Here is a 54,830-nt window from a genome sequence, read left to right on the forward strand (position 1 = left end):
CGCGGGCCGAGCGTGGGTGGCAGTGGGGCGATTATCTGATCGACCGGGTCGCGCGGTTGGGCATCGTGCTGGTGCCGGCGCTGGTGCTGGGCGGTGCGCTCGACTGGCTGGGCTTTCGCGTGCTGCAGTTGCCGACCTATGACGGGTCGACCGGGGCGTGGGTGTTCACCCAGGACCTGACCCAGTCGCTGACGCTGCGCGCGCTGATCGGCAATCTGCTGTTTCTGCAGCATCTGATCGTGCCGCCGTTCGGCAGCAACGGCCCGCTGTGGAGCCTGGCGTTCGAATTCTGGTATTATCTGTGGTTTCCCGCGATCTATCTGGCGTGGCGCCGTCGGCGGCCCGGCATCGCGCTGGCGACGCTGGGTATCGCTTTGGCCAATCCGGAGATCGCTTTCGGCTTTTTAAGCTGGCTGTGTGGTGCGGCGTTGCACGGGGCGGAGCGGCGCTGGCCGGAATTGCAGCTGCCGCACTGGACGCCGGTCGCGGCGGGGTTGCTGTGCCTTGCCGCCCTGCTGTGGGGGCGGACGGGCGAGTTCGGGATCGAAGATCCGCTGGAGGCCGCGAGTTTCGCGCTGTTCCTGTTCACCCTGTTCCGCAGCGATCCGCCCCGCCTGGCCGCATTGCGACCCCTGGCCGTCTATGGAGCGCGGGCCAGCTTCTCGCTCTACGCGATCCATTTCCCGCTGATCGCGCTGGCGGCGGGGTGGCTGGTCGGGGGCACGCGCCTGGTACCCGGGGGTGAAGCGGCGCTCGCGGTGGGCGCAATCCTGCTGCTCGCGCTCGCCGCGGCGTGGCTGTTTGCAGCGCAGACCGAGGCCCGTACCGGGGCGTTGCGCCACTGGCTCAGGCGTCAGACCCCAGGCCGAGCCGGGCGAGCGGGTGACCCACCATCCCGCTGACCAACGCCGCCTGCGCCGCGGTAAACGGCCATCGTTTCGACACCGGGCCCATCACCCGGTCGCGCAGCCAGGGGATCGCCGCGCCATCGGACTGATAGACCGGGGTCAGCAGCCGGCTGAGCAGCTGATACAGCTGAATCTGGTCGCGCCGCAGCCGGATGGTTTCGGCGAGCGCATCGGGCAGGGTGCGTGCGCGGCGCAGGCCCAGTGCCAGCGCATAGGCATCGAGCAAGGCCATGTTCGCCCCCTGCCCCAATTGCGGGCTGGTCGAATGCCACGCGTCGCCGATATGGATCAGGCCCGGCTCGACCGGTTGGCGCAGGGTGCGATGCGTGTAGCTGGCGAAGGTCAGCTGGTCAGGGTCGGCGATCTGGTCGAGCAACGGGGCGGTTGCGGGCCATAGCGTCGACAGCTCCTGCTTCCACGCCGCGAGGCCCGCCGCGCGCCAGTCGGCGAGGCGATCGCCCCGGAGCGACCAGAACAAGGCTGCGCGCGGACCTGTTGCGTGGCGCGGCGTTCCGATCGGGAGCACGCCGGCCATGACGCTGGCGCGGCGATAGCGTTGCTGAAGCGCATCGGGGATGAAGTCGCCCGCCCAGTCGAGATCGGCCCAGAGCGCGCCGAACGTCAGCGGGCGCGTCGCGGGGACCAGCGGCGAGCGACTGCCCATCGCATCGACGATCAGGTCGAAGCGGCCCGTCTGCGTGCTGTCCGTAAAGTGCAGCCGCCCGCCGGTGCATGACGCGATCGCCCGGCCCGTTTCGATCCCGATCCCCTCATCCAGCACGGCATCGTGGAGGACGGAGAAGAGCGTGGCGCGGTGGACGCCGATGCCGACGCCGCCCCGTTTCAGCGCGGCGTAGCGTACGTCGAGCACGCAGCGTTTCGCCGCATCGCCGATCAGCCGCGTGACCGGCGCGCCGCGCGCTAGCAGTTCGGCCTCTAGCCCCAATGCGCGCAATACTGCCTGGCCGGTCGGCTGGATCAGCAGGCCCGAGCCGAGCGGGCGGGGGGTGTCGAAGCGCTCGAACAAGGTGACGCGATGGCCGTCGCGGTGGAGCAGCAAGGCCGCGGCAAGCCCGGCGGTGCCGCATCCCGCCACCGCGATGGCGCGCGGGGGCAGCTCAGTCCTCCACGGGACGAGGAGGGCTGGCGCGGTCGGAGACCATGCGCTGGCCGTCGATCACGATCGGGCTGGCGACGCCAGGCAGTCCTTCCGCTGCGATCTGCATGCCGCGCGCGATCACCTGCGGATCGGCGAACACCTCGTCCACGGTGTTGATCGGACCGGCGGGGACACCTTGTGCCTCCAGCGCATCCGAAAGCGCCTGTTTGGTCCAGTCCGCCACGGCCGCCTGAATCGGCGCGATCAGTCGGGCGCGGTTGCGGACGCGCGCCGGGTTGGTCGCGAAATCGGGATCGTCGGCGAGGGTGAGGCCGAGCACGCCGCATAGCTTGCGGAACTGCGAATCATTGCCGACCGCGATGATCAGGTCGCCGTCGCTGGCGGTGAACGCCTGATAGGGGGCGAGGTTGGCATGGCCATTGCCCATGCGGTGCGGGACCTTGGCCGGGTTGGCCATCCAGTTCATCGCCTGATTGGCGAGCACCGCGACCTGGGTGTCGAGCAGCGCCATGTCGATGTGCGCGCCGGTGCCGGTTGCGTCGCGCTGGCGCAAAGCGGCGAGGATCGCGACGGCGGAATAGACCCCGGTGAAGATGTCGGCATAGGCGATCCCCGCCTTTTGCGGCGCGCCGTCGGGCTCACCGGTCAGCGACATGATCCCGCCCATCCCCTGGATGATGAAATCATAGCCGGCGCGGTGCGCATAGGGACCGGTCTGGCCGAAACCGGTGATCGAACAGGTGATCAGGCGCGGGTTGATCGCGCTGAGGCTGGCATGATCGAGGCCGTATTTGACGAGGCCGCCGACCTTGTAATTTTCGATTACGACATCGGCGTCGGCGACCAGCGCGCGGACTTCAGCCTGACCCTCGGGCGTTGCGATGTCGATGAAGCGGGCGGTCTTCCCACGGTTCGCCGAATGGTAATAGGCGGCGTCGCGGCTCACCCCATCGGCGTCATGCAGGAAGGGCGGCCCCCAGTGGCGCGTGTCGTCGCCCGCGCCGGGGCGCTCGACCTTGATCACCTCCGCGCCCAGATCGGCGAGCAACTGCCCGCACCATGGCCCGGCGAGGATGCGGGCAAGTTCGACCACCTTGACCCCGGCGAGCGGCTTCATGCGCGGCAAATCTCGTACACGACATGGTCGGGGAAGGATTTGCCGCCGCCGCGATGGGTGCGACCCGGGATCAGGCGCCCGCCGATCTTCTCCATCGCGCCGCGCGAGCGGAGATTGTCCCGTCCGACGATGAACACCACGCGGTGGACGAAGCGGTGGATATGGTCGAGCATCAGCCGCTTGATCTCACGGTTGTAGCGTCCGCCCCAATAAGCGCGGGCGATGAAGGTCCAGCCGATCTCGATCTCGTCTTCGTCGGGCACCCAGCAGTCATAGCGGCTCGAGCCGATGATCGCGCCGGTCGCCTTGTCGAGGATCGCCAGCCCACCGCCGCACGCCAACGCGTCGTCGAAGAATTTGCGGAACACCGATTCCTGCCAGCGGTCGTTGGCCGGGTGGAGTTCCCAGATCAGCGGGTCCGATGCGACGGCGAAAAGGGCGTCCCAGTCATCCTCTCGGAGAGGGCGAATTGTGACCAACGCGCCCTCGAGAATCGGTTGTCGATCCGGCGTCATGGATTGGTTGTCCGGCTACGCCGGACCGGCACCAGCCCGCTCCCCCACCCGGCCACCCAGTCAGGATACGCTGTGGGTGGCCGGGTGGGGGAGCGGGCTGGTGCCGCCCGGTTCAGCTTTGCTGAACCGCAGATCAAAACGCGGCAATCCCGGTGATCGCACGGCCCAGGATCAGGCCGTGGACGTCGTGCGTGCCCTCATAGGTGTTGACCGTTTCGAGGTTGATCGCGTGACGCATCACATGGAATTCGGCCGAAATGCCGTTGCCGCCATGCATGTCGCGCGCGACGCGGGCGATATCGAGCGCCTTGCCGCAATTGTTGCGCTTGATGATGCTGATCGCCTCGGGCGAGAGCGTGCCCTCGTCGAACATGCGGCCTGCGCGCAGAGCGGCCTGCAGGCCCAGTGCGATCTCGGTCTCCATGTTGGCGAGCTTGAGCTGCACCAGCTGGGTCGCCGCGAGCGGGCGGCCGAACTGATGGCGGTCGAGCGTGTACTGGCGCGCGGCCTGCATGCACGCTTCGGCCGCGCCCATCGTGCCCCAGGCGATGCCATAGCGCGCGCGGTTGAGGCAGCCGAACGGACCCTTGAGCCCCTGCACCTCGGGCAGCAGGGCGTCTTCGCCGACTTCCACGCCGTCCATCACGATTTCGCCGGTGATCGATGCGCGCAGGGAAAGCTTGCCCTCGATCTTGGGCGCGGACAGCCCCTTCATCCCCTTTTCGAGGACGAAGCCCTTGATCCCGCCGCCATGTTCGTCGCTCTTGGCCCAGACGACGAAGACATCGGCGATCGGCGAATTGGTGATCCACATCTTCGCGCCGGTCAGCTTGTACCCGCCGTCGATCTTGACCGCGCGGGTGCGCATGCCCGCCGGATCGCTGCCGGCATCGGGCTCGGTCAGGCCGAAACAGCCGACCCATTCGCCGCTGGCGAGCTTGGGGAGGTATTTGCGCTTCTGTTCCTCGGTGCCGTAGGCATGAATCGGGTGCATCACGAGGCTCGACTGCACGCTCATCGCGCTGCGGTAGCCCGAATCGACTGCTTCGACCTCGCGCGCGACCAGGCCATAGGCGACATAGCCGAGGCCCGCGCCGCCATAGGTTTCGGGGATGGTCGGGCCGAGCAGGCCGAGCTGGCCCATCTCCGACATGATCTCACGGTCGAACGATTCGTCCAGGAACGCGCGGGTGACGCGCGGGAGCAGCTGTTCCTGCGCATAGGCGCGCGCGGCATCGCGGACCATCCGCTCTTCATCGGTCAACTGCGCGTCGAGCGCGAACGGGTCCTGCCAGTCGAACCGGCCCATCTCGGCCATCTTACTCTCCCTGAACGGTTTTTTGCACGGGCGAGGCCGCAGCGGTCGCGCCTGCCACGGGCTGTGCCTTGCCCTCGATCGCCGCATTCTCGAGCGTGTCGAGCGCGCGGCGCGTCGTGATATAGCGGCCTGCCGCCGCCATCCAGCTTTCGGCGCCCTGCGCGCCGGGCAGGCGCGAAACTTCGGCCAGGGCGGCCTCGACATGGCCCTGCCCCAACAGGCGGCGGGCACGGGCCAGCCGTTCGCGCGGGTGCGGGCTGGGTGCATCCTGCTTGCGGATGATGACGAGCGTCGACAGCTCGCGCTGGATCGCGCTCAGCCAGCCATCGTCGGGCTGCGACGTCGAGAGGCGCGGAGCGATCTGGTCGAACGCGACACGCAGATCTTCCAGCGTGATCGGCTCGCCCGAGGCGGACAGAACGGCGGCGACGGCATCGGGCTCTGCCCCGCCGAGCCGGCGGCGCAGCTCGCCTGCGATGATTCCGAGCTCCTGCCCGCGTTCCAGCGCGCGGCGGGCGCCGAATACCAGCATCATCGCCTCGGCCCGCCCGGCATAGCTTGCCGCCACCCGCGCATCGGTGTCGGTCGCCTTGAGCCGCGCGTCGAGCGACTCAAGCCGGGCAGCGAGGATCTGTTCGCGCGCGGCGAGCGTGGCGATGTCCATGCCCGGCGCGGTGACCGGGGCAGCGGTGAGCGTCGGCTGGGCGGGCGACGCGGGGGCGGGCGCGGGACCGCCCCACACATCGCCGGCGCGGAACACCACCGCCATCACGGCCAGGCCGGCGACAAAGGCGATCAGTGCCGCGCCGAGCAGCATCATCAGCGGGCTGCCGCGCGCGGGGGCGGGGGGAACCGGAGCGTCGGGGGTCATGACCTGCTTATTCTCCCGATGCGCTCAGGGGTCAATCGCCAGTGGCTGCGCCGCAGCGATCAATGCCGCATCGCTCGGCTGGGCAGCGACGGCGACGCGGTCCCAGCCATGTGCATCGGCATCGGCAGCGCGCGCGCTGATCGCGGCGATGCGGACGGACGCGCGGGGAATCCGGTGCGTGTCGAGCTGTGCGGCCAGTTGGTGCGTCGCGCGCGCGGAATGGACCATCGCGACGGTGCCCGGCAGCTGCGCTGCCTGCTCCGGCGTCCAGCCGATGGCCGCGTTGGCATAGACGGCGATGGTCATGCGCACCGCCGGGTGGTTCACGGCGATCCGGTCACGCCCCGCCAGCCACAGCAGTCGCAGGCTCCACGGCTGGCGTGACAGCAACGCGGTGACGCCGTGGCTGCCGTGTTCGATGACGCGCAAGCCCGCCTGTGTCGCGGCGTCGGCGGTTTCCGGCCCGACCGCGAGCACGGGGAGCCGGGCGAGCCGCTCCAGCCCCGCCCCGCCGTGACGTGCGGCATTCGCACTGGTCAGCAGCAATGCGTCGAACGCGCCGGGATCGGGTGGCGTCCAGTCGAGCGGGGCAACGGCGAACAGCGGCAGCAGCACCGGATCGAGGCCAGCCGCACGGACGCGGTCCGCGGTCGTTGCGCCACCCGGTGGCGGGCGCAGGATGACGACCGGGCGGGTCAATGCCCGAACAGGCGGCGCAGCTGGGGCGAGGCACCCGACAACAGGTCGCGCGCCTGCTCCGCCGCCTCCTCCGCATCCCCGCTCAGGCCCGTGCGCTCGATCCGGACATGTTCCGACCCGTCCGCGCGCAGGATTTCGGCGCGCAGGCGCATACCTGCGGGCTCGATCGTCGCGAGTGCCGCAATCGGGGAGTGGCAATCGCCGCTGATCGCCGCGAGCAGGGCACGCTCGGCCCAGACGCAGCGTTCGGTCGGGGCGTCGCCGATGGCCGCGACATGGATGCGGGTCGCGGCATCGCCGGCGCGCACCTCGATCCCGACCGCGCCCTGCGATGGGGCGGGAAGCAGGTGATCGGTGTCGATCGCCCTGCCGATATCGCCATAGCCCAGCCGGTCGAGCCCGGCGGCAGCGAGCAGGGTGGCATCGGCTTCACCCGCCGCCACTTTCGCCCGGCGCGTATCGACATTGCCGCGCAGGGGCACGATGGCGAGGTCCGGGCGCAGGCGGCGCAACTGCGCGGCGCGGCGCGGCGAGCTGGTGCCGATCCGCGCATCTTGCGGCAGGGCGTCGAGCGACTCGGCGCCGATCAGCCGGTCGCGCACATCGGCGCGCGGCAGCATCGCGGCGACCGCGATCGTGTCCGGGCGGATCGTCTCGACATCCTTCATCGAGTGCACGGCAAGGTCGATCGTGCCGTCGAGCAGCGCGCGGTCGAGTTCCTTGGTCCACAGCGCCTTGCCGCCGATTTCGGCGAGCGGACGGTCCTGCACCCGGTCGCCGGTGGTTCGGATCGGCACGATCTCGACCGTCTCCGGACTCCAGCCATGCGCGGCGAGCAGCGCATCGCGCACCATATTGGCCTGAACAAGCGCGAGCGGCGAACCGCGGGTACCGAGACGAAGCAGCATGATGGCCGTCTAGCGAAGCGTTTCCGCGATGTCGAAGGGGTCAGGGAATCTCGAACAATCCCGCCGCGCCCATGCCGCCGGCGGTGCACATCGACACGACCACCCAGCGCACGCCGCGCTTGCGCCCCTCGATCAGCGCATGGCCGACCAGCCGCGCGCCGGTCATGCCGAACGGATGGCCGATCGCGATCGCGCCGCCATTGACGTTGTAGCGCTCCGGATCGATGCCGAGATGATCGCGGCAATAAAGGCACTGGCTGGCGAACGCTTCGTTGAGTTCCCACAGGCCGATATCGGCGACCGACAGCCCGGCGCGGTCGAGCAATTTGGGGATCGCGAAGATCGGACCGATGCCCATCTCGTCGGGGCCGCAGCCCGCCGCCTGGAACCCGCGATAAATGCCGAGGATGTCCTTGCCCTCGGCCTGCGCGGTGGCGCGGTCCATGACGATCTGGGCAGCGGCGCCGTCGGACAGCTGGCTGGCGTTGCCGGCGGTGATGTGATTGCCTTCCGCGATCACCTGCCCGCCCTTCCACACCGTCTTGAGGCCCGCAAGCGCTTCGGCGGTGGTACCGGGGCGGATGCCTTCGTCCTGCGTGACCGTCACCGTCTCGGTCCCGGTGCGGTTGCCTTCCTTGTCGAACAGCGCCTTTTCCACCGTGATCGGCACGATCTCCTCGGCGAACGCGCCCGTTGCCAGCCCGGCCTCGGCGCGCTGCTGGCTCTGCGCGGCATAGGCGTCCTGCGCCGCGCGGCTGATGCCATAGCGTTCGGCGACGATCTCCGCCGTCTCGATCATCGCCATATAGGCGTGCGGTTCGTTGGCGAGCACCGACCGGTTGGCGAAGCGCGGCGCGTCCTTGTTCACCGTCAGGCTGATCGATTCCATGCCGCCCGACAGCGCGACATCGATGTCGCCCGCGATGATCGAGCGCGCCGCCAGCGCCAGCGCGGTGAGGCCGGAGCCGCATTTGCGGTCGAGCGTGAAGGCAGGGACGCTTTGCGGCAGCCCGGCGGCGAACACCGCCATGCGCCCGGCATTGCCGCCCTGCGTCCCCCACTGGTTGCCGATGCCCCAGAAGATATCGTCGATCCGCGCCGGGTCGATTCCCGCGCGCTCGACCGCGGCGTTCATCACATGGCCCGCGAGCACCGGCGCCTCGGTCGCGTTGAACGCGCCGCGATAGGCCTTGCCGATACCCGTCCGGGCGGTGGAAACGATCGCGGCTTCGCGCATGGTGATCCTCTCTTTCGTATATCGGGTATGGCCACCCTTTATCGCGAGAGAGAGTCCGTTGGAAGAGTCAGTCGGCAAAACTCGGCGCGCGCTTCTGCATGTTCGCCATCACTGCCTCCATCTGGTTGGGGGAGCGCAGCAGCTTGGCCTGCTCGGCGCTTTCTGCAATCAGGATCGGCGCGGCACTGGCGTCCGCGGCGAGATTTGCGAGCCGCTTGGCAGCGCGGATCGCGTCCGGGTTACGTCCGGCAATCGCGCGAGCAAGCGCCATCGCCTCGGCATGGGGATCGGCGGCAAGGCGGGTGACGAAGCCGAGCGCCATCGCCTCGTCCGCGTCGAATTCGCGCGCGGTATAGGTCAGCTCACGCAGCACATCGTCGCGCACCGTCGTCCGCCAGAGCGCGAACCCGGCCATGTCGGGGACGATGCCCCACTTCATCTCCATGATCGAACAGCGCGTGCCCGGCGCCATGACACGGATGTCCGCGCCCGACATGATCTGGAACCCGCCGCCGAACGCGATGCCATGGACAGCGGCGATCACGGGCACGGGCAGGGTGCGCCAGCCCCAGGCGACCTGCTGGAACAGGTTCGCCTCGCCATGGCTGCGCGCATGGATGTCGAGCCCGGTGCCGCCGCCCGCCATGCTCGCCATGTCGAGCCCGGCGCAGAATGCCCGCCCCTCGCCCGACAACACAACTGCGCGCAGGCCGGGCGTCGCGGCGAGCCGGTCGATCGCGTCGGCGATCCCCGCGAACATCGCAGGGTCGAGCGCGTTCATCTTGTCGGGGCGGCTCAGGCGGACATCGGCGATGCCCCCGGCCATGTCGATTGCCACGCGCTGCTCGGTCATCGGTCCTCTCCATGGTCTGGTTGACGCGGACGTTAACCCGCAATGAGGCGATAGCCCAGCCCCTTGCGGCTCTCGATCATCGGTGTGGCGAAGGGGCGGTCGAGCTTGGCGCGCAGGGTTGAAACATGGACCGCCACGACATTGGTGCCGGGGTCGAAACGCAGCTTCCACACCTGTTCCAGCAATTCGGTGCGCGACACGAACTGTCCCGGTCGCTCGGCGAGGTAGCGCAGCAGCGCAAATTCGCGCGGCACCAGTGCGATCGTTGCGCCCGACCGGATCGCGATGCGCGCAACCGGATCGAGCGTCAGCGCACCGAGGGTGATCGCGCCGGCGGCGTGACGGCGCACCCGGGCGTCGACGCGCGCGGCCAGCTCATAGGGATCGACCGGCACCGCAACCGCGTCGCACGCCCCGGCGTCGAGCGCGGCGATCAGTGTTGTGCTGTTGAGGGTAAGCGCAATGCGCGGCACCGATCCGGTGCCGAGGGTCTGCCCGGCGCGCCATTGGCAGAGGATCGCCGCAAGATGCGGTGCGGGATCGCACCCGGCGTCACCGATTTTCAGCACATACCCGCGCGCGCGAATGGCGGCGTCAAGCTGCGGTATATCGACTTCGGACAGAATCACCGGGCCCACCCGGCGGACTTGCGCAGTTTTGGCGGGGCCTGTCTGCCGAAGATGGGTCCAAAGCGGCGTGATCCGGCGCGGCGCGGGCGATCAGCGCCAGCGCCTCGGGACAATCGGGACGCGCCGCTGCCAGCGCGTCCAGCGCGGTCGTCCGCATACGCGGATGCGGATGGTGGCGGGCAAGGTGATCGATCAGGTCGAGGCCGTTGCCGCCGCCAAGATGCGCGGCGATCGTGGCCAGCCCCTCCGACGGTGCCGTGGTGAGCACCTCTGCAACGTTACAGGTCGCCGGGTCGAAGCGGTGCTGGTCGATCCAGCGCTGCGACGGATGGCTGCCAAGGATGTTGAGCGTGACCGAAAAGGCGTCGGGCGGCAGCTGGGCATGCACGTCGCGGCACATGCGGTAGAGCATGAGCTGGCCCGGTTCGATCCGGCGGCGGCCGGTGAAGCGCATCGGCTGCTGCGGCCGCGCTGGATCGCGCTCCCAATAATCGCTCCAATAACCCGGGCCGAGGTAGCCATAAGTGAGGAACGGGAAATTATGGTCGTGTGCCATGCCATAGACGAACGGCGCGGTACCGCTGGCCTGGACGATGCCGTCGCCGGCGGACGGCCAGAAATTGGCGCGCAGGACGAAGCGGCCATTGGGCGGTCGCAGCAGGAACACCTGCGCGCCGTAGCTGTTGACGGCGCCCTGTCCGGCGCAGCGTGTCTTGAGCTCGGCAATGGCCAAGTCAGCCAGGAAGGTCCGGTTGCGCCCCAGCCGGGCAAGCAACGGGCCGAGCGCGGCGAAGCTGTCTTCGTCATGCGGGTCGAACGATGCCGTTTCGAGCGCTTCGACCAGCGCGTCGAGCGTCATGGCATCACCGGTGCCGGGATCGATCAGCCGGGTCATGCAGCGGCGAGGCGGGCGTCGAGCCGGGCGAGCGTTTGCGCGGCGGCGGTCTGCACGCCGGGGTCGGGGTCTGCCGCCGCCATTTCCGCCAGCCGCGGTCGGGCGGCGCGCGCATCGAGCATCAGCCATTCGCGCATTGCGGCCCAGCGCAGGTGAAAGGCGGGGTCGCGCGTCATCGCGTCAAAGCTGTCGCCGGCGTCGCTTCGTCCGCTGGCGCGCAGCAGAGCGAGGAGCAGTTCCGCGCGCGAGGCGCGGTCGTCGGCGGTGGCACTGCGCAGCGGACGGCCATCGGTAATGGCAAATTCGTGCATCAGCGGATCGGCACCGGGCTTGGCGGTCGCGGTGACGGCGACGGCGACGACGTCGCTTCGCGCCGCGACGATCAGCCGCCCTTCGCGCCGTCCGTCGAGCTCGATCAGGTCGCCATCGTGCAACCAGCGGCGCTCGATCTCGACGCAGCGGCGTGGTCCCGCTTCGGCCAGACGCCATCGTCGCACCTCCGCCGCTCCGCCGCGGAGATACAGGGTCAGCGCGCGTCGGCCCGACAGCACGATGGTCGCAGTCGGATCGAGCCGGGCGAGTGCTGCTGCGGACGTGACGCTGACGGTCAGCGTCACGCAGGGCAGGTCGGCGAGCACTACGGCGGTGCGCAGCGGATCGCGGGTGATGCGCAGGGCGGGATCGAACCAGGGATCGGCCCGCAGCGCGTCGGTCAGCGGGGCGATCAGGCCGGCCATCCAGGCGGTGTCGGCGAGCAATGCGCGGGCCTGTCCCAACACGGCGTCGGCATCGACAAGGCCGTCGAACCGCGCCGAGATGCAATTGCGGACGGCCGCGGAATAGGCGGCGTTGGCGGATGTGCAATCGGTGGACGCATCCGCCAATGCCGGGTCGAACGGACCCATGGTCAGCCGCTGTAGACGATGACGACGATCGCCACCATCATCTCGAAAATCTCGTCCCCCGCAATTTCGGAGGCGCGAATCGCGCCGTGCATCGCAACCTGGGTGCCCAACGTCGCGATGTCGGACAGTTGAAGTGTCAGCATGGTAGGTTCCCCCATTGGTGTCGCGCCAAGGCTAGGCGGATGCGGCGCAAGGGCTGAGTTAATTCGACTTTATGATGCGGCCATGCCCGGCTTGCCGTGCGCCGCCGCGCCCGCTAGCGCGACGGGCATGACTGCGGCGCCGATCCCGTTCGACCCCCAACGTTTCTTCACTGCCCGTGTCGGGGGTCATGGCGATGCGCTGGGCATCCGCTATCGCGCGCATGGTCCCGACTGGTGCGAGCTGGCCTTGCCGTTCGATCCGAAGCTGATCGGCGATGTCGAGCGCGGGGTGCTGGCGTCGGGGCCGATCATCACCTTGCTCGACATGGCGACCAGCGTGGCGGTGTGGATGAAGCGCGGCGGGTTCCTGCCGCACGCGACGCTCGACCTGCGCGTCGATTATCTGCGGCCGGCGGTGGCGGGGCGCGAGGTGATCGGGCGCGGCGAATGCTATCGCGTGACCCGTTCGGTCGGGTTCGTGCGCGGGGTGGCGCATGACGGCGATCCCGACGATCCGGTCGCGCATGTTGCCGGCACCTTCATGTTCATGGAGGGCGCGGCATGAGCTTTGCGCTGCCACCCTATGCCGAATTGGTCGGCATCACGATCGAGCGCGGGGAGGGGCCGCCGATCCTCGACATGCCGTTCGGCAGCGGTGTGCTGGGGCGCCCGGGGTTCGTGCATGGCGGTGCGCTGTCCGGGCTGCTCGAAATGGCGGCGGTCGCGGCGCTGCGCCACGCGCTGGCGGCGGAGGAGTGTGCGGGTGCGCGGATCAAGCCGGTCAATGTCACGGTCGATTTCATGCGCGGCGGGCGCGAAAAGGTGACCCGCGCGCAGGGCAAGGTCAGCCGTCTCGGCAACCGCGTCGCGAATGTCGAGGCGTTTGCGTGGCAGGACGATCCCGAGCGGCCGGTCGCGGCGGCGCGGATGAACTTTCTGATCGGTTAGTTCGGGACGAGCCGTAGCAACCGGCCGCTGCTCGAGTCTTCCAGCACCCAGATCGCGCCGTCAGGCCCCTGTTCGACCTCACGGATGCGCGCGCCGAGCGCGATGCGCTGCTGCTCGACCGCGCTGGTCGTGGTGAAGCGGACGCGGACCAGGCCCTGGCTGACCAGGCCGGCAATGATCGCATCGCCACGCCACGCTGCGAACAGATTGCCCGAATAGAGAATCATTCCGCCCGGCGCGATCACCGGGGTCCAGGACAGGAGCGGCGCGACATAGCCGTCGCCGGGGGCATGATCGGGGATATTGCCGCCGCCATAGTCCTGGCCGTTGGAGACGTTGGGCCAGCCATAATTGCCGCCGCGCGTGACCAGGTTGAACTCGTCGCCGCCCTCCGGCCCCATCTCATGCTCCCACAAGCGCCCGGCGGAATCGAAGGCGAGGCCATAGGGGTTGCGGTGGCCGAGCGACCAGATCTCGGTGCGTGCCCCGGCTGTGCTGACAAAGGGGTTGTCGGCCGGGATGCTGCCATCGGCGTTGATGCGGACGATCTTGCCCAGCGTCTGGGTCATGTCCTGCGCGGGGCTGCCGCGCTGACGCTCGCCCGCGGTGACATAGAGCGTGCCGTCGGGGGCAAAGGCCATGCGCCCGCCGAAATGGCCGCTGCCCGCCACTTTGGGAGCCTGCCGCCAGATCGTGCTGACGCCGGTCAGGCGCGGTCCGCCCGCATCGTCGACCAGCGTACCGCGCGCGACCGCCAGCCCGGATCCGCCAGTGCCCGACTCGGAGAAGCTCAGATAAACAAGCGCGTTGCTCGCGAAGTTCGGATGCAGGGTAACGTCGAGGAGGCCGCCCTGCCCGCCCGCTGCAACGGTGGGGACGCCGCCAAGCGGCGCGGATTTGACCCCGGCCTGCGTCACGATGCGCAGCGTGCCGCCCTTTTCGGTCACCAGCGCCCGGCCATCGGGAAGGAACACCATCGCCCAGGGCGAGGCGAAGGTGGCGACCGCAGTCGTCTGCACCCCGGTGATCGGGGACGGGCTCGGGCCGGGTGAGGGCGAAGGGGAGGAGGAGGGGGAGCCGGTTGGCGTGGGCGAGGGTGTCGACACGCCCCCGCCGCTATTGTTGCCGCTCGTCCCGCATGCGGCAAGCGCAAGCAGCGCAGCGCCAAACGCGAACCGGCTCCCCTTCATCATGTCGCCTTTCTCATTTGGCCGGCGTCAGCTTGAGCAGCCGCCCTTCGGAGCCGCGCCCGCCATCCTCAAGCAGCCAGATCGCGCCGTCGGGACCCTCCTCCACCTCCCGGATGCGCGCTCCCATGGGCCACTGGTCGCCCTTGGCCGCGTTGGTGCCGGTGACATCGACGCGCACCAGCGCCTGGCTCGACAAGCCGCCGATGAACAGGTCGCCCTTCCACTGCGGGAACATCTTCCCCGAATAGACAATCAGGCCGCCGGGCGAGATTGCCGGGTTCCACGACACCTTGGGCGCTTCGAATTCGGGGCGGGTCTTGTGGTCGGGGATGTCGCGCCCGTCATAATGATCGCCGTCCGACACGATCGGATAGCCATAATTGCGTCCGGGCAGGACTAGATTGACCTCGTCACCGCCCTTCGGTCCCATTTCCTGCTCCCACAGATTGCCCGCCTTGTCGAAGGCGATGCCGAGCAGGTTGCGATGGCCATAGGACCAGACGGCGGGATGGAACCCCTTGGCGGTCAGGCCGGGATCGCCGGCGGGTTTGCCGTCGAGGGTAAGGCGCAGCATCTTGCCCAGCGTGGACTTGGGATCCTGTGCCGGGTCGAATTTCTGGCGCTCCCCATTGGCGAAGAACAAATGCTTGCCATCGGGGGCGAAGGCGATGCGACCCGAATAATGGCCGTTGCCCTCGACATAGGGGCTGGCCTGAAACAACCGCTCGACGTTGGTGAGCGTGGGGCTGGTGCCATCGGTCAGCACCGCGCGCGCCAGAACGACGCCCTTGCCGCCCTGTCCTGCTTCGGAGAAGCTGAAATAGACGCGTTTGCTTTTGGCATAATCCGGGGCGAGCACGATCTCCTTGAGCGCGCCCTGTCCGGCGCTGTCGACCGCGGGCACGCCCGCCACTTCGGTCTTGCTCTTGCCGTCCGCGCTGACCAGGATCAGCTTGCCGGCCTTTTCGGTCACCAGCATCCGTCCGTCGGGCAGGAAGGTCATCGACCAGGGGGCGTCGAAATCGGCCACCGGCGTGACCGTGAAGGGCAGTGCACCGGATGCGGCGGCGCTTTCCTGACTGTTGCCGGGTTGCGCGGTGGTGCAGGCGATCAGGACGAACGGCACGGCGGCGATCGGTAACAGGCGCATCAAATCCTCCCAGAAGCAATGTGCGCAACGCGCAACGTCCGTGGATGTTGCACGTGAAACAGCGTGCGAAAAGGGGGCCCAAGGGGGCTGATTCGACAGCTTGCTGTTTGCGCGCCATGCGGCTATAGCGAAACCGTTCTCGACATTGGAAACCTTGGCGAGGTCGGACCCACCGGGTCCGGCGGCGACGGGGCGTATTCGGTGCATTTGGAGTGATTGGCTTGGCCGACCTGGCAGTTCTGACCGCAATTATCGAGCCCGAGGCACGTGCGCTCGGCTTCGATCTGGTGCGCGTCAAGCTGTTCGGCGGCGAGGGCGACCGCACGCTGCAGGTGATGGCCGAGCGGCCCGACACGCGCCAGCTCAACATCGACGATTGCGCCGATCTCTCGCGCCGAATCTCCGACCGGCTGGATGAGCTGGAAGAGGCCGGCCGCGACCCGATCCCCGAAGCCTATCGGTTGGAAGTCAGCTCGCCCGGGATCGACCGGCCGCTGACCCGGCTGAAGGATTTTGCCGACTGGCAGGGGCATGAGGCCCGCATCACGCTCGCCGAAAAGATCGACGGGCGCAAACAGTTCAAGGGTGACCTTGCCGGGGTTGAGGGCGATACGATCGCCATCACCGACGGCCATGGACTGACTCACAAGATCGCCTTCGCGACCATCGAGGATGCGAAACTCGTGATTACCGACCGGCTGATTGCCGCAACCAAACCGCTCTCGGTCGAGGGCGCGGATGAATTCGAAGCAGAGGAACAGGACTGATGGCCACCGCCATTTCCGCCAACAAGGCCGAGCTGATCGCAATCGCCAATTCGGTGGCGAGCGAGAAGATGATCGACAAGGCGATCGTCATCGAGGCGATGGAAGACGCGATCGAGCGCGCCGCCAAGAACCGCTATGGCGTCGAGAACGACATTCGCGCGAAGCTTGACCCGATGACTGGCGATCTGCGTCTGTGGCGCGTGGTCGAGGTGGTTGAGGCAGTCGATGACTATTTCAAGCAGGTCGACCTCAAGGGCGCGCAGAAGATCCAGAAGGATGCCAAGGTCGGCGACTTCATCGTCGATCCGCTGCCCCCGATCGAATTCGGCCGCATTCAGGCGCAGGCATCCAAGCAGATCATCTTCCAGAAGGTCCGCGATGCCGAGCGTGAGCGCCAGTATGAAGAATTCAAGGACCGCCAGGGTGAGATCATCACCGGCGTCGTCAAGCGCGTCGAGTTCGGCCATGTCGTCGTCGATCTGGGTCGCGCCGAGGGCGTGATCCGCCGCGACGCGCAGATCCCGCGCGAAGTGGTCCGCGTCGGCGACCGCGTCCGCAGCCTGATCCTGAAGGTCGTGCGCGAAACGCGCGGGCCGCAGATCTTCCTCTCCCGCGCGCATCCTGACTTCATGAAGAAGCTGTTCGCGCAGGAGGTCCCCGAAATCTATGACGGGATCATCGAGATCAAGGCCGCCGCCCGCGACCCGGGTTCGCGCGCCAAGATCGGCGTCATCAGCCACGACAGCAGCATCGACCCGGTCGGCGCGTGCGTCGGCATGAAGGGCAGCCGCGTGCAGGCCGTCGTGCAGGAAATGCAGGGCGAAAAGATCGACATCATCCCCTGGTCGCCCGACACCGCGACGTTCGTCGTCAACGCGCTGCAGCCGGCCAATGTCGCGCGCGTCGTGATCGACGAAGAGGATGATCGCATTGAAGTGGTCGTCCCCGACGATCAGCTGAGCCTCGCCATCGGCCGTCGCGGCCAGAATGTCCGCCTCGCCAGCCAGCTGACCGGCAAGGCGATCGACATCCTGACCGAGACCGATTCGAGCGAGAAGCGCCAGCAGGAATTCGTCGCCAATAGCGAGATGTTCCAGAACGAGCTCGACGTCGACGAAACGCTTGCGCAGTTGCTGGTGGCCGAAGGCTTCAGCCAGCTCGAGGAAGTCGCCTATGTCGAGATCGACGAGCTGGCGAGCATCGAAGGGTTCGACGACGATCTGGCGAGCGAGCTGCAGAGCCGCGCCGCCGAGGCGCTGGAGCGGCGCGAAGAGGCAAACCGCGAAGCTCGCCGTGCGCTGGGCGTCGAGGACGATCTGGCGACCATGCCGTATCTGACCGAAGCGATGCTGGTCACGCTGGGCAAGGCCGGTATCAAGACGCTCGACGATCTCGCCGATCTTGCCACCGACGAGCTGGTCGCCAAGAAGCGCGCCGAACCGCGTCGTCGCGGCGACGGTCCGGCAGCGCCGGTGCGCGAGCAGGACAAGGGCGGCGTGCTCGGCGAGTACGGCCTGACCGACGAGCAGGGTAACGAGATCATCATGGCCGCCCGCGCGCATTGGTTCGAAGACGAGCCGGTTGCGGCGGACGCAGAAGAGGCGGCTTCGGCCGGTGGGGAGGACGCTGTTGCGGACTCCGAACAATGAGCGCCCGGTTGAACTGACGGACGGTCAGCGTGCGGATGGGGGTCCCATCCGCACCTGTATCCTCTCGCGCGAGGGTCAGCCTCGCGACGGGCTGATCCGGCTTGCCGTGTCGCCCGATGGCGATGTGCTGCCCGACGTCCGTGCCAAGGCGCCGGGGCGCGGAGCGTGGATCGGCGTCGATCGCGCGACGCTGGACGCAAGCGGCAAACAGCTGCGCGGCGCGCTGTCGCGGGCGTTCAAGACGAGCGACCTCAATATTCCCGACGACCTGGGCGCGCGCATCGTGGCACAACTCGAGCGCGCGTTCCTTGACCGGCTCGGGCTGGAAGCCAAGGCCGGTTACGTGGTGATCGGTGGCGAGCGGATCGAAAAGGCCGGCCGGATGGGCAAGCTGCACCTGTTGCTGCATGCCGCCGATGCCGGGACGGACGGCTCGCGCAAACTCGATCAGGCGCTGCGTGTCGGCACCGATCGTGAGGGGTCCGGGGATACGGGGTTCACATTGCCGTTCCCACGCACCATATTGTCCTTGGCGCTTGGCCGCGAAAATGTGGTACATGCAGGCCTGACCGACCCGCGAGCGGCGGGGCGGGTGCGCGAAGCACTCGACCGACTGCTCCATTTTATCGGACCCGACACGGCTCCCTAGCCTTGCGAAACCCGCTCGCAAGGCGCATCGGGCCTTGCGGCGATCCGACGAACGACGAAGAACGACAGGATTAGAGACTTGAGCGATACCGAAAACGAAAAGCCGAAGCTCGGAATGCGCCAGCCGCTGGGGCTGAAGCGCACGGTCGAGACCGGCAAGGTGAAGCAAAGCTTCAGCCACGGACGCTCGAACACCGTCGTGGTCGAAGTGAAGCGCCGCCGCATGCTCGGCCCGCAGAGCGGGACCGCGACCGAAGAGGCTGCACCGCCGCCCGCACCCGTCGCCGCGCCGCCTCCGCCGCCGGCCCCTGCGCCGCGCCCCGCCGCCCCGGCAGGCGAAACCGCGCAGGAGCGCCAGGCCCGCCTGCTGCGCGAAGCCGACGAACAGCGCATGCAGGCGCTCGAGGAGGCGCGTCGTCGCGAGGAGCGTGAGCGCGCCGAGGCTGCGGAAGCGGAGCAGCGCCGCATAGAGGAAAAGGCGCGCGCCGAGGCCGAAGCCGCCGCCGCGCCGAAGGTCGAGGCAAAGCCGGAACCGGTCGTCGAGGCCAAGCCGGAGCCTGCTGCGCCCGCACCTGCGCCGGCTCCCGCGCCTGCCGCCCCCGAGCCGATCGCACTTCAGCTCGACCCGACCCGTCCGGCCCCGCGTCGCTTCACCCCGGTGCAGCGTCCCGAAATCCCGCGGCCCGCGCCGGCCAAGCCCGAACCGGCTGCACCCGCGGCCGCCGCTGCCGCTCCGGCGAACACCGGCGGTGGTGCTGCAGCACCGCGCTCGGCCAATCTCGGCCCGAACCGCGCCCCGGCGCGCGCCCCCGAGCCGCAGCGTCCGCAGCAGCGCGATCGCAAGGGCGACGAGCGTCGCGGCGGCAAGCTGACCGTCAACCGTGCACTGGGTGGCGACGATGGTGCGCGTGCGCGCAGCCTCGCCGCGCTGAAGCGTGCGCGCGACAAGGAACGCCGCCACACCGGTCCGCGCGAGCCGCAGGCCAAGCAGATCCGCGACGTTAAGGTCCCGGAGACGATCACCGTTGCCGAACTCGCCAACCGCATGGCGGAAAAGGGCGCGGATCTGGTGAAGGCGTTGTTCAAGATGGGCATGCCCGTCACGCTGACCCAGACCATCGACCAGGATACGGCCGAATTGCTGGTGACCGAATTCGGCCACAACATCGTCCGTGTCAGCGACAGCGATATCGATCTGGTGCTCGACACCGACGCCGATGCCGAGGATGCGCTCAAGCCGCGTCCGCCGGTGGTGACGATCATGGGCCATGTCGATCACGGCAAGACCAGCCTGCTCGACGCGCTGCGCGGCACCGATGTGGTGCGCGGCGAAGCGGGCGGCATCACCCAGCATATCGGCGCCTATCAGGTGACGCTCAAGGACAAGTCCAAGGTCACCTTCCTCGACACGCCGGGCCACGAGGCATTTTCGGAGATGCGCGCGCGTGGTGCGAACGTCACCGACATCGTCGTGCTGGTGGTCGCCGCCGATGACGGGCTGATGCCGCAGACGATCGAGGCGATCAATCACACCAAGGCGGCGGGCGTCCCTATGATCGTCGCGATCAACAAGATCGACAAGCCGGAAGCCAATGCCCAGCGCGTGCGCGAGCGCCTGCTGGAGCATGACATCCAGGTCGAGGCGATGGGCGGCGACACGCAGGACGTCGAAGTATCGGCCAAGGAGAAGACCGGACTCGATGAGCTGATCGAGAAGATCCAGCTTCAGGCCGAACTGATGGAGCTGCGCGCCAATCCCGACCGCGCGGCCGAGGGCAATGTGGTCGAGGCGAAGCTCGACAAGGGTCGTGGCCCGGTGGCGACGATCCTGGTGACGCGCGGCACGCTCAAGGTCGGCGACGTGTTCGTCGTCGGTGCGGAGAGCGGCAAGGTCCGTGCGCTGATCGACGACAAGGGGCGCCAGATGAAGGAAGCCGGTCCGTCGATGCCGGTCGAGATTCTCGGCCTGTCGGGCGTTCCGATGGCCGGCGACCTGCTGCAGGTCGTCGAGAATGAAGCGCGCGCCCGTGAGGTCGCGGCCTATCGCGCCAGCGTGATCCAGCAGAAGCGCACCACCAACACCCCGGCCAGCCTCGAGAGCATGTTCAGCGCGCTCAAGGAAAAGCAGGCGATGGAATATCCGCTGGTCGTCAAGGCGGATACCCAGGGCACGGTCGAGGCGATCGTTGCGGCGATCAACAAGATCAGCACCGACGACATCAAGGCGCGCGTGCTGCATGCCGGCGTCGGCGGCATTACCGAGAGCGACGTGAACGCGGCTGCGGCCTCGGGCGCGCCGATCATCGGCTTCAACGTCCGCCCCAACGCCAAGGCGCGCGAGATCGCCGATCGCCATAAGGTCGCGTTCAAATATTACGACGTGATCTACGAACTCACCGACGAGATCCGCGCCGGCATGGCGGGGCAGCTTGGTCCGGAAGCGTTCGAAACCGTGGTTGGCCGCGCCGAAATCCGCGAAGTCTTCTCCGCGGGCAAGCATGGCAAGGCAGCGGGTCTGCTGGTCACCGACGGCGCGATCCGCAAGGCGCTCAAGGCCCGCATCACGCGCGACGATGTCATCATCTACCAGGGCGAGATCGCATCGCTGCGCCGTTTCAAGGACGATGTCGCCGAAGTGCGCGCGGGTCTGGAATGCGGTGTGACGTTCAGCCAGAACTTCACCGACATCAAGCCGGGCGACTATCTCGAAACCTTCGAGGTCGAACTGCGTGAGCGCACGCTCTAACTCATGTCTCCGCCCCGGCTTCGGTCGGGGCGGCGGATGCCGATCATGAAGCATAACGACACGCCCGAAACCCGTTCCGTCCGCCTGCTGCGCGTGGGGGAGCAGGTGCGCCATATCCTGTCCGACATCCTTGCGCGCGGGGAGGTGCATGACGATGTGCTCGCCAGCCATGTGGTGAGCGTGACCGAAGTGCGCATGTCCCCCGACCTGCGCCACGCCACCGTCTTCGTGAAACCGCTGCTCGGCAAGGACGAGGAGGCGGTCATCAAGGCGCTGCGCACCAACACTGCCTATCTCCAGCGCGAAGTCGCCGGGCGGATGAAGATGAAATATGCCGCGAAGCTAAAATTCCTCGCGGACGAGAGCTTCGACGAGGGCAGCCATATCGACCAGTTGCTGCGCGATCCCAAGGTGGCGCGGGATCTGGGTGACGAGGATTGATCTGACGGAGCAGCGGCCTTGCCTGCTGCCATGATCCATCCGGGTCGCGTGTCCACCCGCGGTCGCGTTACGCTTTCCAAGGCGTTGCGCGACAGGCTGGGCTTGCGGCCCGGCATGAAGTTAGTGTGGGACGGCTCTGACGGCCAAGACGTGGCCGGCATCGTCGTCAGGTGCGACGAGCCTGATCAGGCGCGTTGAACATCGCCAGGGGCGCTGGCTTCTGGTCGCCAAGACGGCTAGCTGGATCGCCTGATGGCCAAGCTCTATTTCTACTATGCCAGCATGAACGCGGGGAAATCGACCACGCTGCTGCAGGCCGATTTCAACTATCGCGAGCGCGGCATGCGCACCTTGCTGTTCACCGCCGCGATCGACGACCGCTCGGGCGCGGGGCGGATCGCGTCGCGGATCGGGCTGGACATGCCGGCGACGGGCTTTGCCGCCGACACCGATCTGCGCCTGCACGTCGAGCGCGAGATGGATCATGGTCCGGTACATTGCGTGCTGGTCGACGAGGCGCAGTTTCTGAGCGCGGCGCAGGTCGATCAGCTTGCCGCCGTCGCCGACGTGCTGGGGATCCCGGTGCTTGCCTACGGCCTGCGCACCGATTTTCGGGGGAATCTGTTCCCCGGGTCGGCGCGGCTGCTGGCACTGTCCGATGCGCTCATCGAGATCAAGTCGGTGTGCCGCTGCGGGCGCAAGGCGACGATGAACCTGCGCGTCGATGGCGAGGGCCGCGCGGTCGCCGATGGCGCGCAGACCGAGATTGGCGGGAACGACCGGTATGTCGCCCTGTGCCGCCGCCATTTTACCGAAGCGCTTGCGGCCGCCGATTGACCGTCCCGGTCCGTAACGGCAGCGCCGCACGAATCGGTAGAGTCCGCAACGGCCTTCCGCCACGGTGCGTGCCGGGGGGGAAGGATGGAGCCGATTGTCGAATCGCTGGCGGTGTGGGCGATCCCCGCGATTGCAGCGGTGCTGCTGCATGACGCCGCACAGCGGATTGTGGCGAGCTGGCTGCCGGCAGAGCCTGATGCGCCAGGGCCGGCAACGGTCCGCCTGCCGCGCTTCCTGCGCGCGGTCGATCCGGTCGGCACGATCATCGTTCCGATCGCGCTCGCGCTCTCCGGCGCCCCGGTTTTCGGCTGGCCGCGCTATCGCCCCTTCGCGGTGGGCGAGGACGCGCTGGCGCGGCGGCGGCGACTGGTCAGCGCGCTGGCCGGGCCGGTGGCAAGCTTTGCCGCGGCGTTGATCGGTGCGGTGGCGCTGGGTGCCATCGTTACCGCCGCCGGCGGTGCGATGCCCTCCAGGGGCATTGCCTGGCTGGTCACGTCTAACCTGTTCAACTTCATCCTCGCCAATGCCTGCATGACGAGCTTTCACCTGTTGCCGGTGCCGCCATTCGACATGGGGCGGGGGTTGAGCGCGCTGCTCCCGATCCCGCTGCGTCGGAAGTTGCGCCGGGCCGGGCGGCTGGTGGTGCTGGCGGTGATTGCAATGGTGGTAGCGGTCCCGCTGCTCGACCCGCATGCGCGCATCGGCGAATGGATCGCCGCGCCGATGATCAACGCGATCACACGTTTCGTGCTCGGCCTGGTGAATCTCACGGTCTAGCGCGCGATTGCCGAACCGCGTCGGTACGGAAATCGATTCAGTACAAGTTCAGCCTTCCGTTACGATCCTGGGCAAATCATCCGGTTTGAGGGGGCGTCGATGCGAAATCTGTCAGTCGTGATCGGGCTGTTGTCCATGACCGCGGTTGCCGCGCATGCAGCGTCGGATGGGGATGTGGCGCCGCGGGGCGCGGTGCACGTTCCATCGGTTCTGGAGGTCAGGGCCGAGCGCGGCGATGCCCAGACGCTGTTGGTCCGCGACTCGAGCGGCAGCTGGTATCGCGCGAGTTTCGAGCAAGGCTGTCGAGGCATCGGGTCAGCGCGGGTCGTGGACTTCGATCGCGTGGAGCGGCGCGGCTTTGGCGTCGGAAGCGACATTCGCGTGCACGGCGCGCGTCTCTCCAGTGCGTGCAGGGTCGACGGGCTCGCCGCAATTCCCGCACTCCCGCGCGATACTCGTCGGGTTTCGCTGGTGAGTGCCGATCGCGCGCCGTGGGGCTCGCAGGCGCTCGGAACGCTCAACCGCCCCGCAACGAACGGGCATATGACGAGCCCGGCCATGTCCCAACGGCCCCGAAATCGATAGCATCGCTTTCCCTGCGCGCTGCAGGCGGCTAGGCGCTGCCGCGTGCATGGCTGGATCATTCTCGACAAGCCGCTGGGGCTCGGCTCGACCCAGGGGGTGAGCGCGGTCAAGCGCGCGCTGCGCGACTGTGGCTATGGGCCCAAGCTGCGCGATCTGCCCAAGGTCGGGCATGGCGGCACGCTCGATCCGCTGGCGACCGGTGTGCTGCCGATCGCGGTGGGGGAGGCGACCAAGCTTGCCGGGCGGATGCTCGACAGCGACAAGATCTATGACTTCACGATCCGCTTCGGGGTCGAAACCGACACACTCGACCTTGAAGGGAAGGCGATCGCGGAATCGCAGGTGCGTCCGACGCGTGCGCAGATCGCTGCGATCCTGCCGCGCTTTACCGGGCCGATCGATCAGGTGCCGCCCGCCTATTCGGCGCTCAAGATCGATGGCGAACGCGCCTATCATCTGGCGCGCAAGGGCGAGGCGGTGGCGTTGGCCACCCGCGCGGTGACGATCCACGCGCTGACGCTGGGCGAAACCGATGGCGAATCGGCGACGCTGACGGCGCATGTGTCGAAGGGCACCTATATCCGCAGCCTGGCGCGCGACATCGCATCTGCGCTCGGCAGCGTCGGGCATGTCACCATGTTGCGGCGGATCAAGGCGGGGCCGTTCACCCTCGATTCGGCGATATCGCTGGACAAACTGGCGCAATCCGCTAAGGGCCGCACCCTTGAACACTGCCTCCTGCCATTGAGGGCGGGGCTGGACGACATCCCGGCTCTATTCCTCGAACCCGGTCAGGCAGGGGCGCTCCGTCAGGGGAAGGTGCTGACCGGAATTGCCGTGAATGATGGCCAACACTTTGCGCTGGACGGCGAAACGCCGGTCGCGCTGGTCGAGGTTTCGGACGGAAACGTCCGCGTCGTGCGCGGCTTCAACCTGTAGAATGATGTCGAAGGAAGACGAAATTCATGACGATCACGACCGAGCGCAAGGCTGAACTGACCAAGGAACATGGCCGCAACGAAGGCGACACGGGTAGCCCCGAAGTCCAGATTGCGATCCTGACCGAGCGCATCGTCAACCTGACCGAGCATTTCAAGGGCCATGCGAAGGACAACCATTCGCGTCGCGGCCTGCTGATGATGGTCAACAAGCGCCGCAGCCTCCTCGACTACCTTCGCAAGACGGACGGGGATCGCTACACCGCCCTCATCGCGAAGCTCGGGCTTCGCAAGTAACCGGAAAGGCGGCCTTCGGGTCGCCTTTTTCCATTTCGGGCAAGTGCCCGAATCCTGGGTCGCAGGCAATTCGGCCGATGACCCGTAGCCAGGGGTGACGTCACCCCGCACCGCGCAAGCCGGACAGCTTGCACATAGGCCCCGGGCGCATTGGGCGTCCGGTCCAAAGGAAAACACATGTTCGACAAGAAGACCGTATCGATCGAGTGGGGCGGACAAACCCTGACACTCGAAACGGGCAAGGTTGCCCGTCAGGCCGATGGCGCCATCATGGCCAGCCTCGGCGAAACCGTCGTGCTCTGCGCCGTCACGGCCGCAAAGAGCGTCAAGGACGGGCAGGATTTCTTCCCGCTCACCGTCCATTATCAGGAAAAATATTCGGCCGCGGGCCGCATCCCCGGCGGCTTCTTCAAGCGTGAGCGTGGCGCGACCGAAAAGGAAACTCTGGTCAGCCGTCTGATCGACCGTCCGATCCGCCCGCTGTTCCCCGAAGGTTTCTACAACGAGATCAACGCCATCGCTCAGGTGCTGAGCTATGACGGCGAGAACGAGCCGGACATTCTGGCGATGGTCGCCGCCTCGGCCGCGCTCACCATTTCGGGCGTTCCGTTCATGGGTCCGATCGGCGCCGCGCGCGTCGGTTACCTGAACGGCGAGTATATCCTGAACCCGACCGACGAGCAGGTTGCCGAAGGCGATCTGGACCTGGTCGTCGCGGCGACGCGCGACGCGGTGATGATGGTCGAATCCGAAGCCAACGAGCTGTCGGAAGAGGTCATGCTGGGCGCCGTGCTGTTCGCGCACGACGCGTGCCGCGAAGTGATCGACGCGATCATCAAGCTGGCCGAGCAGGCCGCCAAGGAGCCGTGGGAAATGGCATCGTCGGATGACAATGCCAAGCTCAAGGACAAGCTCAAGAAGCTGATCGGCAAGGACATCGCCGCCGCCTACAAGCTGACCGACAAGTCGGCCCGTTCGAACGCGCTCAACGAGGCGCGCGCGAAGGCGAAGGCACAGTTCACCGAGGACGGCCTGTCGCCGCAGGACGTGATGGCCGGCATCAAGCTGACCAAGAAGCTGGAAGCCGAGATCGTCCGTGGCGACATCCTGAAGACCGGCAAGCGCATCGACGGTCGCACGACCACGCAGATCCGCCCGATCCTCGCGGAAACGCACTTCCTGCCGCGTGCGCACGGCTCGGCGCTGTTCACGCGCGGCGAGACCCAGACCATCGCCACCTGCACCCTCGGCACCAAGGATGCCGAGCAGATGATCGATGGCCTGAACGGCCTCAGCTACCAGCATTTCATGCTGCACTATAATTTCCCGCCCTATTCGGTCGGTGAAGTCGGCCGCTTCGGCGCGCCGGGCCGTCGCGAAGTCGGCCATGGCAAGCTGGCATGGCGCGCGCTGCACCCGGTGCTGCCGACCAAGGACGAGTTCCCCTACACGATCCGCCTGACCAGCGACATCACCGAGTCGAACGGCTCGTCGTCGATGGCGTCGGTGTGCGGCGGGTCGCTGGCGATGATGGACGCGGGCGTGCCGATCAAGCGCCCGGTTTCGGGCATCGCCATGGGCCTGATCCTCGAGGGCAAGGATTACGCGATCCTGTCCGACATCCTGGGCGACGAGGATCACCTCGGCGACATGGACTTCAAGGTGGCGGGCACGTCCGAAGGCATCACCACGATGCAGATGGACATCAAGATCGCCGGCATCACGCGCGAGATCTTCGAAGCCGCGCTGGCGCAGGCCAAGGAAGGCCGCGCGCACATCCTGGGTGAGATGAACAAGGCGCTGGGCGAGACCCGCACCGAGCTTTCGGCGCACGCCCCGCGGATCGAGACGATGCAGATCGACAAGTCGAAGATCCGCGACGTCATCGGCACCGGCGGCAAGGTGATCCGCGAGATCGTCGCGACCACCGGCGCCAAGGTCGACATCGACGACGAGGGGATCATCAAGATCAGCTCGTCCGACGTCAGCCAGATCGAAGCCGCGATGAACTGGATCAAGGGCATCGTCGAAGAGGCCGAGGTCGGAAAGGTCTACACCGGCAAGGTCGTCAACCTGGTCGATTTCGGCGCGTTCGTGAACTTCATGGGCGGCAAGGACGGCCTCGTCCACGTCTCCGAAATCCGCAACGAGCGCGTCGAAAAGGTCAGCGACGTCCTGAGCGAAGGCCAGGAGGTCAAGGTCAAGGTCCTCGAGATCGACCAGCGCGGCAAGGTGCGCCTGTCGATGCGCGTCGTCGACCAGGAAACCGGCGCCGAGCTGGAAGACACCCGTCCCGCCCGCGAACCGCGTGAACGCGGCGAGCGTGGTGACCGCGAAGGCGGCCGTGGCGGCGACCGCCGTCGTGAAGGTGGCCGTGGTGGCGACCGCGATCGTGGCCCGCGCCGCGACCGTGGCGACCGCAACGATCGTCCGCGCGGCGAGCGTTCGGAGTCGAAGGACGAGGGTGGCGAGAATATCGGCCTCCCCGCCTTCCTGACCGGCGGCAGCGACGACTGATCGCTTCCCGATCGCAAACCAGAAGAGGGCTCCGGGAAACCGGGGCCCTTTTTCGTAGCGGGGGGCGTTTGCCCGATTCGGCAACAGGCGGTAGCGTGGCGCCATTGCCCTCCGACACAGGATATGCCCGTGACGCTTCGCCTTGCTCTTTCCGTTCTTCTTGCAGGCGTTGCCGCCCCTGCGCTCGTCGCCAACACTGCGCCGCAGGCTGAAGCCGGAGCCGCCGACACCCGCGCCGAAGATGCGCGGCTCAATGCATTTCTGGACGCCACGTTCGATGCCAGTGTCGCGCTGAGCCCCGAGAGCCAGACCGCGCTCGGCTTCAAGACCAATTACGACAAGCTCGACGATTACAGCGGCGGTGACGATGACAAGCGGATGGCGATGGCCGAAGCCACGCTGAAGCAGATGCGCGCGCAGTTCGATCCCGCAAAGCTCGGGGCGCAGGCGCGGTTGAGCTATCGCCTGTTCGAAACCCAGGTCGAGCGGTCGCGCGCGGCGTACAAGTATCGCGATTACGGCTTTCCGGTATCGACCAATGGCAGCCCGGCCGGACAAATCCCGGTGTTCCTGATCAACAACCATCGCATCGACAGCGTCGCCGATGCGCGCGCCTATATCGCCCGCATTACCGAGGTCGAGCGGGTGATGCGCGAAGTCGCTGCGACGATGCGCGATCAGGCCGACAAGGACATCGTGCCGCCGAAGATGGTGTTCAAGCCGGCGCGCGAGGATGCACGCGCGGTGATCGCCGGCGCGCCGTTCGGCCCGGGTGCGGACAGCACGTTGCTCGCCGATTTCCGCAAGAAGGTCGGTGCGCTCAAGATCGCCGATGCCGAAAAGGCGGCGCTGGTCGGCGATGCGGAGAAAGCGCTGAACGGCCCTTTCAAGCGCGGCTTCGACACGCTGTTCGCGGTGCTCGATGACATCGAACCCAAGGCGAAGGGCAATGACGGCGCGTGGAGCCTGCCCAATGGCGCGGCTTTCTATGCCAACCGGCTGGCGCAGAACACGACGACGAACCTGACCGCCGACCAGATCCATCAGATCGGCCTCGATCAGGTCGCCGCGATCCGCACGGAGATGGAGGCGGTCAAGACGCGGGTCGGCTATACCGGCACGCTCGAGAGCTTCTTCGATGCGATCCGCACCGACCCCAAGTTCAAATATCCCAATACCGATGCCGGTCGCGAAACCTATCTGACCGAAGCGCGCGCGGTGATCGCGAAGATGATGGATGCCGCCCCGCGCTGGTTCCACCGCCTGCCCAAGGCGAAGCTGGAGGTCCGCGCGGTCGAGAAATGGCGCGAGGGGACCGCATCGGTCGCCTTCTACAACCGCCCCGCGCCCGACGGGTCGCGGCCGGGCATCTATTACGTCAACCTTGCCAATATGGATCAGGTGCAGAAGATCCAGCTTGAGGGAATCGCGGTGCACGAAGGCGCGCCCGGCCATCATTTCCAGATCGCGCGCGCGATGGAGCTGGAAGGGTTGCCCAGGTTCCGGCGGTTCGGCGGGTACAGCGTCTATAGCGAGGGCTGGGGCCTTTATACCGAGCGGCTGGCGAAGGAGATGGGCGCGTACAGCGATCCCTATTCGGAATTCGGCATGCTTTCGCTCCAGATGTGGCGCGCGATCCGGCTGGTGACCGATACCGGGCTCCATGCGAAGAAGTGGAGCCGCGAGCAGGCGATCGACTATTTCAAGGCAAATTCGTCGATCTCGGCGGCGGATATCGAGCGTGAGGTCAATCGCTACATCAACAATCCGGGGCAGGCGACGAGCTACATGATCGGCCAGCTCAAGATCGCGGAGCTGCGCAAGAAGGCGGAGACGTCACTGGGTGCGCGGTTCGACATTCGCGATTTCCATGAGGTCGTGCTGGCCAATGGCGCGGTGCCGCTGAACGTGCTGGAGGAAGAGGTCGACCGCTATATCGCGAGCAAACGGGGATGAGGCGCGCGGCGGCGCTGCTTGGTTCCGTGCTGCTTGCCGGATGCGCAACCACCGGTCCGGCCGAGGTGCGGGTCGCGTTCGATGCCAAGGGGGTGACGGCGGCGCGTGCCAGCGGGCTGGCGGATCGCGGCACCGGGCGGCGCGTCACTGCGGACGACCCGGTCCGGATCGCGAGCATCTCCAAGCTGGTGGTCGCGCTGGGCGTCATGCGGATGGTCGAGGCGGGGCAACTCGACCTCGACCGTGACGTGTCGGAGATATTGGGCTGGCAGGTGCGCAACCCGGCCTTTCCCGATGCGCCCGTGACGCTGCGCCAGCTGTTGTCGCACCAGTCGGGATTGATCGATCCCGATGAATATCGCGTGCCGCTCGGCGAACGGCTCGCCGATGTGATCGCGCGGCCCGAGCTATGGGACGCGCAGAACCGGCCGGGCAGCCATTTCCGCTACGCCAATGTCGCCTTTCCGGTGATCGCGAGCGTGATGGAAAAGGCCGGCGGCGAGCGGTTCGACCGGCTGATTCGGCGCCATGTGCTCGCACCATTGAAGCTCGACGCCTGCTTTAACTGGTCGACCTGTTCGGACATCAAGGTCGCGCGGCATGTCGTGCTGTATCGCGCGAGCGGGGAGGTGGCGCTGGACGACCTCAACGGCAAGCGGCCCGATTGCCCGGTGATTGCTAAGGATGGCTGTGACCTTGCCGGCTATCGGCTGGGAGAAAATGGCGCGCTGTTTTCGCCGCAGGGCGGGCTGCGCGCATCGATGCGCGATCTGGCGGTGATCGGCGCGATGCTGATCCGCAATGACGGGAGCTTCCTGAAGCAACAGTCAATCGCAGAGCTGGAGCGTGTAGCGTGGCGCTTCGATGGCGCAAACGGCGACACGAGCGGCGGCTTCTACTGCCAATATGGGCTGGCGGTGACGACGCTGCCGACGCGGCGGGACGGGTGCGACGACGATCTGTTCGGTGATGACCGCACGCGCATCGGCCATGCGGGCGAGGCTTATGGCCTGCGCTCGGGCCTGTGGATCGACCGTGCGGCGGGGAAGGGAGTCGCCTTCTTCGCCACCGCCACCCCGCCGGCGAGCAAGGGGCGATCGGCGTTCAGCGTCGAGGAAGAAAGGCTGGCAAAGGGCAGGTAAGTGGGGAGCTTCTGTTGCCCGGTGCTCCCCGTACCGCTGGAATCCGCTTCTGTTGCCCGGTGCGGTCCAACCGCGCATTTTAGTCTAACCTTAGTCCGTTAGGACTTGGGGTTAGGCCGCAATAGCGAGTGCTTCGTTATCGTTGGCACTTGTGAGTATGGGCCGTCGCGGTGGTCCCATTCCGAACGAAAACAGCGCTTTTCAACACACGTCGATCCTGGTTCGGCCCCGTCAGAAACGGTGTCCAGAAACACCACCTTATGGTGGAGCCGCCGGGTACTGCCCCCGGGTCCGCTGCGTCTATTGCACGCTACAATTTATCGTCATAGCCGGGCGAACCCGGCCTGACCGATATAGGAAGCCGCAATCCGATTGAAAAGAGCGGGTTTCGGTGCCGAAATCTAACAAGAACGATGGGATTTGGCCTTCCCATCGCCATAAACCGCGCGCAAAGAACGTGCCATGCTTACTCAGCGCTCTCGTTATGCCCTGCGCGCCATGTTGTTTCTGGCCAAGCAGCCCCGGGACGGGGCGCCGACGCCGATGACGCGGATCGCCGCCGAGGCCAATGTGCCGCGCAAGTTCCTCGAACTGATCCTCGCCGATCTGCGCGAGGCGGGGTTCATCCTGTCGACGCGCGGCAAGATGGGCGGATATCGCCTGGCGCGCGCGAATCACCTGATCTCGCTGGGTGAGATCATCCGCGTGATCGAAGGGCCGCTGGCGCTGGTACCGTGCGTCAGCCGCACCGCGTACCGCCCCTGCCTCGACTGCAAGGACGAGGCGAGCTGCGCGATTCGCCACGCCATGGCACGCGTGCGCGACGAGACGGCGCGGATCCTCGACGGCACCAGCCTGGCGGACGCCACCGCCGAGGATCTCGCGGCGGCTTAGCCGGATGCGCCTGACGGCGCGCGGGCCGGTGCCGTCTCCACTCAGGCGGCTTCGTTGCGTTTTTTCAGCTCGTCGCGGATTTCGCGCAGCAGCACAACGTCCGCCGGATCCGCGGCTGGCTCTGCCGTGCCCTCGGCTTTTTCGCGCTCGGCGGCGGCAAGCACCTTGTTCACCGTCCGCACCAGCAGGAACACGATGAAGGCAAGGATCAGGAAGTTGATCACCACGGTGATGAACTGGCCAAAGCCGAACAACGGCACGCCCGCCGCCTTCAGCGCGGCATAGTTGGAGGGCGACCCGGTATAGGTCGCCGGAATCGGGCCGAGCCGGACGAAATAGCTCGAGAAATCGAACCCGCCAAAGACCCAGCCCACCACCGGCATGATGATGTCGTCGGTCAGCGATTTGGTGATCGTCCCGAACGCCGCGCCAATGATGACCCCGACGGCAAGGTCAAGGACGTTGCCGCGCGCGATGAAGGTCCGGAATTCCTTGAGCATAAGCTCCCCCATATGATTGCCGGTTGACGCTACCGAACGCCCGGCGGCTTCGCAAATGTCCGGTTGCCATTGCGCGGGGGCCGGACGGTCCCTAGATTTGCGGTGTCGTATGGATGCGACACACTATGAGGGACTCATCGCGATGAAGCTTCGTCTGGTTGCCGCGCTGGTTGCAGCGGCCATGCTGTCCGCCTGCGGGCTCAACAGCGTTCCGACCGCCGAGGAAAATGCGAAGGCGAAATGGGCTGAGGTGCAGAATCAGTATCAGCGCCGCGCCGACCTGATCCCCAACCTTGTTTCCACCGTCCGCGCGGCGGGCGCGCAGGAAAAGGCGATCCTGACAGAGGTGACGCAGGCGCGCGCCGCCGCGACGCAGGTGCGCGTCAGCGACGCCGACCTGACCGATCCGGCCAAGCTCGCCGCCTACGACCGCGTTCAGGCGGGCGTGACCCTGTCGCTGCAGCGGCTGCAGGAGGCGTATCCCGAGCTCAAGAGCCAGGGCAATTACGCGACGCTGATGACCCAGCTGGAGGGGACGGAGAACCGCATCGGCATTGCCCGGCGCGACTATAACGAGGCGGTGCAGAGCTATAACACCACCATCCGCACCTTCCCCGACGCGATCGGCGCCAAGATCTTCTACGGCGCCAAGCCGATGGCTCCGTTCCAGGCCACCACCCCGGGCGCCGACACCGCGCCGAAGGTCGACTTCGGGAACGGCAACTGATCGCATATCGTTTCCTGCCGCTCCTGCTTCTGGCCGGTTGCGGGACGGCAGGAAGCGGGCCGACGGCGGATGCATCGCCGGCCCTGCCCCAGCTGACCGGTCGGGTAGTCGATACCGCCGATCTGTTGCCGCCGGACAAGGAGGCACTGCTGGACCGGGCGCTGGTACAAACCGAGCAGGCGACGCGCAGCCAGTTTGTCGTGGTCACCTTGCCCACGCTGGGCGGCCGCAGGATCGAGGACGTTGGGCTGGACCTGGGCCGTACGTGGAAGCTCGGCCGGTTGAACGTTGACGACGGTGTCCTGCTGATCGTCGCACCGACCGAACGTCAGGTGCGGATCGAGGTCGGTTACGGGCTGGAAGGCGTTTTGCGCGACGAGGAGGCGAAGGCGATTATCACCGACACCATCATTCCGCGCATCCGTTCGGGGGACATGCCTGGAGCGATCCTGGCCGGAAGTGCCGCGATCATCCGTGAAATCAATGTACCGGGAGCAACGCCATGAGGTTCGTGCATCTGGTTCTCGCGCTGCTGCTCGCCGCATTCGCCGGGCAGGCGGTGTCGGCGCAGAGCTTTCCCAAGCTGACGGGGCGGGTCGTCGATGCAGCCGATCTGCTCAGCCCGGCACAGGAAGCTGAACTGACCGCTATGTCCGCGGCGACCGAAAAGGCCACCGGGCGTCAGCTGGTGGTCGCGACCGTCCCGGACCTTCAAGGCTATCCGATCGAGGATTTCGGCTATCGGCTCGGTCGCGACTGGGGGATCGGGCAGAAGGACGCCGATAACGGCATCATCCTGCTGGTCGCGCCGAAGGAGCGCAAGGTGCGGATCGAGGTCGGCTATGGCCTTGAGCCGATCATGACCGATGCGCTGTCGGGCATGATCATCCGTGACACGATCATCCCGCAGTTCAAGGATGGCGACATGCCCGGCGGCATCATGGCGGGCGCAGCCGCGATCAACGAACAGCTGAAACTCCCGCTCGAAGCCGCGGAGGCGCGGGCCAAGCAGCTGATCGACAGCGGCCAGTCGCGCAAGAAGGGCGGCGCCGGGGTATTCGTGCTGATCTTCTGGGTGGTCATCCTGTTGATGGTCGTGCTGCCGATCGTGATCGGCGCGGCGCGCGGCAAGAAATATCGCCGTGGGCGTGCGCCGGTGGTGATCTGGGGCCCCGGCTGGGGCGGCGGCGGCGGATCGTCCTGGGGCGGCGGCGGCGGCTCCTGGGGTGGAGGCGGTGGCGGCTTTGGCGGCGGCGGGGGCTTCTCCGGCGGCGGCGGGTCGTTCGGCGGCGGCGGCGCATCGGGGGGATGGTGATGGCACGGCGTTTTACGACGGAGGAGCATGCTCGCGTCACCGCTGCGGTGGCAGCGGCAGAGCGCGGGACAGATGGCGAGATCGTGACGATCGTCACCGACTGGTCCGATCATTATCACGACGTCTCGCTCTATTATGCCGGGGCGGCGATGCTTGCGGCACTGGGGTTGTTCGCCTTCTTCCCCGATCTGCTCGATGCCAAGCTCGCGCTGTTCACCGGCGGCTGGGGCGAGGCGGAGCGGCATCTCCAGCTCGCGTTGCTGGTGGTGATCCAGGCGGTGGTCTTTCTGGCGGTCCGCTTCGGGTTCGAGGCACTGCCGGGGCGCGGGGTGCTGATCCCCGGCGCAGTGCGCGGACGGCGGGTGCGGCGGCGCGCGGTGCAGTTCTTCAAGGCGAGCGCCGAGAAACGCACCGCCGAGCGCGTCGGCGTCCTGCTCTATGTCAGCCTGGCCGAACACCGTGCCGAGATCATCGCCGATGAAGCGATTCTGGCCAAGGTCGAAGAGGGCGTGTGGGGCGAGGCGATGGTCGCGCTGGTCGACAAGGTGCGCGCAGGCGATCCGGCGGGCGGCATGGCCGACGCGGTGACGCGGATCGGCGCGGTTCTTACGACGCATTTCCCGAAGACCGCGGGCGACGCGAACGAACTGCCCGATCGGCTGATTGAACTATGAGCTTTCCCGACGCCGACGCGCCGGTCGAGACGGTCTGGCAGGGCAAGTTCATCACCGCCAAGCGCCAGGGCCGCTGGGAATATGTCGCGCGCGCGCGGGGCATCCGCGCGGCGGTGATCGTCGCGGTCGATGACGACGGGAATCTGCTGCTGGTCGAGCAATATCGTGTGCCGCTTGGCCGCCGCTGCCTCGAGCTGCCTGCCGGCCTGATCGGCGATGGGGGCGATGACGAGGCGGACGAGACCGCAGCCGCACGCGAGCTGGAGGAAGAAACCGGCTATCGCGCCGAGCGGATCGAGTCGCTCGGCGAGTTCTTCTCCTCGCCCGGCATGGTCAGCGAGAGCTTCACCCTGGTCCGCGCGCATGGCCTGACGCGTGTGGGCGACGGCGGCGGCGTGGAGGGGGAGGACATCATCGTCCATCGCGTCAAGCTGGCGGACGTCCCCGCCTATGTCGAGGAGTGTCGCGCGCGCGGGATGGCGATCGACGTCAAATTGCTGGTGGCATTGGGAAGCAGCCTGCTCGGCTAGCGCTCACCGAAAATTGTCGGCGTAGGCCTGCAGCTTGAGTGTCTTCACCGGGGCCGGGACGACATGCGCCTCAATCCCTTCGCGCGCGGCATAGTCCTTGGCTGCTTCCAGCGTCGGGAAGTTCAGCCGCAGCTGCGCGCGCGTGTCGCCCGATCCGGCCCAACCGGTCAGCGGGTCGGGGCGCTGCTTCTCATGCGATTCGAATTCGAGCACCCAGCGATCGGTCCGGGCGCGGCCCGACTGCATGGCGTTTTTCGGGCGCTGATAGATGCGTGCGGTTGACATGCTCGCCCCTTTATCCCGATCCGCGCCGCCTTGCATCTGCATTTTTCGTGCGCAGCGTGGCGCTGGCCGCTGCAGGATCGTCGGGCCAGGGATGGCGGGGGTAGCGGCCGCGCATTTCCTTGGCGACATCGGCCCAGCTGCCTTTCCAGAAACTGGGCAGGTCGCGCGTTGTCTGGATCGGCCGGCCGGCGGGGGAGGTGAGCGAGAGGACGAGCGGCGTGCCATCGCCCAGCATCGGGTGGGTCGCGAGGCCGAACAGCGCCTGCACCCGCACCTCGACCGTCGGTCCACCCTCTGCGGCATAGTCGATCGCGTGGCTCGACCCCGCGGGAGTCTCCAGTCGCGCCGGGGCGAGGCGGTCGAGCGTCTTCTGCCCGTCCCACCCGATCCGATTCTGCAGCGTCTGAGTCAGCCCCTCACCGGACACGGCGTCGAGGCGGCGCTTGCCCGCCAGCAGCGGGGGCAGCCAGTCGTCGAGATCGGCGAGCAGCGCGGCGTCCGACAGCGCGTCGAGTCCGGCATAGGCCGCGCGCGTCCGCAGCGCCTGTGCGGTGTCGGACCAGGGCAGCAGCGCGAGGCCGTGCGCGCGCACCCCTTCAAGCAGGGCGGCGGCGATCTCGTCCGGGTCGGCGGCGCTGTCGGGACCGGCGGACAGGCGGATCGCGCCGAGACGCCGTTCGCGCATTGTCTCGACCCGGCCGGTCGCGGGGTCGAAGCGGACATGGCGGCGCATTTCGATGCGATCGGCGAACAGGCTGTCGATCTGCGCCGCATCGAGCGGGGCGGCGGAGAGGATCCGCGCGCCGGCAGCCATCCCCTGCGTTTCGGCGACCGCCAGCCATTCGTGGCGGGCGAGTGAGGAAGTGGAGTCGAGCTTGAACCCGCGCCCGCCAGCGGAGGCCAAGGTCTCGCCCGATGCGTCGCGGCGGCGTGCGATACGGTCGGGGAAGGCGAGCGCGATGCACAGGGCAACCTGCTCTGCGCCGGGCTCGGTGCTGGGGGGCGCTGAAGGGGCGAGCTTCGCCCAGCGTTCCGCCAGCTTTCGTGCCGCTTCCGCGCGCTGGCCGCGTTCGCTGCGCCAGCGGCGCATCCGCAATTCGAGATCGGCGTCATTGCCGCCCAGCCCGCGCTCGCCGAGCAGCACCGCAACCTGCGCGGCGGTGTCGGCCATGCCCAGCTCGCCTGCGCGCACCAGCATGTGGCCGAGCCGTGGCGGCAGCGGCAGCGCGGCGATCGCCTTCCCATGCGCGGTCGGGCGGCCATCGGCATCTAGCGCTTCCAGCGTGGTCAGCCGCGCGCGCGCCTCGGCTACCGCCGCAGCGGGCGGCGGGTCGAGCCAGCGCAGGTCGCGTGGATCGGCGACACCCCATAGCGCGCAGTCGAGCGTCAGCGCCGACAGGTCGGCCTCGAGAATCTCGGCCGGGTCGTAGGGCGGCAGCCCCGCCGTCGCCGCCGCCTCCCACAGCCGATAGGCGACCCCCGGCCCCTGCCGCGCGGCGCGGCCCGCGCGCTGCGTCGCCGAAGCCTGGCTCGCGCGTTCGGTGACGAGCCGCGTCATCCCCGCTGCCCGGTCATAGCGCGGGCGGCGCGCCAGTCCAGAGTCCACCACCACCCGGATGCCGTCGAGCGTGAGCGAGGTTTCCGCGATCGACGTCGCCAGCACGATCTTGCGCCGCCCGGTCGGATCGGGGGCGATCGCGGCGCGCTGGGCTGCGGGGTCGAGGCTGCCGTGCAACTTGTGGACGAAGGCGCCGGGAATGTCGCCCAGCCGTTCGGCGGTCCGTTCGATCTCGGCAACGCCGGGCAAGAAGGCGAGGATGCCGCCCTCCGCCTCACGCAGCGCCTGTCGGATCGCTGCGGCGACGGGTTCGTCGATCCGCGCCTCGGCCGGGCGACCGAGATGGCGCAGCTCCAGCGGATAGCTGCGCCCTTCGCTTTCAATGACCGGCGCGCCGTCCATGAGCGCGGAAAACCGCGCGCCGTCGAGCGTCGCTGACATCGCCACGATCCGCAGGTCGGGCCGCAGCGCCCCCTGCGCATCCAGCGCCAACGCCAGCCCGAAATCGCTGTCGAGGCTGCGTTCGTGCACCTCGTCGAACAATACCGCGCTGACCCCGGCCAGCTCGGGATCGGCCTGGATGCGGTTGACGAAAATCCCCTCGGTCACGACCATCACCCGTGTCGCGGCGGAGCGTCGCGTATCCATCCGCGTGGCATAGCCAAAGGTCGCGCCGACCTTCTCCCCCGCCAGCGCCGCCATCCGCTCGGCTGCGGCGCGCGCGGCGAGGCGGCGGGGCGAGAGCAGCAGGATTTCGCCATTGCACCACGGCTCGCTCAGCAGCGCGGGGGCGACTGCCGTGGTCTTGCCGGCACCGGGCGGCGCGACGAGTACCGCGTTGCTGCCATCGCGCAGCGCGGCGAGCAGGTCGGGCAGGACGGCATGGATCGGCAGGTCGCTCACCCGCCCGCCCTACGCAATTCGGCGCGTCGCTTGAAGCCGGGATGGCACTGGATCGCGCGGCGCGCGTTGCGCCCAATCGGAAAGGAGACACGATATGGCACGCACAGTTTCGAGCTTCACGGTCGCGGCAGACGGCAAGGGCGATTATCTGCTGAATTTCGAGGATGAGGATGGCGAGACGATCGAGCTGACCGCCAGCTTCGAACAGCTTGACCTGATCGCCGACGCGATCGGCGAAGCGTTGGATACGGACGAAGAAGACGCGCTCGGCGTCGATGACGACGAGGACGAGCCGGTCGAGGAGTAAGCGTGGTTTTCTGATCCGGCACCGCCGGATCAGAAACTCAATATGCTCGGGCGACCGCGAACTCGACCGCTTCGATCATCGCATCCTTGGCCGCGCTGGCCGGGAAGGAACCGATCGCGTCGATCGCGCGCTGGCCGTAATGGCGTGCGCGGGCGAGCGTGTCATCGACTGCACGGCTCGCGCGGACCAGCTCGACCGCATAGGCGAAGTCGGCGTCGTCGTTTCGGCGGCCCAGCACGGCCTCGCGCCAGAAGGCGCGCTCTTCCTCGTTTCCGCGCGCATAGGCGAGGATGACGGGAAGGGTCATCTTGCCCTCACGGAAATCGTCGCCGGCGTCCTTGCCCATCGTTCCCGCGTCGGAAACATAGTCGATTGCATCGTCGACCAGCTGGAAGGCGATGCCGAGATTGCGGCCATAGGCGTCGAGCGCGGCTTCGTCCGCCTCGCTGCGTTCGGCGACCACGGCGGCGATCCGGCACGCGGCGGCGAACAAGGCGGCGGTTTTCGCGCCGATGATGTCGAGATAGCGCCCCTCGTCCAATTCGACACGGCGGGCGGCGGTAAGTTGATTCACTTCCCCTTCCGCGATCACCGCGCTGGCGTTGGACAGAATCTTGAGCACCTTGAGGCTGCCATCCTCGACCATCAGTTCGAAGCTGCGGCTGAACAGGAAGTCGCCAACCAGCACGCTGGCGGGGTTGCCCCAGATGAGGTTGGCGGTGCGCTTGCCCCGGCGCATGTCGCTGCCATCGACGACATCGTCATGCAGTAGCGTGGCGGTGTGGATGAACTCGACCGCCGCCGCGAGCCGGTGGTGGCGATTGCCCGGATAATCGAGCAGCCGCGCGCTCGCCAGCGTCAACATCGGGCGCATGCGCTTGCCCCCGCCCGCGATCAGATGGCCGGCCAATTCGGGGATGAGCGGGATTTGCGACTGCATCCGGTCGAGAATGACCGCATTGACGTGGTTCATGTCACCCGCAACCAGCGCGATCATCGGCTCAAGCGAAGGTGCGGCACTGCGGCCGATGCGATGGATGGTCGCGCTCATGCCGACGCGATGGCGGCAAGTCGACGCAAAGGCAAGTGGCTGGGGGTTGCGCGGGGCGGAAAGCGCGGCAAGAAGGCGTCGGCGCGACCGATAGCGCGACCGGAGGGCAGGAAGATGAGCGAAGAAACGCTGCAGCGCTATCGCCAGAGTATCGACCGGATCGATGCGGCGCTGGTGTTTCTGCTCGCCGAGCGGTTCCAGATTACCCAGGCAGTGGGCCGGTTCAAGGCGGACACCAACCTGCCCCCCGCCGACCCCGCGCGCGAGGAGCGGCAGATCGCCCGCCTGCGCCAACTGGCCGCCGAAGCCGATCTCGATCCGGAATTCTCCGAGAAGTTCCTGCGCTTCATCATCGATGAGGTGATCCGCCACCATGCCCAGATGCAGGACCGCCCGGAAACCGAGTAAGACATCGCGCGCTTGGCGTGTGGCGGACCGAATGTGGGGGCAGAGATAGTGATCGACGACACGCTGATCTTTACGCCCGACAATGTCGACCTGTCGCGCTCGCCGCTGCGCCGGTCGCTCAACGCGGACACCTATGTCCTCGGCGCGTTCAACCCCGGCCTGACGCGGCTGCCGGGCGGCAATCTGCTGCTGATGGTGCGCGTTGCCGAGGCACTGACCGAGCCGGTGGTCGATGGTCATGCCCGCGCGATCCGCTGGACACCCGCCGGCTATGTGCTCGATCGTTATCCGCTCGACGGGCTGGAGATGGACGACCCGCGCACCTTTCGTTTGCGCGGCAGTGTCCCGCCCCTATCCGGGCTTACTTCGCTGTCCTGGCTGCTTCCGGTCGAGATTTCGGGTGACGGGCGCACCGTGCTCAAGGTGCATTACGACAAGGCGATCGAACCCTCGGCATCGTTCATGGCGCTGGGGATCGAGGATGCGCGGATCAGCCTGATCGGCGGGGCGTGGTATATGACCGTGTGCGCGGTGTCGGACGAGCGCCAATGCACCGCGCTCTATCGCTCGGTGAACGGGCTCGACTATCGTTGCGAAGGGATCGTGCTCGATCACCAGAACAAGGACATGTGCCTGTTCGAGGGGAAGGTTGGGGGCAGGTTCATGGCGCTGACCCGCCCGCTGGGCGAGGCATGGTTCGCGCCGCCGCCCGACAGCCTCTATACTGGCGGGCCGGCGATCCAGCTCGCCCAGTCGCCCGATGCGTTGCACTGGAAGCCGCTGGATGCTCCCGGCCTGCGCGCCCGCCGTGGGACCAGCACCAACCGGCGCATGGGCGGGGGGACGCCGCCGGTGTTGACCCCGCAAGGGTGGCTGATGCTCTATCACGGGGTCGAGCAGCGCGCCGCAATCGGGGCCTATCGCACCTTCTGGGCGCTGCTGGACCGTGAGGATCCCGCGCTCGTGCTGCGCCAGGAGGATGGGGTGCCGCTACTGGAAGAGCGGCCCGCGCTTACCGAAGCGATCGCCGATCGCCGCTATCTGCCCGCGCCGGTGGTGTTCAGCACCGGCATCGTCGATGCGGGGGACACATGGATCGTCGCCAGCGGCGAGGCCGACCTGGCCTGTCGCATTTCGCATATTTCGAAGGCGCGCTTCGATTAGCGTTTGGGCGGGTGCCGCGATTCGGCGCAGCTGAGTTCGACTCCAACTTCGCCTTCGCAGCGGCACAATTTTGCGACAAAGCGCAGCTAGTGCGACCGGGGCGGGGCATCGCCCGGCGGGTATCATGGGTTCTGGAGTAAGCGGATGCGGCAATCGGCCTGGATGACGGCATTATGGATGACGGCGGTTTCGCCGGCAGCGATGGCCGCGGCGCAGACCGGCGCACCGGCCCCGGCCGCTGTGCCCCAACAGGCCGAACCGGAGCAGGAGCCCGGCGCACCCGGCGGTGCAATGGGCGACGATGTCGAAGAAGTGGTCATCACCGGCAGCGCACCACGCGGATCGGTCCCCGGCGACGTCAAGCCAGATCTGGTGCTCAACCCCGCCGACATCCGCGCCTATGGCGTCGGGTCGCTCGCGGAACTGCTGACGGAACTCGAGCCGCAGACGCGCAGCGGCCGCGGGCGCGGCGGCGGGGCACCGGTGCTGCTGCTCAGCGGTCGTCGCATCTCCGGCTTCGGCGAAATCCGCGACATCCCGCCCGAAGCGATCGAGCGGGTCGACATCCTGCCCGAAGAAGCCGCGCTCAAGCTCGGCTATCGTGCCGATCAGCGGGTCGTGAACATCGTCCTGCGCCGCCGTTTCCGCTCCTTCACGGTCGAGCTGGAGGGTGGCGCGGCGACCGATGGCGGGACTGGCGGGCAAGAGGTCGAGCTCAGCCTGTTGCGGCTCAATCCCAATGGTCGGCTCAATCTCGACCTGGAATATGAGCGGGACACCGCGCTTCTGGAGAGCGAGCGCGAGATCATCCCAGATCCGAGCGCGCCGCCGCGCACCGACCTTGATTTCCGGACGCTGCGCCCCGCCACCGAAAATGTGGCGCTCAACGGCGTACTCAGCCGCAATATCGGCAAGACCGTCGCCACCGCCAACCTGCGGATGGAGCAGAATTGGAGCGATTCGCTGCTGGGCCTGCCCACCGGCAGCGCGGCTCCGCTGGAACGCAGCAGCGAAACCAATACGCTGCAGGGTGGCGTGTCGTTCAACGGTGACATTTCGACCAAGTGGCGCTGGTCGCTGACCGGCAACTGGGATCGGGTCGAAAGCCGCACCCTCACCGACCGCGACACCGGGCGCACCGATTGGGCGCGATCGGTATCCAACGTCGGATCGATCGATGCGCTGGTCAACGGCCCCGTCGCCGAACTGCCCGCCGGCGCGATTAACACCAGCCTGCGCATCAACGCCCGCACCAGCGATTTCGACGCCGAATCGCGCCGCGCCACCGGCTACACCGCAACCGATATCGGCCGCACGAGCGGTAGCGTGCGCGGCAATATCGACCTGCCCATCGCCAGCCGCACCCGCGCGCCGCTTGGTCCGCTCGGCAATCTATCGCTCAACGCGAATGCCGAGGTCGAACAGCTTTCCGACTTCGGCACGCTGCTCACTTATGGCTATGGCGCGAACTGGTCGCCGGTCGACGGGCTGCGCATGCTCGCCTCGTTCACCGAAGAGGAGGGCGCGCCCTCGGCGCAGCAGCTCGGCAATCCGGTGGTCGATACGCCCAATGTGCGCGTGTTCGATTTCGTGCGCGGCGAGACGGTCGATATCACTCGCCGCGATGGCGGCAACCCCGGCCTGGTCGCCGATAACCGCAGCGTGATGAAGCTGGGGTTGAACTACCAGCCGGTGCAGAAGCTCGATCTGAGCTTCAATGTCGATTACACCAAGAGCATCATTCGGGACCCGATCGCATCCTTCCCGACGGCGACGGGGGAGATCGAGGCGGCGTTCCCCGACCGTTTCGTGCGCGATGGCAGCGGCCGCCTGGTCCGGATCGACAATCGTCCGGTCAATTTCGCGCGCAGCGAGCGCGAGCAGATCCGCTGGGGCATCAATTTTTCCGCGCCGATCGCCTCGCCGCTGTCGCGCAAGGCTGCAGAAGAGTTCCGTGCGCGCCGCGAGGCGATGATCGCCGCGCGCGAACGCCAGCAGCAACAGGGCCAGCCGCAACCGGGCCAACCCGGCGACGCTGCGCCGCAGACACCGCCCGAAGGTGCACGTCCGCCGCGTGGTGAAGGCGGTCCGGGCGCGGGGCCGGGTGGTGGCGGGCGCGGGCCGGGCGGAGGTGGCTTTGGCGGCTTCGGCGGCGGTCGCGGCGGCGGCGGACCGGGCGGCGGCGGGCGGCTGCAGTTCGGCGTGTTCCACACCGTGGCGCTGACCGACCGGATCGAGATCCGCGATGGCGTCCCCGCGCTCGACCTGCTCGACGGATCGGCGACGGGCAGCCGGGGCGGGTCGCCCCGCCATCAGGTCGAGGTGCGCGCCGGGGTGGTCCGCGACGGTATCGGGCTCCGCTTGAATGCCGACTGGCAGAGCGCGACGCGGGTCGATGGCGGCACAACCGGGGCGGGCCAGCTGCGGTTCGACGATTTTGCGACGGTCAATCTGCGGCTGTTCGCCAATTTCGGCCCGCAGTTCAAATTCGTGCGCGACAATCGCTGGCTGGCGGGAACGCGGGTGGTGCTGTCGGTCGACAATATCTTCGACAACCGGCTCAAGGTCACCGACGCCACCGGTGGGACACCGTACAGCTATCAGCCGACGCTGCTCGACCCGGTCGGGCGGACGGTGCGGATCAGTGTTCGGAAGCTGTTTTTCTGAAGCGCCTTTGGCGTCGCTGACGCGACGCGAGCGGGCCGATGCCGCACGTCAGCGCGAGCTGAAGCGACCCTACTTGTCCAGCTTGCTCTTGCGATAGAGCAGCGTGATCGCGACGCGGCGGTTGCGCGGGTCTGCGGGGTCGGCAGCGATCAGCGGCTCGCGGTCGGCGACGCCCTCGATCCGTTCGAACCGCGCCTCCGGGACGCCCGCCGCGACCAGCCGGCGGCGCGTCTCCTCCGACCGGGCGCTCGACAGCATCCAGTTGTTCATGTTGGTCGGGTCGCCATAGCGCAGGCTGTCGGTATGGCCGCGGATCATCAGCGGGTTGTCCGAATCCGCGATCGACTGCGCCACCAGCTTCACCAGCGCCGCCGCATCGGGAACGAAGCTGGTCGTGCCGAGCGCGAACATCGAGTAATCGGCGTCGTCCATCAGGTCGATGCGCATCCCCTCGCGCGTCGGCACGAACCGCACCTGCTTGCCCAGCCGCGTGAGGCCATTGGCCTTCATCTTGCGCTCGATCTCGCTCTTCATCTTGGCAAAGGCCTTGCGATCGGCGGCGTCCATCGCCTCCTTGTTCTTGAGGCTGCCCTTTTCGCCCGTGCCGACCCGATCACCGCCGGTCGCGCCCGCGGGGATGGTCATCGACCGCGTGCCGGTCTGCTTGCCGTTGGTCGGGTAATTGTCCTTGCCCTGGATCGCATCGCCGCCGAACAGTCCGTTGGACCCGGCGCTGTTCTGCTTGAACTCGATCAGCGTCGGGGCGAAATAATCGGCGAGCGCCTTGCGCTGCTTTTCGTTGGTCGCGCCGAGCAGCCACATCAGCAGGAAGAACGCCATCATTGCCGTCACGAAATCGGCATAGGCGACCTTCCACGCACCGCCATGATGATCCCCGCCGCCCTCGACGATGATCTTCTTGACGATGATCTTGGGCGGCTGCTTCGCCGCATGAGGTGCCCTGGCCGTCATTTTTTGCGCGCCTCACAGCGCGAAGCCGAACCGGCCCGCGCGCCCACCCGGCCACCCATTGAGAGTAACGTGTGGGTGGCCGGGTGGGGGAGCGGGCTGGTGCCGAAACCCATCATCAGCGCCCGCGCAGACCGTCGAACACTTCGGCGAAGCCGGGCTGGTTGTGATGCGCAATGCCGCTGCGCGCAGCTTCGATCACCAGCGGCTGCGGATGGCCGTGGAGCGAGGCGATGATGATCTGCTTGACCGTGTGATAGATCGCGGCATCGGCATCGATGATCTGCTTCAGCCGCCCGGCGAGCGGGCCGACCAGGCCATAAGCCAGCAACACGCCCAGGAACGTGCCGACCAGCGCCGATCCGATCATCCCGCCCAGGATGTTCGGCGGTTTGTCGATCGATCCCATCGTCTTGACCACGCCAAGCACCGCCGCAACGATGCCGAGCGCGGGCAGCGCGTCGGCAAGGTTCTGGAGCGCGTGCTGTGGTTCGGCGACCTCGTGATGATGGGTCTTGATCGCGTTATCCATCACTTCCTCGACCGCATGCACGTCGAGCGTGCCCGACGAGACCACGACCAGTCGCAACGTGTCGGCGATCAGGCTGGTCAGCGCATGGTCGGCGAGCAACCGGGGATATTCGGCGAAGATCGCGGAGGATTTGGGGTCCTCGACATGCGGTTCCAGCGCGATCGGGCCGTCGATCCGCAGCAGCTTCATGAGCTTGCTGACCAGGAAGATCGCGTCGAGATAATCCTGCTTCTTGTATTTCGGGCCCTTGAGCACCTTCACGAACCCGCCGCCCAGCGCCTTCAGCTCGCGCCCCGAATTGCCGATGATCAGCGCGCCGACTGCGGCGCCGCCGATGATCAGCATTTCGTGCGGGAGCGCGTGCAGTACAGGCTCGAGCGCGCCGCCGGTCAGCGCGAAGCCGCCGAACACCATCGCGATCAGGACGACGAAGCCGATTGCTGGAAACATGAGCGCGATCTTCCCCCGAAGTCACCGGAGCCGCCGGACAGGCAGCCTGTTCAAAGATGTCTAACGACCGATTCACCGCGAACTTGCGCGGAAATCAGCGCAGATAATCAAACAACGACAGGCTGCTGAGCTTGGAGAAGCTCGCCTGAGTCGCCTGAAGGATGGTCAGCGTCTTCTGCAGCTGCGCGATCGATTCCGCCGTATCGGCGTCCTCGATGCCGGTGCGCGCAGCTTCCCGCGTGATCCCGATCTCGTCCAGCCGTTCGGCCTCGAGATCGAGGCGGAAGGCGCGCGCGCCGACCGAGGCGCGTGTCGCGCCGAGATGATCGAGGGCGGCGTCGAGGTCGCTCATGGCGGTGCCGACGCCGCCTTCCGCTCCGTCCGGCTCGAGAGCCGCGGCGAAGGCGGAAAGGATCTGGAACATGTCGGTGGTCCCGCTGGACCCCGTGATACCGCCGAACGCGCGCGCGCCGCTGGTGGTGGCGGCGATCGCCTCGCCATCGCCGATCGGGATCGCCGCGACGTCGCCGCCGCCGGTCCACGCCACGCTGCCGTCCTCCTGCACCGTATAGGCCGCATCGCCCGACGTGCCGCCGAATAGCGGCTGGCCGCGCGTGTCCGTGCTGTTGGCGACGCCGATCAGGTCTTCGAGGATCGCCTCGATCTCGACCTTGATCGCCGCGCGACCCTCGGCGTTCACCGTGTCGCTGTTCGCCTGAACCGCCAGGGCGCGGGCGCGCTGGAGCTGGGTTTCCACCTGATCGAGCGCGGTATCGGTCGCGGCGAGCAGCGCCTGGGCCGACTTAATATTGGCGCCATAGGCGTCGTCGTCGGACGCGGCACGCTTGAGCCCCGATAGCTGCTGCCACCCCGACGCACTGTCCGACGGGGCGAGGATCTTCTTGCCCGTCGCGACCTGGGTCTGCAGCTTGTCGGCCTGACTGGTCAGGCTCGTCATCAGCAGCGACGGGCGATCGAAGCTCTGGCTGGTCGTCACGCGCATGGGGATCACCGGATGTCGAAGAGGGTCTGGAGCGTCTCGCGCGCGACCTGGATCACGCGGCTCGACGCCTGATAGGCCTGCTGGAAGCGGATCAGGTCGACCGCTTCCTCGTCCACGTTGACGCCGGTCACCGAATCGCGTGCCGCGACCGCGTTGCCGCGGATCGTCGACTGGACTTCGGCAATCGCGCGACGTCCGGCAAGCGCGCTGGCATTGCCGGCGGTCAGCGTGGTCAACTGGCTTTCAAAGCCTTCGTCGCGGCGCAGCGTGGCGAGCGCGGCAAGGTTGCCGTTGCCGCGTTCGCCCTCACCCGGAGCTGCTGCGGCGATGCCGCGCGGGTCGGTCAGGACCAGCTGAAAATCGCGCGCGCCGGTGGCAGTGAACATCGCGCCGCCAGAGGCACCGGCCAGATCCTCGCCACTTGCCTGCACCGAGTTGACGCCAGCGGCGAAATCGGTGGCGAGCGTGTCGAGCGCAGCCTGCGCATCGGAAAGGCGGGCCGCGCCCTCCGCGACCCCCGCCAGCGCGCCGCCGCTGGGTGCCAGCGCCTGCGACCCCTCGATGCCATAGACGGCGAAGGAGACGGCGCCGTCGCTCCGCGCATAGGTAGCGATGGCCGCCTGATCGGCCTGGACCAGCAACGGCCCGCCGCCGCCGGCGCGCACCGTGGCGCGGCCGGCTGTGTCGAAGCTGGCGGAAACATCCGTGAGCGCCGACATCGAGTCGAGCAGCCGGTCGCGCTCGTCGAGCAACGCGGCCTGTGCGCTGCTGCCCTGCGCGGTGCGGCCGAGCGAAGCATTGACCTTGGCCAGGCCGGCGCTGAGCGTGTTCAGATCGGCGACCGCGGCTTCGGCGGTACCGTCGAGATCGGCGGCGGCGCCGTCGATCGCGCTGGCGGTCGCGGCAAAGCTGTGCGCCAGCGTCGCTGCGGCCTGAAGGAAGGTTGCGCGCGGTGCGCTGGCCGATGGATCGGCGGCGAGTGCGGTCGCGGCGTTGAAGAAGGCGGTCATCCGCTCGTCGAGCTTGTTGCCCGTCAGTGCGCTTTCGATCCGGTCGAGCCACACGATCCCCGCCTCGCTGCGGGCAAGGTCGGACCCGGCGGCGCGCACTTCGGCGTTGCGCAGGTCGCTGCCGGTGCGGGTTACGCCGCTGACGGTCACGCCGAGGCCGTTGAGCGTGCGGCCCGAGGCATCGCCTGGCGCCGCCACTTCGCGCGTCGTCGCAACGCGCCGCGAATAGCCGGCGGTCCCGGCGTTCGCGATATTCTCCGACGTCGTGGTCAGCGCGGTCTGGTAGGCGCGCACCCCGCTCGCACCGATCGAAAGCATGTCGGTCATGGCAGTTCACCCTTTTCGGGAGCGGTCGGAGCCGTCTCGGCCACGCTGCCGGCCTTGGCGAGAAATTCGGTCATGGCCTTGCCGATCCCCATCGGCGTGTGCGCCGCCATGTTTTCGGCCAGCTTCTGGTCCTGCATGTCACGGAACTGGTCGAGCGCCTGGCTTTCGAACAGGCTGTCGGCCAGCTTCGCCTTGCGCATCGCGCCCAGCATCATCTTGGTGAAGATCGCCTCGAACTTCTCGCCCGCCTGGTCGAGATTGTCGCGCGTGCCCAGCCGGGCGGTGTCGGTAGAGACACTTCCTGCCAGGTTTGGCTGCGCCAAACCTGGGGCGGCACCCGCCCGCTCCCCCACCCGGCCACCCACATGATCCTGCCGCTGGGTGGCCGGGTGGGGGAGCGGGCTGGTGCCGCGGTTCAGCGCAGCTGAACTCATAGCAAAGGGCGAGCGAAGGTCGGTCACAGGACGATCAGCTCTGCCTTGAGCGCGCCAGCCTGCTTCAGCGCCTCGAGGATCGCGACCAGATCGGCCGGCGATGCGCCGATTGCGTTCACGGCCTTGACCACATCGGCCAGCTTGGGACCCGGATCCATCAGGAACATCGGTCGCTTCTCCTCCTCGACGCCGACGCCGCTCTGCTGCTCGACCCGGGTCTCGCCCTGGCTGAACGGCAGCGGCTGAACGACGCGCTGGGATTCATCAATACGAACGGTAAGTTTACCATGTGTTACCGCAGCGGGGCTGACCCGCACCGCCGAGTTGATGACCACGGTGCCGGTGCGCGCGTTAACGATTACCTTGGCCGCAGCCTCGGCGGATTCGACGTTGAGATTTTCGATCTCGCTCATGATCTGCGCGCGGACATCGGCGCCCTGCGGCGCGGTGACCGCGACCGATACCGCGTCGATCGCGCGCGCGGTCCCGAAGCCGAAACGGCCGTTGATCGCATCGGCGACGCGCTGCGCCGTGGTGAAATCTGCACGGGCGAGGTTGTAGGTCAGCGTCGGCGCGGTGGCGAAGCCGGTCTCGACCGCGCGCTCGACCGTCGCGCCTTCGGGGATGCGCCCCGACGAAGGGATGTTGACGACGATCTTCGATCCGTCCGCACCCTCGGCGCCCAGCCCGCCGACGGCGAGGTTGCCCTGCGCCATCGCATAGATCTGTCCGTCCGCACCCAGCATCGGGGTCAGCACCAATGTGCCACCGCGCAGCGACTTGGCCTTGCCCATCGACGATACGGTGATGTCGAGTTTCTGGCCCGGCTTGGCAAAGGCGGGCAGCTCGGCGGTGACCAGCACCACCGCAGCGTTCTTCAGCGCCGGGTTGACCCCGGGCGGGAGCGCCAGGCCGAAGCGGGCGGTGACGCCCTTCATCGACTGGACGGTATATTCCAGATTGTCGTCGCCCGTGCCCGGCAGCCCGACGACGATGCCGTAGCCGGTCAGCTGGTTGGTGCGGATACCCTGGAAATTGCCGAGATCCTTGATCCGCTCCGCCGCGACGGGCTGGGCGAGGATCAGGGTGGCGAGCAGGGCGATGAGGAAACGGATCATGGTCAAATTCCTCAGAACGGGCTGATGACCTGGAAGAAGCGGCTGAGCCACCCCTGCCGGGCGGCGCGGGCGACATCGCCCTTGCCGGTATAGGCGATGCGGGCGTCCGCGACGCGGGTCGATGCGATGCGGTTATTCGCGTCGATGTCGGTCGGGCGGATGATGCCCTTGATCTGGATGAATTCGTCACCGCGGTTGAGCGTGACGCGCTTCTGACCCTGGACCAGCATTGTGCCGTTTGGGAGCACGGCGGCGACGGTCACGCTGATCTCACCCGACAGCGCGTTGGACTGGTCGGCCGCGCCGGTGCCCTTGAACCCGCGCTTGCCGCTGATGCTGGCGTCGCTCTGGTTGAACAGGTTGAGCGCACCGGTGGTCGGCGGGGTGATCGAAAAGCCTCCCCCGCTGTCGAGATTGGTCCCGGCTGATTTGGACGCACTGGTGCGTTCGACCAGCACGATCGTCACCGGATCGCCGACGCGCCGTGCGCGCGTGCCTTCGTGTAGCGCGGCATAGCCTTCGCTCGCCTGAAAGATCGATCCGTTGGCAGCGGGCGGCGGCGCGACGGGGGTGGGCAGGGTGACGGTGAAATCCTCCGCCGGCTGCTTCTTCCCGAACAGCTTCGCGTCGACCGGCTGCGCGGCGAACGCGCAGGCGGTGAGGGCGGCGAGGGCGAACAGCGTGCGCATCATCTGGCCCTCAGACATTCTGGTTGATGTACTGGAGCATCTCGTCGCTTGCCGAGATCATCTTGGAATTGACCTCGTACGCGCGCTGGGTCTCGATCATGTCGACCAGTTCCTCGACGACATTGACGTTCGATCCTTCGAGCATGCCCTGGCGGATGTTGCCGCGCCCGTCCTGCCCGGCGATGCCGAGATTGACCGCGCCGCTCGCCGCCGTTTCGACGAGGTAATTGTCGCCGATCGCCTGGAGCCCCGCGCTGTTCGGGAAGGCCGCGATCTGGATCTGGCCGACCTGGCTCGCCTCGGTCTGGCCCGAAATGGTTGCGCTGACCGTGCCGTCGCTGCCGACGGTGATCGACGTCGCGCCCTCGGGGATCGTGATGCCGGGCATCACCTGATAGCCCTCGCTCGTCACCAGCATGCCTTCGGGCGAGCGCGCGAAATTGCCCGCGCGGGTATAGCCAAGCTGGCCGCCGGGCATCTGCACCTGGAAATAGCCATTGCCGTCGAGCGCCATGTCGAGGGCGTTGCCGGTGGTCTGCATCGCGCCCTGGGTGTCGATCCGCGCCGTGCCCTGAATGCGCACGCCGGTGCCGAGATTGGTGCCGGTCGCATATTTGGTCTCGGCCGTGCTCGCCGCGCCGGGGGCAGTGACGACCTGATAGGCCAGCGCCTCGAAGCTTGCCCGGTCGCGCTTGTACCCGGTGGTGTTCACGTTCGCGAGGTTGTTGGAGATGACCCGCATGCGCATGTCCTGGGCATCAAGCCCGGTGCGCGCGATGTGCATTGCTGCTGAACCCATGGTGGTGTTCCTTCCTTAAAATTCTTAGCTGACGCGCATCAAAGACGCGGCGCTCTCGTCCATCGACTTGGCTTCGCGGAGCAGGTTCGCCTGCACCTCGTAGCTGCGCTGATTCTCGATCATGTCGACCAGCGCTTGCGTCAGGTTCACGTTCGATCCTTCGAGCGCGCCGGACATCACCGTCGCGTCCATGTCCTGCGGCAGCGCGCCGCCGCCGCGGACGTGGAGCAGATTGTCCAGTCCCTTGACGGTTGTGCTGCCTTTGTCGCTGACCAGCTTGATCTGGTCGATGATCTGAGGCGGCTGCGCGGGATCGGCGCCCGGAGGCACGATCGACAATGTTCCGTCGCTCGCGATCATGATCTTGTCGTGCGGCGGCACGGTGATGGGGCCCCCCGACCCCATCACCGGGAAACCGTCGCCGGTTTCCAAGACGCCACTCGGTGCGACGCGCAAATCGCCGCGCCGGGTATAGGCTTCGCTGCCATCGGCGGCCTGCACCGCGAGCCAGGCGTCGCCGGTGATCGCGATGTCCAGCCCGCGGCCAGTCTGGGTGATCGCACCGGCGCGGCGGTCCATGTCGACCACCGTCTCGACGCTGGGCTGGCGGCTGTCATGGCCGTCGCCCTGCACCAGCAGGCGCTCGAAATTGACGCGGTCGGCGCGGTAGCCGATGGTCGAGGCGTTCGCGATGTTGTTCGCGATCGTCGCCTGCGCCTGCATCTGACCCTTGAGGCCGGAGAGGGCGGTGTAGACGAGTCTATCCATCGCGAATGCCTCCTAAATCGCTGAAATCAGCTGCGAATGTTGAAGATGGTCTGCGAGATCTGGCTGGCGGTATCGAGCGCCTTGGCGTTCGCCTGGAAGTTGCGCTGCGCCGCGATCAGGCCCACCAGTTCCTCGGTAATATCGACGTTCGATCGCTCGATCGCGCCCGACATCAGGCCGCCAAAGCCGTTGACGCCCGGTTCACCCAGCCGAGGTTCGCCCGACAGGCCGGTCGCAGCCCAGGTCGAGTTGCCGAGCTGGCGCAGGCCCGAGGGGTTGGAGAAGTTGGCCAGCGCCACCTTGCCCAGCGCCAGGCTGTCGCCGTTGGAGAAGCTGGCGCGGACGATGCCGTCCTCGCCCACCGTGACCCCGTCGAGCTGACCGACCGCCTTGCCGTCCTGGCTGCGGCTGTCGACGCTGAACGGCGCGCCGAGCTGGGTGGTGCGCCCGCCGAAATCGAGCGCGATGCTCTGTTCGGTGGTGCTCGACCCGACGGTGAACGGCGCGAACTGGGTCGGCGCGGTCGGGTTGGTCAGCGCGCCGCTGGCGTCGAAGGTCAGCGTCACCGGCTGCGGATTGGCCGCATCGGTGCCGAGCTGCTTGTCGCCGACAAAGGTGTAGACCGACCAGGTCGACGGCGCCTCGGTCGTCTCGCGCACGAAATAGCTGGTCATCGTCAGCGGATTGCCGCTGGCGTCATAGATCGTGGTCTGGGTCGAGTTGTTATAGGTGCCGGGGTCGAAGCGGTCGAACGCATAGGGCGTATCCTCGCTGAACCGCGACGCTTCCGACGGGACCGACGAATAGGCCGAAAGGTTGAGCGACAGCGCGACATTCTCCGTCGCTTCGGGCACGCCGCTGGTCTGCGGCAGGCGCAGGTTGACGGTCGAACCCAGGCCGGTGGCGACCACCGCGCCCGATCCGTCGACCGGATAGACCTGAAGATAGCCGCCCTGCGAGTCGGTGACGTAGCGGTTGCTGTCGACCAGGAAGCTGCCGTTGCGGGTGAAGTTTACCCCCGCCGCGTCCAGGCTCGGCTTGACCGCGAAGAAGCCGTCGCCGGCAACCGCGATGTCCAGGCTCGATGCCGATTGCTGCATCCCGCCCTGGCCGAATTGCTGGCGGATCGCCTTCACCACGGTGCCCGACCCGATCATCTGGTTCGGGTTCAGCGACACGCTCGACGCGATCACGTCGGCAAACTCGGTGCGGCTCTTCTTGAACCCGTTGGTCGAGACGTTCGACAAGTTGTGGCTGATGGTCGACATGTCGGTCTGCGCCGCCTGAAGACCCGAGAGCGAGGTGTAGAAGGACATCGAATAGGCTCCTGTTTGGACTCAGCCGATCTGGCGGATGGCGGTGGTGGACACCTGGCCGATGCCAGGCAGGGTAAGGACGGGATTGCCGTCGCGGCCCATCGCGACCGAGGTCACGGGGGCCCAGACGAGCGGCTTGGCAGTGACGGCAGCGCCATCTGCATCGCGTGCCGCGACGCGGATGGTGAAGGGACCATCGCCCGCCGGCTCGCCGGTGTCGGTGGTGCCGTCCCATTCGAATTCGGTCTGGCCGGCCGGCGCCGCACCGAGCGATACGCTCTTGAGGATTTCGCCGTTCGGCCCCTCGATCACGACATTGACCTCAGCGGCCTTGGCGCCCAGCTCGATCATGCCGCCGAGCGACCCGTCGGTGCGCGGATAGGCGACGCTGCCTTCGGTCAGCACGGTGCGGCCGACCCAGCTGACCATGTCGGTAGTGCTGGTCCCGCCAAGCTTGGCGGCGATCGCCTGCAGCGTCGTGTTCATCTCGCTGATCCCGGCGAGCGACGAGAATTGCGCCATCTGCGCAACCATCTGGGTGTTGTCGACCGGATCGAACGGGTCCTGATTCTTCATCTGCGCGGTCATCAGCGTCAGGAAGTCGGACTGGTCCATCTGCGACGAACCCAGCCCGCTGGTGTTCGCCTGATTGGCCGTGCCGGTGCGGCCGATGCCAAGGTTGCTCAGCGTCGTGTCAAAGGCGGTCATCAGCTGCGTCCCAGGTTGAGCGTCTGGGTGATCAGCGTCTTGGCCGTCTGCATCACTTCGACATTGTTCTGATAGGTGCGGGCGGTCTCCATCATGTCGACCAGCTCGCGGGTTTCATCGACCGCGCTTTCCCAGACATTGCCTTCGGCATCGGCCATCGGGTTGCCGGGGTCGTAGCGCTTGGTCGGCACCTCGCCCGCGACGACGACATTCTCGACATCGACGGTCGCCATGCCGCTCGCGGCATCGAATGCGGTGCGAAACACCGGCTTCATCGAGCGATAGGCCTCGCCCGGGCTGGACGCGACCTGGCCGACATTGGCGAGGTTGGAGGCGGTGGTGTTCATCCGCACGAGCTGCGCCGACATGGCGCGGCCCGCGACCTGGAAGATGGAAAGCGGCTGGTCGGACATGGGTTATTCTCCCTTCAGCGCGCGCTTGAGCGTGTCGATGCGGCCGTTGAGAAAGGCGAGCGTCGTCTGATAGGCGACGGCATTCTCGGCAAAGGCGGTCTGTTCGGTGGCCAGCTCGACCGTGTTGCCGTCGAGGCTGGACTGCAGCGGCACGCGATACTTGGTCGCGCTGCTGATCGGATCGGCGCCCGCCATGCCGGGGGTCTCGATCGCGTTCAGTGCCGCGCGAAAGTCGATGTCCTTCGCCTTGAAGCCGGGGGTCGACGCGTTCGCGATGTTCGACGCGAGCACGCCCATGCGCTGCGACCGCACCTGAAGCGCCGCGCCGTGCACCCCGAAGAGACTGTTGCTGCCCATATGAACGGTCCTCATGCCTGTGTTCGGACGGTTCCTAGCAATGGGCGTGCCAATTTCCCGGGAGTGTGCCGGAATCGCCGCATTTGCCGCTTTGACCGATAGGGGCGGCAATGATTTGCCGGGCGGCGGCAGCGGATTTGCCGCTTTTGCCGGTCGTGCATGTCCTTGCCGGGGTTTCCCTCCCGGCGGTCGAATTGGCCCGGTGCTTGCAAAGCTCTCGCGCATGAATAGTGCCGCACCCGCCGACC

At 67.3% G+C, this 54,830-nt stretch carries 59 protein-coding genes and 1 other RNA gene (2 of these 60 only partly in view); 27 read left to right on the forward strand and 33 right to left on the reverse strand.

Going from position 1 to position 54,830, the window contains the following annotated elements; genetic code table 11:
- Window positions 1-902, forward strand: partial view of an acyltransferase family protein gene (locus tag ACO05N_RS04690; protein WP_422056023.1) — the 3' portion only. 214 nt of this gene lie to the left of the window's left edge; the window shows 902 of its 1,116 coding nt (coding positions 215-1,116); its start codon lies off the left edge, out of view; it ends in the stop codon at window positions 900-902.
- Here ACO05N_RS04690 and ACO05N_RS04695 read toward each other — a convergent pair.
- The 13 genes from ACO05N_RS04695 to ACO05N_RS04755 form a co-directional block, all read right to left on the reverse strand.
- Window positions 847-2,004, reverse strand: coding sequence for an FAD-dependent oxidoreductase (locus ACO05N_RS04695; protein ID WP_422056024.1), 1,158 nt, complete (start codon window positions 2,002-2,004; stop codon window positions 847-849). The two genes, ACO05N_RS04690 and ACO05N_RS04695, sit on opposite strands and share 56 nt — an antisense overlap.
- A gap of 22 nt (window positions 2,005-2,026) precedes the next feature.
- The gene (locus tag ACO05N_RS04700; RefSeq protein WP_422056025.1) at window positions 2,027-3,145 is read right to left on the reverse strand and encodes a CaiB/BaiF CoA transferase family protein; all 1,119 of its coding nucleotides are present in this window, start codon (window positions 3,143-3,145) and stop codon (window positions 2,027-2,029) included.
- Complete coding sequence (locus tag ACO05N_RS04705; protein ID WP_422056026.1) at window positions 3,142-3,660, reverse strand: GNAT family N-acetyltransferase; 519 nt, start codon at window positions 3,658-3,660, stop codon at window positions 3,142-3,144. Before ACO05N_RS04705 ends, ACO05N_RS04700 begins: the two co-directional genes overlap by 4 nt.
- A gap of 133 nt (window positions 3,661-3,793) precedes the next feature.
- Complete coding sequence (locus ACO05N_RS04710) at window positions 3,794-4,978, reverse strand: acyl-CoA dehydrogenase (RefSeq protein WP_422056027.1); 1,185 nt, start codon at window positions 4,976-4,978, stop codon at window positions 3,794-3,796.
- 1 nt (window position 4,979) lies between these two features.
- Complete coding sequence (locus ACO05N_RS04715; protein WP_422056028.1) at window positions 4,980-5,849, reverse strand: hypothetical protein; 870 nt, start codon at window positions 5,847-5,849, stop codon at window positions 4,980-4,982.
- 24 nt (window positions 5,850-5,873) lie between these two features.
- Window positions 5,874-6,548 (reverse strand): uroporphyrinogen-III synthase, encoded by a 675-nt coding sequence (locus tag ACO05N_RS04720; protein WP_422056029.1) that lies wholly within the window; start codon window positions 6,546-6,548, stop codon window positions 5,874-5,876.
- A complete protein-coding gene (hemC, locus tag ACO05N_RS04725; RefSeq protein WP_422056031.1) occupies window positions 6,545-7,456 on the reverse strand; it encodes a hydroxymethylbilane synthase in 912 nt (303 codons plus the stop codon). Before hemC ends, ACO05N_RS04720 begins: the two co-directional genes overlap by 4 nt.
- Before the next feature lie 40 nt (window positions 7,457-7,496).
- Complete coding sequence (locus ACO05N_RS04730; protein ID WP_422056032.1) at window positions 7,497-8,693, reverse strand: acetyl-CoA C-acyltransferase; 1,197 nt, start codon at window positions 8,691-8,693, stop codon at window positions 7,497-7,499.
- Between the two features lie 67 nt (window positions 8,694-8,760).
- Complete coding sequence (locus tag ACO05N_RS04735; protein WP_422056033.1) at window positions 8,761-9,546, reverse strand: crotonase/enoyl-CoA hydratase family protein; 786 nt, start codon at window positions 9,544-9,546, stop codon at window positions 8,761-8,763.
- A 32-nt stretch (window positions 9,547-9,578) separates the two neighbouring features.
- A complete protein-coding gene (locus ACO05N_RS04740) occupies window positions 9,579-10,175 on the reverse strand; it encodes a winged helix-turn-helix domain-containing protein (protein WP_422056034.1) in 597 nt (198 codons plus the stop codon).
- The gene (locus ACO05N_RS04745; protein WP_422056035.1) at window positions 10,141-11,070 is read right to left on the reverse strand and encodes a transposase; all 930 of its coding nucleotides are present in this window, start codon (window positions 11,068-11,070) and stop codon (window positions 10,141-10,143) included. Before ACO05N_RS04745 ends, ACO05N_RS04740 begins: the two co-directional genes overlap by 35 nt.
- Complete coding sequence (locus tag ACO05N_RS04750; protein WP_422056036.1) at window positions 11,067-11,975, reverse strand: hypothetical protein; 909 nt, start codon at window positions 11,973-11,975, stop codon at window positions 11,067-11,069. Before ACO05N_RS04750 ends, ACO05N_RS04745 begins: the two co-directional genes overlap by 4 nt.
- Window positions 11,976-11,977: 2 nt before the next feature.
- Entirely contained in the window at window positions 11,978-12,118 is a 141-nt protein-coding gene (locus tag ACO05N_RS04755) for a hypothetical protein (protein ID WP_422056037.1), read from the reverse strand.
- Between the two features lie 127 nt (window positions 12,119-12,245).
- Between ACO05N_RS04755 and ACO05N_RS04760 the strand changes: the two genes are divergently transcribed.
- Both ACO05N_RS04760 and ACO05N_RS04765 read left to right on the forward strand, forming a co-directional pair.
- Entirely contained in the window at window positions 12,246-12,683 is a 438-nt protein-coding gene (locus ACO05N_RS04760) for a PaaI family thioesterase (RefSeq protein ID WP_422056038.1), read from the forward strand.
- Window positions 12,680-13,066, forward strand: coding sequence for a PaaI family thioesterase (locus ACO05N_RS04765; protein ID WP_422056039.1), 387 nt, complete (start codon window positions 12,680-12,682; stop codon window positions 13,064-13,066). Before ACO05N_RS04760 ends, ACO05N_RS04765 begins: the two co-directional genes overlap by 4 nt.
- Here the strand turns inward: ACO05N_RS04765 and ACO05N_RS04770 are convergent.
- A complete protein-coding gene (locus ACO05N_RS04770) occupies window positions 13,063-14,256 on the reverse strand; it encodes a PQQ-dependent sugar dehydrogenase (protein WP_422056040.1) in 1,194 nt (397 codons plus the stop codon). The genes ACO05N_RS04765 and ACO05N_RS04770 overlap by 4 nt on opposite strands.
- A gap of 13 nt (window positions 14,257-14,269) precedes the next feature.
- Window positions 14,270-15,406, reverse strand: coding sequence for a PQQ-dependent sugar dehydrogenase (locus ACO05N_RS04775; protein ID WP_422056041.1), 1,137 nt, complete (start codon window positions 15,404-15,406; stop codon window positions 14,270-14,272).
- Window positions 15,407-15,627: 221 nt separating this feature from the next.
- Between ACO05N_RS04775 and rimP the strand changes: the two genes are divergently transcribed.
- The 13 genes from rimP (at window position 15,628) to ACO05N_RS04840 (ending at window position 30,706) form a co-directional block, all read left to right on the forward strand.
- On the forward strand, window positions 15,628-16,173 hold the full coding sequence (gene rimP / locus ACO05N_RS04780; protein ID WP_422056042.1) for a ribosome maturation protein RimP: 546 nt from the start codon (window positions 15,628-15,630) through the stop codon (window positions 16,171-16,173).
- The gene (gene nusA / locus ACO05N_RS04785) at window positions 16,173-17,822 is read left to right on the forward strand and encodes a transcription termination factor NusA (RefSeq protein WP_422056043.1); all 1,650 of its coding nucleotides are present in this window, start codon (window positions 16,173-16,175) and stop codon (window positions 17,820-17,822) included. The genes rimP and nusA overlap by 1 nt, the downstream gene beginning before the upstream one ends.
- A complete protein-coding gene (locus ACO05N_RS04790) occupies window positions 17,803-18,471 on the forward strand; it encodes a DUF448 domain-containing protein (protein ID WP_422056044.1) in 669 nt (222 codons plus the stop codon). Before nusA ends, ACO05N_RS04790 begins: the two co-directional genes overlap by 20 nt.
- Window positions 18,472-18,549: 78 nt before the next feature.
- A complete protein-coding gene (gene infB, locus ACO05N_RS04795; protein ID WP_422056045.1) occupies window positions 18,550-21,216 on the forward strand; it encodes a translation initiation factor IF-2 in 2,667 nt (888 codons plus the stop codon).
- A gap of 45 nt (window positions 21,217-21,261) precedes the next feature.
- On the forward strand, window positions 21,262-21,657 hold the full coding sequence (gene rbfA, locus ACO05N_RS04800; protein WP_422056046.1) for a 30S ribosome-binding factor RbfA: 396 nt from the start codon (window positions 21,262-21,264) through the stop codon (window positions 21,655-21,657).
- Window positions 21,658-21,909: 252 nt separating this feature from the next.
- On the forward strand, window positions 21,910-22,494 hold the full coding sequence (locus tag ACO05N_RS04805) for a thymidine kinase (RefSeq protein ID WP_422056047.1): 585 nt from the start codon (window positions 21,910-21,912) through the stop codon (window positions 22,492-22,494).
- An 84-nt stretch (window positions 22,495-22,578) separates the two neighbouring features.
- The gene (locus ACO05N_RS04810) at window positions 22,579-23,271 is read left to right on the forward strand and encodes a hypothetical protein (RefSeq protein WP_422056048.1); all 693 of its coding nucleotides are present in this window, start codon (window positions 22,579-22,581) and stop codon (window positions 23,269-23,271) included.
- Between the two features lie 135 nt (window positions 23,272-23,406).
- Window positions 23,407-23,856, forward strand: a complete 450-nt coding sequence (locus ACO05N_RS04815; RefSeq protein ID WP_422056049.1) for a hypothetical protein — start codon at window positions 23,407-23,409, stop codon at window positions 23,854-23,856.
- A 42-nt stretch (window positions 23,857-23,898) separates the two neighbouring features.
- The gene (gene truB, locus ACO05N_RS04820) at window positions 23,899-24,795 is read left to right on the forward strand and encodes a tRNA pseudouridine(55) synthase TruB (RefSeq protein ID WP_422056050.1); all 897 of its coding nucleotides are present in this window, start codon (window positions 23,899-23,901) and stop codon (window positions 24,793-24,795) included.
- A 26-nt stretch (window positions 24,796-24,821) separates the two neighbouring features.
- The gene (rpsO, locus tag ACO05N_RS04825) at window positions 24,822-25,091 is read left to right on the forward strand and encodes a 30S ribosomal protein S15 (protein WP_066664838.1); all 270 of its coding nucleotides are present in this window, start codon (window positions 24,822-24,824) and stop codon (window positions 25,089-25,091) included.
- A 177-nt stretch (window positions 25,092-25,268) separates the two neighbouring features.
- A complete protein-coding gene (pnp, locus tag ACO05N_RS04830) occupies window positions 25,269-27,608 on the forward strand; it encodes a polyribonucleotide nucleotidyltransferase (protein ID WP_422056051.1) in 2,340 nt (779 codons plus the stop codon).
- A gap of 129 nt (window positions 27,609-27,737) precedes the next feature.
- Window positions 27,738-29,564 (forward strand): DUF885 domain-containing protein, encoded by a 1,827-nt coding sequence (locus ACO05N_RS04835; protein WP_422058705.1) that lies wholly within the window; start codon window positions 27,738-27,740, stop codon window positions 29,562-29,564.
- On the forward strand, window positions 29,561-30,706 hold the full coding sequence (locus ACO05N_RS04840) for a serine hydrolase domain-containing protein (RefSeq protein ID WP_422056052.1): 1,146 nt from the start codon (window positions 29,561-29,563) through the stop codon (window positions 30,704-30,706). Before ACO05N_RS04835 ends, ACO05N_RS04840 begins: the two co-directional genes overlap by 4 nt.
- Window positions 30,707-30,744: 38 nt before the next feature.
- Here the strand turns inward: ACO05N_RS04840 and ssrA are convergent.
- Window positions 30,745-31,089, reverse strand: a transfer-messenger RNA (tmRNA) gene (ssrA, locus tag ACO05N_RS04845).
- A 79-nt stretch (window positions 31,090-31,168) separates the two neighbouring features.
- Between ssrA and ACO05N_RS04850 the strand changes: the two genes are divergently transcribed.
- Entirely contained in the window at window positions 31,169-31,600 is a 432-nt protein-coding gene (locus tag ACO05N_RS04850; RefSeq protein ID WP_300496081.1) for an RrF2 family transcriptional regulator, read from the forward strand.
- 41 nt (window positions 31,601-31,641) lie between these two features.
- Here ACO05N_RS04850 and mscL read toward each other — a convergent pair whose 3' ends face one another.
- Complete coding sequence (mscL, locus tag ACO05N_RS04855) at window positions 31,642-32,100, reverse strand: large conductance mechanosensitive channel protein MscL (RefSeq protein ID WP_422056053.1); 459 nt, start codon at window positions 32,098-32,100, stop codon at window positions 31,642-31,644.
- Window positions 32,101-32,242: 142 nt separating this feature from the next.
- On the opposite strand from mscL, the gene ACO05N_RS04860 reads away from it, so the two are divergent.
- The 5 genes from ACO05N_RS04860 to ACO05N_RS04880 all read left to right on the forward strand — a co-directional run bounded on the left by ACO05N_RS04860 (window position 32,243) and on the right by ACO05N_RS04880 (window position 35,346).
- Complete coding sequence (locus ACO05N_RS04860; protein WP_422056054.1) at window positions 32,243-32,827, forward strand: LemA family protein; 585 nt, start codon at window positions 32,243-32,245, stop codon at window positions 32,825-32,827.
- Between the two features lie 92 nt (window positions 32,828-32,919).
- Window positions 32,920-33,333 (forward strand): TPM domain-containing protein, encoded by a 414-nt coding sequence (locus ACO05N_RS04865; protein ID WP_422058706.1) that lies wholly within the window; start codon window positions 32,920-32,922, stop codon window positions 33,331-33,333.
- The gene (locus ACO05N_RS04870; protein ID WP_422056055.1) at window positions 33,330-34,142 is read left to right on the forward strand and encodes a TPM domain-containing protein; all 813 of its coding nucleotides are present in this window, start codon (window positions 33,330-33,332) and stop codon (window positions 34,140-34,142) included. Before ACO05N_RS04865 ends, ACO05N_RS04870 begins: the two co-directional genes overlap by 4 nt.
- Complete coding sequence (locus tag ACO05N_RS04875; protein ID WP_422056056.1) at window positions 34,142-34,816, forward strand: TPM domain-containing protein; 675 nt, start codon at window positions 34,142-34,144, stop codon at window positions 34,814-34,816. The genes ACO05N_RS04870 and ACO05N_RS04875 overlap by 1 nt, the downstream gene beginning before the upstream one ends.
- Complete coding sequence (locus ACO05N_RS04880; RefSeq protein ID WP_422056057.1) at window positions 34,813-35,346, forward strand: NUDIX hydrolase; 534 nt, start codon at window positions 34,813-34,815, stop codon at window positions 35,344-35,346. Before ACO05N_RS04875 ends, ACO05N_RS04880 begins: the two co-directional genes overlap by 4 nt.
- Window positions 35,347-35,349: 3 nt before the next feature.
- Here ACO05N_RS04880 and ACO05N_RS04885 read toward each other — a convergent pair whose 3' ends face one another.
- Both ACO05N_RS04885 and hrpB read right to left on the reverse strand, forming a co-directional pair.
- Window positions 35,350-35,631, reverse strand: a complete 282-nt coding sequence (locus tag ACO05N_RS04885) for an ETC complex I subunit (RefSeq protein WP_422056058.1) — start codon at window positions 35,629-35,631, stop codon at window positions 35,350-35,352.
- Window positions 35,632-35,641: 10 nt separating this feature from the next.
- Entirely contained in the window at window positions 35,642-38,092 is a 2,451-nt protein-coding gene (gene hrpB / locus ACO05N_RS04890; RefSeq protein ID WP_422056059.1) for an ATP-dependent helicase HrpB, read from the reverse strand.
- A 94-nt stretch (window positions 38,093-38,186) separates the two neighbouring features.
- Here hrpB and ACO05N_RS04895 point away from each other — a divergent pair, with 94 nt between their 5' ends.
- Entirely contained in the window at window positions 38,187-38,399 is a 213-nt protein-coding gene (locus tag ACO05N_RS04895) for a hypothetical protein (RefSeq protein ID WP_422056060.1), read from the forward strand.
- 37 nt (window positions 38,400-38,436) lie between these two features.
- Here the strand turns inward: ACO05N_RS04895 and ACO05N_RS04900 are convergent, their stop codons facing one another.
- The gene (locus tag ACO05N_RS04900; protein ID WP_422056061.1) at window positions 38,437-39,450 is read right to left on the reverse strand and encodes a polyprenyl synthetase family protein; all 1,014 of its coding nucleotides are present in this window, start codon (window positions 39,448-39,450) and stop codon (window positions 38,437-38,439) included.
- Between the two features lie 114 nt (window positions 39,451-39,564).
- Between ACO05N_RS04900 and ACO05N_RS04905 the strand changes: the two genes are divergently transcribed.
- The 3 genes from ACO05N_RS04905 to ACO05N_RS04915 all read left to right on the forward strand — a co-directional run bounded on the left by ACO05N_RS04905 (window position 39,565) and on the right by ACO05N_RS04915 (window position 43,689).
- Window positions 39,565-39,858 carry a chorismate mutase gene (locus ACO05N_RS04905; RefSeq protein WP_422056062.1) on the forward strand — a complete coding sequence of 98 codons (294 nt, stop codon included), beginning with the start codon at window positions 39,565-39,567 and terminating at the stop codon, window positions 39,856-39,858.
- Between the two features lie 48 nt (window positions 39,859-39,906).
- Window positions 39,907-41,022: a glycosidase gene (locus ACO05N_RS04910; RefSeq protein WP_422056063.1), complete on the forward strand. Its 1,116-nt coding sequence runs from the start codon at window positions 39,907-39,909 to the stop codon at window positions 41,020-41,022.
- Between the two features lie 144 nt (window positions 41,023-41,166).
- A complete protein-coding gene (locus tag ACO05N_RS04915; protein ID WP_422056064.1) occupies window positions 41,167-43,689 on the forward strand; it encodes a TonB-dependent receptor in 2,523 nt (840 codons plus the stop codon).
- Window positions 43,690-43,758: 69 nt separating this feature from the next.
- On the opposite strand, the gene ACO05N_RS04920 is transcribed toward ACO05N_RS04915, so the two are convergent.
- From ACO05N_RS04920 to flgB, 13 genes are all read right to left on the reverse strand, one after another.
- Entirely contained in the window at window positions 43,759-44,661 is a 903-nt protein-coding gene (locus ACO05N_RS04920) for a flagellar motor protein MotB (protein ID WP_422056065.1), read from the reverse strand.
- Window positions 44,662-44,776: 115 nt separating this feature from the next.
- Window positions 44,777-45,640: a flagellar motor stator protein MotA gene (gene motA / locus ACO05N_RS04925; RefSeq protein ID WP_300496113.1), complete on the reverse strand. Its 864-nt coding sequence runs from the start codon at window positions 45,638-45,640 to the stop codon at window positions 44,777-44,779.
- A gap of 94 nt (window positions 45,641-45,734) precedes the next feature.
- Window positions 45,735-46,643 (reverse strand): flagellar hook-associated protein FlgL, encoded by a 909-nt coding sequence (gene flgL / locus ACO05N_RS04930; RefSeq protein WP_422056066.1) that lies wholly within the window; start codon window positions 46,641-46,643, stop codon window positions 45,735-45,737.
- 5 nt (window positions 46,644-46,648) lie between these two features.
- Window positions 46,649-47,980: a flagellar hook-associated protein FlgK gene (flgK, locus tag ACO05N_RS04935; RefSeq protein ID WP_422056067.1), complete on the reverse strand. Its 1,332-nt coding sequence runs from the start codon at window positions 47,978-47,980 to the stop codon at window positions 46,649-46,651.
- Complete coding sequence (locus ACO05N_RS04940; protein WP_422056068.1) at window positions 47,977-48,414, reverse strand: rod-binding protein; 438 nt, start codon at window positions 48,412-48,414, stop codon at window positions 47,977-47,979. Before ACO05N_RS04940 ends, flgK begins: the two co-directional genes overlap by 4 nt.
- A gap of 23 nt (window positions 48,415-48,437) precedes the next feature.
- A complete protein-coding gene (locus tag ACO05N_RS04945) occupies window positions 48,438-49,532 on the reverse strand; it encodes a flagellar basal body P-ring protein FlgI (protein WP_422056069.1) in 1,095 nt (364 codons plus the stop codon).
- Between the two features lie 11 nt (window positions 49,533-49,543).
- Complete coding sequence (locus tag ACO05N_RS04950; RefSeq protein ID WP_422056070.1) at window positions 49,544-50,239, reverse strand: flagellar basal body L-ring protein FlgH; 696 nt, start codon at window positions 50,237-50,239, stop codon at window positions 49,544-49,546.
- Window positions 50,232-51,020, reverse strand: coding sequence for a flagellar basal-body rod protein FlgG (flgG, locus tag ACO05N_RS04955; protein ID WP_422056071.1), 789 nt, complete (start codon window positions 51,018-51,020; stop codon window positions 50,232-50,234). Before flgG ends, ACO05N_RS04950 begins: the two co-directional genes overlap by 8 nt.
- Window positions 51,021-51,044: 24 nt before the next feature.
- On the reverse strand, window positions 51,045-51,788 hold the full coding sequence (flgF, locus tag ACO05N_RS04960; RefSeq protein WP_422056072.1) for a flagellar basal-body rod protein FlgF: 744 nt from the start codon (window positions 51,786-51,788) through the stop codon (window positions 51,045-51,047).
- Between the two features lie 26 nt (window positions 51,789-51,814).
- Window positions 51,815-53,104, reverse strand: a complete 1,290-nt coding sequence (locus ACO05N_RS04965; protein ID WP_422056073.1) for a flagellar hook protein FlgE — start codon at window positions 53,102-53,104, stop codon at window positions 51,815-51,817.
- A 21-nt stretch (window positions 53,105-53,125) separates the two neighbouring features.
- Entirely contained in the window at window positions 53,126-53,812 is a 687-nt protein-coding gene (locus ACO05N_RS04970; protein WP_422056074.1) for a flagellar hook assembly protein FlgD, read from the reverse strand.
- Complete coding sequence (gene flgC / locus ACO05N_RS04975; protein ID WP_422056075.1) at window positions 53,812-54,225, reverse strand: flagellar basal body rod protein FlgC; 414 nt, start codon at window positions 54,223-54,225, stop codon at window positions 53,812-53,814. The genes ACO05N_RS04970 and flgC overlap by 1 nt, the downstream gene beginning before the upstream one ends.
- 3 nt (window positions 54,226-54,228) lie before the next feature.
- The gene (gene flgB, locus ACO05N_RS04980) at window positions 54,229-54,582 is read right to left on the reverse strand and encodes a flagellar basal body rod protein FlgB (RefSeq protein ID WP_422058707.1); all 354 of its coding nucleotides are present in this window, start codon (window positions 54,580-54,582) and stop codon (window positions 54,229-54,231) included.
- Between the two features lie 223 nt (window positions 54,583-54,805).
- Here flgB and ACO05N_RS04985 point away from each other — a divergent pair, with 223 nt between their 5' ends.
- A protein-coding gene (locus tag ACO05N_RS04985) for a motility protein A (protein ID WP_422056076.1) crosses the window boundary here: on the forward strand, window positions 54,806-54,830 show its start. Its footprint extends 662 nt past the window's final position; 25 of the gene's 687 nt are visible here — the first part of the coding sequence; its start codon is at window positions 54,806-54,808; the stop codon falls past the right edge of the window.

The organism is Sphingomonas sp. (genome assembly GCF_965227385.1).
Taxonomy (GTDB): Bacteria; Pseudomonadota; Alphaproteobacteria; order Sphingomonadales; family Sphingomonadaceae; genus Sphingomonas.

What these genes read in the sequence shown, in the direction of transcription:
- ACO05N_RS04705 (WP_422056026.1), bottom strand. Translation starts at nt 3,660, where the DNA reads ATGACGCCGGATCGACAACCGATTCTCGAGGGCGCGTTGGTCACAATT.
- rbfA (WP_422056046.1), top strand. Translation starts at nt 21,262, where the DNA reads ATGAAGCATAACGACACGCCCGAAACCCGTTCCGTCCGCCTGCTGCGC.
- rpsO (WP_066664838.1), top strand. Translation starts at nt 24,822, where the DNA reads ATGACGATCACGACCGAGCGCAAGGCTGAACTGACCAAGGAACATGGC.
- hemC (WP_422056031.1), bottom strand. Translation starts at nt 7,456, where the DNA reads ATGCTGCTTCGTCTCGGTACCCGCGGTTCGCCGCTCGCGCTTGTTCAG.
- ACO05N_RS04770 (WP_422056040.1), bottom strand. Translation starts at nt 14,256, where the DNA reads ATGAAGGGGAGCCGGTTCGCGTTTGGCGCTGCGCTGCTTGCGCTTGCC.
- flgK (WP_422056067.1), bottom strand. Translation starts at nt 47,980, where the DNA reads ATGACCGACATGCTTTCGATCGGTGCGAGCGGGGTGCGCGCCTACCAG.
- ACO05N_RS04760 (WP_422056038.1), top strand. Translation starts at nt 12,246, where the DNA reads ATGACTGCGGCGCCGATCCCGTTCGACCCCCAACGTTTCTTCACTGCC.
- flgL (WP_422056066.1), bottom strand. Translation starts at nt 46,643, where the DNA reads ATGCGCGTGACGACCAGCCAGAGCTTCGATCGCCCGTCGCTGCTGATG.
- ACO05N_RS04895 (WP_422056060.1), top strand. Translation starts at nt 38,187, where the DNA reads ATGGCACGCACAGTTTCGAGCTTCACGGTCGCGGCAGACGGCAAGGGC.
- ACO05N_RS04745 (WP_422056035.1), bottom strand. Translation starts at nt 11,070, where the DNA reads ATGACCCGGCTGATCGATCCCGGCACCGGTGATGCCATGACGCTCGAC.
- ACO05N_RS04750 (WP_422056036.1), bottom strand. Translation starts at nt 11,975, where the DNA reads ATGGGTCCGTTCGACCCGGCATTGGCGGATGCGTCCACCGATTGCACA.
- ACO05N_RS04735 (WP_422056033.1), bottom strand. Translation starts at nt 9,546, where the DNA reads ATGACCGAGCAGCGCGTGGCAATCGACATGGCCGGGGGCATCGCCGAT.
- ACO05N_RS04920 (WP_422056065.1), bottom strand. Translation starts at nt 44,661, where the DNA reads ATGACGGCCAGGGCACCTCATGCGGCGAAGCAGCCGCCCAAGATCATC.
- ACO05N_RS04710 (WP_422056027.1), bottom strand. Translation starts at nt 4,978, where the DNA reads ATGGCCGAGATGGGCCGGTTCGACTGGCAGGACCCGTTCGCGCTCGAC.
- ACO05N_RS04840 (WP_422056052.1), top strand. Translation starts at nt 29,561, where the DNA reads ATGAGGCGCGCGGCGGCGCTGCTTGGTTCCGTGCTGCTTGCCGGATGC.
- ACO05N_RS04915 (WP_422056064.1), top strand. Translation starts at nt 41,167, where the DNA reads ATGCGGCAATCGGCCTGGATGACGGCATTATGGATGACGGCGGTTTCG.
- nusA (WP_422056043.1), top strand. Translation starts at nt 16,173, where the DNA reads ATGGCCACCGCCATTTCCGCCAACAAGGCCGAGCTGATCGCAATCGCC.
- ACO05N_RS04905 (WP_422056062.1), top strand. Translation starts at nt 39,565, where the DNA reads ATGAGCGAAGAAACGCTGCAGCGCTATCGCCAGAGTATCGACCGGATC.
- flgG (WP_422056071.1), bottom strand. Translation starts at nt 51,020, where the DNA reads ATGGGTTCAGCAGCAATGCACATCGCGCGCACCGGGCTTGATGCCCAG.
- flgF (WP_422056072.1), bottom strand. Translation starts at nt 51,788, where the DNA reads ATGGATAGACTCGTCTACACCGCCCTCTCCGGCCTCAAGGGTCAGATG.
- ACO05N_RS04810 (WP_422056048.1), top strand. Translation starts at nt 22,579, where the DNA reads ATGGAGCCGATTGTCGAATCGCTGGCGGTGTGGGCGATCCCCGCGATT.
- ACO05N_RS04860 (WP_422056054.1), top strand. Translation starts at nt 32,243, where the DNA reads ATGAAGCTTCGTCTGGTTGCCGCGCTGGTTGCAGCGGCCATGCTGTCC.
- ACO05N_RS04730 (WP_422056032.1), bottom strand. Translation starts at nt 8,693, where the DNA reads ATGCGCGAAGCCGCGATCGTTTCCACCGCCCGGACGGGTATCGGCAAG.
- ACO05N_RS04815 (WP_422056049.1), top strand. Translation starts at nt 23,407, where the DNA reads ATGACCGCGGTTGCCGCGCATGCAGCGTCGGATGGGGATGTGGCGCCG.
- ACO05N_RS04945 (WP_422056069.1), bottom strand. Translation starts at nt 49,532, where the DNA reads ATGATCCGTTTCCTCATCGCCCTGCTCGCCACCCTGATCCTCGCCCAG.
- ACO05N_RS04970 (WP_422056074.1), bottom strand. Translation starts at nt 53,812, where the DNA reads ATGACCGCCTTTGACACGACGCTGAGCAACCTTGGCATCGGCCGCACC.
- flgC (WP_422056075.1), bottom strand. Translation starts at nt 54,225, where the DNA reads ATGTCCGACCAGCCGCTTTCCATCTTCCAGGTCGCGGGCCGCGCCATG.
- ACO05N_RS04715 (WP_422056028.1), bottom strand. Translation starts at nt 5,849, where the DNA reads ATGACCCCCGACGCTCCGGTTCCCCCCGCCCCCGCGCGCGGCAGCCCG.
- ACO05N_RS04755 (WP_422056037.1), bottom strand. Translation starts at nt 12,118, where the DNA reads ATGCTGACACTTCAACTGTCCGACATCGCGACGTTGGGCACCCAGGTT.
- ACO05N_RS04700 (WP_422056025.1), bottom strand. Translation starts at nt 3,145, where the DNA reads ATGAAGCCGCTCGCCGGGGTCAAGGTGGTCGAACTTGCCCGCATCCTC.
- ACO05N_RS04965 (WP_422056073.1), bottom strand. Translation starts at nt 53,104, where the DNA reads ATGTCCTTCTACACCTCGCTCTCGGGTCTTCAGGCGGCGCAGACCGAC.
- ACO05N_RS04880 (WP_422056057.1), top strand. Translation starts at nt 34,813, where the DNA reads ATGAGCTTTCCCGACGCCGACGCGCCGGTCGAGACGGTCTGGCAGGGC.
- ACO05N_RS04885 (WP_422056058.1), bottom strand. Translation starts at nt 35,631, where the DNA reads ATGTCAACCGCACGCATCTATCAGCGCCCGAAAAACGCCATGCAGTCG.
- ACO05N_RS04805 (WP_422056047.1), top strand. Translation starts at nt 21,910, where the DNA reads ATGGCCAAGCTCTATTTCTACTATGCCAGCATGAACGCGGGGAAATCG.
- ACO05N_RS04870 (WP_422056055.1), top strand. Translation starts at nt 33,330, where the DNA reads ATGAGGTTCGTGCATCTGGTTCTCGCGCTGCTGCTCGCCGCATTCGCC.
- mscL (WP_422056053.1), bottom strand. Translation starts at nt 32,100, where the DNA reads ATGCTCAAGGAATTCCGGACCTTCATCGCGCGCGGCAACGTCCTTGAC.
- pnp (WP_422056051.1), top strand. Translation starts at nt 25,269, where the DNA reads ATGTTCGACAAGAAGACCGTATCGATCGAGTGGGGCGGACAAACCCTG.
- ACO05N_RS04950 (WP_422056070.1), bottom strand. Translation starts at nt 50,239, where the DNA reads ATGTCTGAGGGCCAGATGATGCGCACGCTGTTCGCCCTCGCCGCCCTC.
- ACO05N_RS04875 (WP_422056056.1), top strand. Translation starts at nt 34,142, where the DNA reads ATGGCACGGCGTTTTACGACGGAGGAGCATGCTCGCGTCACCGCTGCG.
- motA (WP_300496113.1), bottom strand. Translation starts at nt 45,640, where the DNA reads ATGTTTCCAGCAATCGGCTTCGTCGTCCTGATCGCGATGGTGTTCGGC.
- ACO05N_RS04765 (WP_422056039.1), top strand. Translation starts at nt 12,680, where the DNA reads ATGAGCTTTGCGCTGCCACCCTATGCCGAATTGGTCGGCATCACGATC.
- ACO05N_RS04850 (WP_300496081.1), top strand. Translation starts at nt 31,169, where the DNA reads ATGCTTACTCAGCGCTCTCGTTATGCCCTGCGCGCCATGTTGTTTCTG.
- ACO05N_RS04775 (WP_422056041.1), bottom strand. Translation starts at nt 15,406, where the DNA reads ATGCGCCTGTTACCGATCGCCGCCGTGCCGTTCGTCCTGATCGCCTGC.
- ACO05N_RS04900 (WP_422056061.1), bottom strand. Translation starts at nt 39,450, where the DNA reads ATGAGCGCGACCATCCATCGCATCGGCCGCAGTGCCGCACCTTCGCTT.
- flgB (WP_422058707.1), bottom strand. Translation starts at nt 54,582, where the DNA reads ATGGGCAGCAACAGTCTCTTCGGGGTGCACGGCGCGGCGCTTCAGGTG.
- ACO05N_RS04940 (WP_422056068.1), bottom strand. Translation starts at nt 48,414, where the DNA reads ATGAGTTCAGCTGCGCTGAACCGCGGCACCAGCCCGCTCCCCCACCCG.